Annotated in this window: 28 protein-coding genes, 1 tRNA gene and 1 pseudogene; 6 read left to right on the top strand and 24 right to left on the bottom strand. The window is 37.3% G+C overall.

From position 1 onward, the window contains the following. The 3 genes from FJ218_03045 to FJ218_03035 form a co-directional block, all read right to left on the bottom strand. Positions 1 to 5427 (bottom strand): choice-of-anchor D domain-containing protein (locus tag FJ218_03045; GenBank protein ID MBM4165887.1); only part of this gene is annotated, 5427 nt, incomplete at its 3' end. Continuing rightward, a complete protein-coding gene (locus tag FJ218_03040; protein MBM4165886.1) occupies positions 5393 to 7549 on the bottom strand; it encodes a PEGA domain-containing protein in 2157 nt (718 codons plus the stop codon). The genes FJ218_03045 and FJ218_03040, both read right to left, overlap by 35 nt. Positions 7550 to 7579: 30 nt before the next feature. Then, positions 7580 to 8638, bottom strand: a complete 1059-nt coding sequence (locus tag FJ218_03035; GenBank protein ID MBM4165885.1) for a N(4)-(beta-N-acetylglucosaminyl)-L-asparaginase — start codon at positions 8636 to 8638, stop codon at positions 7580 to 7582. Between the two features lie 131 nt (positions 8639 to 8769). Here FJ218_03035 and FJ218_03030 point away from each other — a divergent pair, with 131 nt between their 5' ends. Both FJ218_03030 and FJ218_03025 read left to right on the top strand, forming a co-directional pair. After that, complete coding sequence (locus FJ218_03030) at positions 8770 to 9654, top strand: DUF4905 domain-containing protein (protein MBM4165884.1); 885 nt, start codon at positions 8770 to 8772, stop codon at positions 9652 to 9654. A 6-nt stretch (positions 9655 to 9660) separates the two neighbouring features. Then, a complete protein-coding gene (locus tag FJ218_03025; protein ID MBM4165883.1) occupies positions 9661 to 11649 on the top strand; it encodes a (Fe-S)-binding protein in 1989 nt (662 codons plus the stop codon). 96 nt (positions 11650 to 11745) lie between these two features. On the opposite strand, the gene FJ218_03020 is transcribed toward FJ218_03025, so the two are convergent. From FJ218_03020 to FJ218_02975, 10 genes are all read right to left on the bottom strand, one after another. Further along, entirely contained in the window at positions 11746 to 12042 is a 297-nt protein-coding gene (locus FJ218_03020; protein MBM4165882.1) for a hypothetical protein, read from the bottom strand. 88 nt (positions 12043 to 12130) lie between these two features. Continuing rightward, positions 12131 to 27103, bottom strand: a complete 14973-nt coding sequence (locus FJ218_03015) for a hypothetical protein (protein ID MBM4165881.1) — start codon at positions 27101 to 27103, stop codon at positions 12131 to 12133. Positions 27104 to 27312: 209 nt separating this feature from the next. Next, the gene (locus FJ218_03010) at positions 27313 to 29310 is read right to left on the bottom strand and encodes an excinuclease ABC subunit C (GenBank protein ID MBM4165880.1); all 1998 of its coding nucleotides are present in this window, start codon (positions 29308 to 29310) and stop codon (positions 27313 to 27315) included. A gap of 83 nt (positions 29311 to 29393) precedes the next feature. Then, a complete protein-coding gene (mce, locus tag FJ218_03005; protein MBM4165879.1) occupies positions 29394 to 29804 on the bottom strand; it encodes a methylmalonyl-CoA epimerase in 411 nt (136 codons plus the stop codon). A gap of 47 nt (positions 29805 to 29851) precedes the next feature. Next, on the bottom strand, positions 29852 to 30769 hold the full coding sequence (locus tag FJ218_03000; GenBank protein ID MBM4165878.1) for a multidrug DMT transporter permease: 918 nt from the start codon (positions 30767 to 30769) through the stop codon (positions 29852 to 29854). Beyond that, positions 30769 to 32043, bottom strand: coding sequence for a DUF1015 domain-containing protein (locus tag FJ218_02995; GenBank protein MBM4165877.1), 1275 nt, complete (start codon positions 32041 to 32043; stop codon positions 30769 to 30771). The genes FJ218_03000 and FJ218_02995 overlap by 1 nt, the downstream gene beginning before the upstream one ends. Positions 32044 to 32072: 29 nt before the next feature. Beyond that, positions 32073 to 32408, bottom strand: a complete 336-nt coding sequence (locus FJ218_02990; GenBank protein MBM4165876.1) for a YbjQ family protein — start codon at positions 32406 to 32408, stop codon at positions 32073 to 32075. A gap of 4 nt (positions 32409 to 32412) precedes the next feature. After that, the gene (locus tag FJ218_02985) at positions 32413 to 33426 is read right to left on the bottom strand and encodes a hypothetical protein (protein ID MBM4165875.1); all 1014 of its coding nucleotides are present in this window, start codon (positions 33424 to 33426) and stop codon (positions 32413 to 32415) included. Between the two features lie 38 nt (positions 33427 to 33464). Beyond that, entirely contained in the window at positions 33465 to 34967 is a 1503-nt protein-coding gene (locus FJ218_02980; GenBank protein ID MBM4165874.1) for an aldehyde dehydrogenase family protein, read from the bottom strand. A 4-nt stretch (positions 34968 to 34971) separates the two neighbouring features. Next, entirely contained in the window at positions 34972 to 35457 is a 486-nt protein-coding gene (locus FJ218_02975) for a hypothetical protein (protein ID MBM4165873.1), read from the bottom strand. 215 nt (positions 35458 to 35672) lie between these two features. On the opposite strand from FJ218_02975, the gene FJ218_02970 reads away from it, so the two are divergent. The 3 genes from FJ218_02970 (at position 35673) to FJ218_02960 (ending at position 40116) form a co-directional block, all read left to right on the top strand. Next, entirely contained in the window at positions 35673 to 36095 is a 423-nt protein-coding gene (locus FJ218_02970; protein ID MBM4165872.1) for a hypothetical protein, read from the top strand. 103 nt (positions 36096 to 36198) lie between these two features. Further along, positions 36199 to 38433 carry a TonB-dependent receptor gene (locus FJ218_02965; GenBank protein ID MBM4165871.1) on the top strand — a complete coding sequence of 745 codons (2235 nt, stop codon included), beginning with the start codon at positions 36199 to 36201 and terminating at the stop codon, positions 38431 to 38433. 66 nt (positions 38434 to 38499) lie between these two features. Next, on the top strand, positions 38500 to 40116 hold the full coding sequence (locus FJ218_02960) for a T9SS type A sorting domain-containing protein (protein MBM4165870.1): 1617 nt from the start codon (positions 38500 to 38502) through the stop codon (positions 40114 to 40116). Between the two features lies 1 nt (position 40117). Here the strand turns inward: FJ218_02960 and FJ218_02955 are convergent, their stop codons facing one another. Next, positions 40118 to 41404 carry a T9SS type A sorting domain-containing protein gene (locus tag FJ218_02955; GenBank protein ID MBM4165869.1) on the bottom strand — a complete coding sequence of 429 codons (1287 nt, stop codon included), beginning with the start codon at positions 41402 to 41404 and terminating at the stop codon, positions 40118 to 40120. A 35-nt stretch (positions 41405 to 41439) separates the two neighbouring features. Next, positions 41440 to 43251, bottom strand: a complete 1812-nt coding sequence (locus FJ218_02950) for a peptidase M14 (protein ID MBM4165868.1) — start codon at positions 43249 to 43251, stop codon at positions 41440 to 41442. 79 nt (positions 43252 to 43330) lie between these two features. On the opposite strand from FJ218_02950, the gene FJ218_02945 reads away from it, so the two are divergent. Continuing rightward, positions 43331 to 43421, top strand: a tRNA-Ser gene (locus FJ218_02945). A gap of 82 nt (positions 43422 to 43503) precedes the next feature. Here FJ218_02945 and FJ218_02940 read toward each other — a convergent pair. From FJ218_02940 to FJ218_02900, 9 genes and pseudogenes are all read right to left on the bottom strand, one after another. Continuing rightward, positions 43504 to 45519: a transketolase gene (locus tag FJ218_02940; protein ID MBM4165867.1), complete on the bottom strand. Its 2016-nt coding sequence runs from the start codon at positions 45517 to 45519 to the stop codon at positions 43504 to 43506. Positions 45520 to 45772: 253 nt separating this feature from the next. Beyond that, positions 45773 to 46213, bottom strand: coding sequence for a (2Fe-2S)-binding protein (locus FJ218_02935; protein MBM4165866.1), 441 nt, complete (start codon positions 46211 to 46213; stop codon positions 45773 to 45775). Positions 46214 to 46286: 73 nt separating this feature from the next. Next, positions 46287 to 46748 carry a hypothetical protein gene (locus FJ218_02930; GenBank protein MBM4165865.1) on the bottom strand — a complete coding sequence of 154 codons (462 nt, stop codon included), beginning with the start codon at positions 46746 to 46748 and terminating at the stop codon, positions 46287 to 46289. 36 nt (positions 46749 to 46784) lie between these two features. After that, entirely contained in the window at positions 46785 to 47573 is a 789-nt protein-coding gene (locus FJ218_02925; GenBank protein ID MBM4165864.1) for a hypothetical protein, read from the bottom strand. 3 nt (positions 47574 to 47576) lie between these two features. Then, entirely contained in the window at positions 47577 to 48182 is a 606-nt protein-coding gene (locus FJ218_02920; protein ID MBM4165863.1) for a LemA family protein, read from the bottom strand. 130 nt (positions 48183 to 48312) lie between these two features. After that, positions 48313 to 48531: a DUF2283 domain-containing protein gene (locus FJ218_02915; protein ID MBM4165862.1), complete on the bottom strand. Its 219-nt coding sequence runs from the start codon at positions 48529 to 48531 to the stop codon at positions 48313 to 48315. Positions 48532 to 48588: 57 nt separating this feature from the next. Then, a complete protein-coding gene (locus FJ218_02910; protein MBM4165861.1) occupies positions 48589 to 48807 on the bottom strand; it encodes an addiction module toxin, HicA family in 219 nt (72 codons plus the stop codon). A gap of 85 nt (positions 48808 to 48892) precedes the next feature. After that, positions 48893 to 49066 (bottom strand): annotated as a pseudogene (locus FJ218_02905) (type II toxin-antitoxin system HicB family antitoxin). Between the two features lie 121 nt (positions 49067 to 49187). Next, positions 49188 to 49605, bottom strand: a 418-nt coding sequence (locus FJ218_02900; GenBank protein ID MBM4165860.1) for a thymidine phosphorylase, incomplete at its 5' end; no start/stop codon positions are given.

Genomic DNA, 49605 nt, shown 5'->3' with positions numbered 1-49605 from the left:
CATTTCGCCGTCATTCATTCTTTTTTTTCCAACACCAGAAAGGAGAATAGTTGTAGGACTTCCATCTGCATCGTGTGAAAGTACAAGCGATGATTGAAACACACCTTCATTGACAGGTGTAAATTGAACAATGAGCAAATGAGAATCATTCGGCGCAACGGTAAATGAATTATCTTCCGTTGAAAAAATAGTATTGCTTATATCTATATTTAAAATATACAATGGCGCAGTCCCTTGATTGTAGAAAATAATTGTATCTGTTTTTGTATTACCTGCTAATACGCTTCCAAACCAAATGGCAGTATCGGGCGCATACATTATTGGGAATGGATACCCTCTTCCAAGGATAATTACCGTATCGGGGCTTCCGCTTGCATTGTGTGTAATTTGAATTTTGGAAATGTATTGTTTTGCAGAATCAGGAGAGAATGTAACGGGTATATTTTTAATTTTATTCGGTTGTAAAAAGAACGTATCAGTTGACAAAACAAAAGCCGATTCACTGTTGTATAATTTTCCTGTCAACAATGCTGTTCCGGAATTTCGAATTGTCATCGAATCCTTTTTACTTGCGTGTAAGCGTACGTTGCCAAAAGAAAGAGAATCGTTCGTAAGGAATAATGTTGGCGAAGGTGGGGGAATTCCTTTTCCGAAAACTTTCAATGTATCGGGACTTCCGTATGCATTATGGAGAAATATAATATTACCTGAATACGTAGTAAGAGTAGCGGGGAAAAATGTTACATCAATTTTTTTATTTGTTGAAGGTGAAAGTGAAAATGTATTTGTATCAACTGAAAAAACAGTATTATCGGAAAAAATATTTGAGACGATAAGTTGCGCGTTTCCTCCGTTGGAAATAAAAAAAGAATCACGTTTCTGCGTTTGAATGACGACACTATCAAATGAAATTGTTTGAGGAGAATATGAAAGAGCAGGCGATGGCGGAGGACTTCCGTTTCCGAAAATAAAAACTGTATCCGGAGTTCCCGTTGCATTATGCGAAAGAACAATATGTCCTGATAAATTTCCAGTTGTCGCCGGAGAAAAGGTAACTATGACAATTCGGTTTTCGCTCGGCGCAACCGTGAAATTTGTTGGGTGAATAGAAAACGTTGAATCTGAACTGATGATATTGGTAACTTCAAGCGGAGCCGCGCCTGAATTCGCAACACTGAAAGAATCTTGTTTGAACTGATGCACGATAACATTTCCAAACGAAAGCGACGTAGGTACTAATACGATTTGTGGAGCAATCCCTAAACCTGAAACACTCACACTTGAAAAACCACCAACAGCGTTATGAAATATTTTCACTGATGCATTGATCGTTCCACGCGCAACGGGTGAAAATGATATATAGATTTTTTTATTCTGATTCGGAGAAAGAATAAAATTTGTCGGTGAAGCGGAATACGTAAAATGTGTACTGGTAATATTTGTTACAACAAGTTCTGCAGTTCCAGTATTGGTAATTGTTATTGAATCAAGTTTTGTTGTGTTCACTATAACTTCACTGAAAAAAAGAGTTGCAGGAAAAATGAAAACAGAAGGCGTAATTCCTGTTCCCGTAACAAGTAACGATGTAGGATTTCCAGAAGCATTATGTTCAATAGTAATTATTCCGTTGTACGAAATTGCGTTCGAAGGAGTGAACGTTACGAATACTTTTTGCGTATCATCGGGTTCAATGAAAAAATTATTGGGAGTAACTATGAATGCATTGGTATTACAAGAAACATTGGTAACGTTAAGCGTTGCTGATCCGGGATTCGAAATAAAAAACGAATCGGTGTTGCTCGTATTCACAAGTACGGAATCAAGTGAGAGGAGCAATGTAGATAACGAAATGGAAGGTGCAATTCCCGCTCCTGCTGCGAAAATTGTGTCTGGGGAAGTTAAACCATCGTGAATAAATATTATTTTTCCAGTTTTATTTCCCAAAGAAGTAGGATGAAATGAAACAAAAAAAGTTTTCGCCGCTGATGGTGAAATACTGTCAATCGTTGGAATAACGCTGAAATGATTATTCTCGGAAGTAGAAGTAAGATGCAGTAGTTCTGTTCCGGTGTTAGAAATAACAACACTATCGCTTTGCGTAGAATCTACATACACGCTATCAAACAAAATAAAAGTTTTATTGATTGAAAACTTAGGAAGCGAAACAGTTTTAAATTTCCATCGTTGCGACCAATCACTGATCCCTCCGGCGTTTTTTGCTTTCACGCGCCAGTAATAATTCGTCGCAACAGAAAGCGTTTCTACTTGTTGCGATGTTTCAGTGATGGTTGAGTCATCAAAAAATGTTGCCGCGAAATTCGAATCGGGAGATACTTGCAACCGATATGTCTGTGCTCCAACAGCACTGTTCCAAACAAATGATAGGAGTACTGATTGATGTGTCGCTCCATTATTGGGAGAAAATAATGTTGGAATGGATGGTGGTTGAATTGGCGTTGCGCTGAGTTCGTTGGAAAAACTACTTTCGTTGAATAGTGTATCTACGGAAGTGATACGAAAGTACTGTGTTGTTCCGTTCGGTAAATTCGAAATTGTTTTCATCGTATCATTTCTGTTCGAAACTGAATCGACTTGTATTGACGGATTAGGATTGATACCATGAAAAATACGGTAACGGAAAAAATCTCCATCAATATTTTTATTCCATCGGAGTGTTACGTTTCCGTTTCCTCCGTTGGCATAAAGAAGTAGCGGAACAACAGGTGCAAGCGAGTCGTAATAATAACGAAACAACGTAACCGCATTACTCCAATTTTCATAAACATCTTTTGTTCGTATACGAAAATAATAGTTTGTCTCTTTGGTTAAATCATCAACAACAGTTAATGATGTATCATTGGTTGTTATTATTCGCAGTAAAGTATCTGAACTATCGGAAGTAAGTGCAATAGCATATCCCGCAACAAATGAATTACTGTCTCTTCCGCTATTCCAGATAAAGTACGGGTGCGAATAGTTGTATGCGCGAGCTGAAATAAGTTGTAATGTTTGTAACGAATCAGAAAATCCGTTTGCGATTGTTGGATTTATGGGAGGAGTTACATCGGGAAGTAATACTGTTCTTGAACTATCAGTATACGGTTTAAACAGCACTTCGCCAAGAGAAGCATTATCCGTTTTATCGAAAATTCTTGATGCTATTATATCCTGATTTGTTGTCCCCCAATAGTTATAACGCGCATTGATATTCTGTGTCCCTTCTACATATACTTCGTACTGTCCGTTTCCATAAATATCATTGGAATATTGTAATGTATTTCCCAAGAGGGGACTTGAATTTGCTGAAACATCAATTCCATATTGCGTATTAAAGATGACTTGTGAATTTTTCAATGTCGGCGATGAGGCGGAACAATATACACCAATGCCGCTGGAATTTTTTATTGTCGAAAAATGAATGACCGGAGTTCTCGTATTCCTGCAATAGATATTCGCTGCTGCTCCGTACGTATTTAATTGTCCGGCATTTTCAATAACACAATATGAAAGCAACGAACTTGCAGTATTGTAATCGCTGCCACTTTCAAACAATAGACCTTTCCATCCTCCGCTTGTTCCCGATGCGCTTGTAAAATACACCGGTTGTGATGCACTTCCATTTGCAATCAAGATTCCTTCGTCGGTTGAGGTGCTTCCACCAATGGTTAAACCAACACCTAAAAATTTTACGATAATTCCTGAATCTAATGTCAATGTTGGATTATTTCCGTTGCGAATAGAAATATCATTTCCCAATACTACATACATAGAATCTCCTGGTTGCTTTTTCCACGTTCTGTTTTGATTGAAAATTCCTCCGAGAATTTCCATTCCTTTTACTGCAACACGAGATACATTGTTATCAATTATTTGCGAAAGAACACCAACACGAAAAGATTTTCCGTAGGCATTTGAAAATATACATTCTGATACAATTGGAGTGCAATTTGAAAGTTCACTATATATCACGTACGATGAACTATCAGTAACAAATGTGCAATTGTAAAAAGTTGGGGCGGAATTATTTTTTAAATAAACAATCGAATAAACATACGTAGAATGAGAAAAATCGGTACGAACAAATTTCCCCGACGCACTACTATCGCAAAACAATTCGTATCCATTCGCATTGCGAATGGTTGAATTTGAAATTACCGTACTTGTGGAAAATTTTGTATGTATGTTTGAAGAAATATTATACACATTCGGTAATCCCGCGTTTTCGATAATACCATATTTTATCACGGAACTATCGCCGCCCTTATCGCTTCCGTCGTCGAATAGTATACCTTTCCATCCATTGATATTTCCACTCTCGCTCGTGAAACGAACGGAATCCGTTACCGTTCCGTTTGCTATGAGTTTTCCTTCGTTCGAATTTGAGATTCCTCCGATACGTAATCCGACATTGGAAAATTTTACAACAACTCCGGAATCTATTGTTAGCGTAGGATTCGTTCCATTGGAAACAGAAATGTCACGTTGAAGTACGATATACGTAGATTCAGAAATTTGCTTACTCCAAATTCTGTTCGCGTTTAACGTACCTCCGATGATTTCTATACCTTTATGTGCAAGAGCGGAAAAATTATTTGCGCTGAAGAGTGAGAGAATTCCAACTCGCATTGCTTTTGCATTCTCACTGATAAAAAAATTATTCGTAAGCGTCGGATAAGAAGAAGAATCGCAAAACAACAAATGCGTTGCGCTTGCACTTGAAAAACTGCTATGTGAAAATGTTGGCGATGAATTCGATTTGAGCAACACAAGCGTTGAAACAGTCGTAGAGTTACTGAACGAACTCTGCGTAATACTCGGATTTGCGTTCGAACAATATAATTCGTACTTGTCTGAATTTCTAAACGCTGAATTTGCAATAGAAGGAGTATTCGTGTTTTTACAAAACACGTTTGCTTTTTCATTATCCGCATTCGTATTTGTTTCACCAGCGCGCTCGAATACACAAAAGGCAAGGACTGAGTTACTTCCCCCTACGTCGCTTCCGTTATCAAATACAATTCCTTTCCATTGTGCCGTATCTTCTGAACTCGAGGTAAATCGGATTGAATCCGATGCTGTTCCGAGTGCAATCAATGAACCTGCATCGGAATTAAAACTTCCCGATTTCCCAATTCGTAATCCAGTTCCACTGTCAAATAAAACCGTTACTCCTGCTTCAATAGTTAACATCGCACCATTGAAAACAAGTACTTCACTAATAACACGATAAGGACTGTTCACTGTACTCCACGTAGTATTCGTTGTAATATTTCCGCCAACAGTTGTCGTATCGCTAAACGTTGATATTCGACAAAAACAAAAAAATAAAATTATCGAAATGAAAAAACGAAGTAGCATCATTATTGTAATTTTATAAAATAGGAAATAGTTATTATGGTTGCGGAGGAAATTGCGGCGGATTTCCATACGGATCAAGAACTACTTTTTCTTCGATGATATTCTTGTATAATAAAATTACTGTTCCTGCAATTACAGCTGATGCGCCTCCGTAAATCCACCACATCGTCGTTGAAGCGCTTTCCAACACAATCGTTATTTCTTTAATTTTTCCTTCTTCTATTTCTACAAGTCCATCATAAATTTCATATCCTGCGTTAAATACTACAATTCTGTGTTTTCCTTTCTGAACGCTGACAATCGCATTTCCATTTTCCAATTCATATTGTCTATCGTCTATGAATAATTTTGCGGTTTGCGGCTTTACGTGAATATCAAGCATCGTTATCGGTGTGCTACCACGAAATTCTTCCTGTATATGCATTCTTTGTGCATCAGTGAACGTGTTTTCATATTTCATTCTATTGGATGTATCTTTTTGCGTCGTCGCTTTTATTGCTGTTGTTACGGTAAGATATTTTTTATCATAATGATTATCAGCGGAAACAACTGTGGTAAAAAACAATGAGTCATACAAATCTTTTGTAAGTAAAATCGTATGCGTGCCGGAAATTATCGTAGATTGAAACGGAGTTTGTCCAACTTTTTTCCCATCAAGAATTACTGTTGCTCCCGACGGAACAGTTTCAAGATGATATTCGCTTAGACGCTTCATCTCGGGAATCAAAGTTTCATCTTCGTTCAACGTGATTGTTTGCGAATATACATCATAATGTGGAGCGTGAATTTCAAGAGTATAAATTCCTTTCTGCAACAACTGTTTGTGCAACTCTTTGTTTTTTGAAATCACGTTTCCGTCGAGAAAAACAGAACTGCTATCGGGTAACTCGGAAATCGTGAGAGTAATATCAGTATGTTTTACAAGGTCTTTTTTATCAAACGTATGCCCCAACGAAATGTGAACGTCAAATGCAAGCGGTAGATAACCGTCTTTAGAAATTTCTATACGATGCAATCCTACGCTCAAACGCTTTATGAAAGGAGTTGTTCCAACATTTTCATCATCAATTTTCACATTGGCACCGATGGGATTTGTATCCAGCGAATACTCAATAAGTGTATCAAGTTTTGGAACAATAGTTTTATCGCCGTTCAATGCTACTATTTCTGAAAACGTTTTTTTTCCCGGAGATTCAATCTCCAATGTAAGCGTTCCGCTTTCGTATGCTTTTTTCACAGACGGCTTATTTTCGGAAATAATTTTCCCGTTAACTTTTACAGTATTCTTCTTCGGTAAATCTCTTATGACAAGTGAATAATAAAGTCCCTTCAGCGGAAAAATAAATTGACCATCTAACAACGCTGAAGTTGCATACACAGGATGTTGCACAATAAAATTTTCCTGCTTCGCAAGTTCAGAAACCGATGGAACAAGATAATTATACAACTCTTCAGCCGTAATTAAACCATTTTTGTCGACATCTAATAAACCAATCCAAAATGCATTTTTCATTGCTTTTGAAAAAATACTTTGGTTCAATATTGAACTCTCATAATGCCGCTCATTCTTTCTTCCCGCAGTAATAACTTGAAATCCCCGCGAAGAAATAATTGTTTTGATTGGTGTCGAAGAAATTTTTGGAGGAATCTTTACTTGGAGATTGGGAAATCCGCTCATACAATTATCTATGATTACAAGGATGTGCTTCGCGCTGATATTGTCTGACAATCTACAAATTTCATCCAGAGAAATACTCGTTGTTGGTAATAATTTTTTTCTCCCATCGCTCGGTATCAAATATCCAACCTCTTTTCCTTTCTCGGTTGCAGTTTCCGTTGCGCCCGCCCAATACAATAAAAACCTATCATTGCTACGGATTTTTTTACCTAAATCATTTAACGACTCTCGAATTTTCAATAACGTCGCTTGTTCGTTTTGAAGTATGATAATATTCTGCTTAGGAAATTGAAGTTTCGAAAATAACGATGCTAATGTTTTAACATCTTCAACGGCAAATTTTCTTGTCGAAACGGATGCATCATTGTACGAAGTAATGCCAACAAGTATTGCCCAACTGTTATCGTACAATTGCAATTGTTCGCCCTTTCCTCCTAATACTGCTTCCTGTTCTTGGGAAAAAACAAACGAACTTTCAAGCAAGAAAAATAATGTGAGAAAAATATATTTCACGGTATATATTTTAAGAATACAAGAAAAACATCAATCGTACAAATACGCGCAATCGTAGTTCTTCGCTTCCTTTCCATCGTGCAAAGTAAATACGCCGCCTTTTAAAATACCCGCGCTTCCATATTCTCCTTTTTTGTTGATAGCATAAAATTTTACTTGATGTTTGTAACGACCTTTCTCATCGAGCAAACGTTGTTCTTTATTTCTGTCAACAATTCGCTGACACGCACGCATACACGCTTCTTCCGGAGATTTTCCCTGTCGCATCCATTCCACAACCATCACCGAACTGCAATTAAACAGATTCGATTCTCCCCTTCCTGTTGAGCCAGCAGAACCTACTTCGTTATCAAGATACAACCCCGCACCGATAATTGGTGAATCTCCAACTCTTCCGGAAATTTTGTATGCAAGTCCGCTCGTCGTCGTTACGCACGAAAGATTCCCAAATGAATCCAACGCGCTGCAATGAATTGTTCCATAGTTCCGGTAGTATGGAGCAAAATTCCCACCAATATTTTTTTCTTCAATTGAATGTTGCGGAAGCCAATCATCATTTGTACTCATATTTTCTTTCCATTGTAACCATTCTTGTCTTGCTCGTTCTGTAAGCAAATTTTCTTCCTGAAAACCATGCGCCTTTGCAAAATTTAATGCTCCTTCTCCAACAAGGAGAATATGGTCAGTTCGTTCAAGAACAAGCCTCGCAACTTTTGATGGGTTTTTAATATTGCGAAGCGATGCAACTGCGCCTGCTCGATGCGAAGGTCCGTGCATCACGGCTGCATCAAGTTCTACAATGCCGTTTTCATTAGGCAATCCTCCTAAACCAACGCTTGTATCATTCGGGTCATCTTCTACAATATTTACACCCGCGATAACTGCGCCAAGTGCGTCGCCTCCTTGCTGAATAATTTCCATTGCTTTGGTAATCGCAGGAATTCCGTTTGAACTGGAAATGACAATTGGTTTACGTGTATGTAATTTTTTTTCTTCGGAATTTTCTGTGACTGAAAATGAAGGGAGAAGCGACGTTGCCGCAAGGAATGATGTTTGTTTAAGAAAATTTCTTCGAGTAGTTGAATGCATAAGTTCTTTTAAAATTTTGTGAGAAAATTTAGTAATATTTCAAGAAGAAATAAAGAGACTTACAAGAAATTCAATACTTGAGATAACGTTATACACTCAACGAATTTTTCATAATTTTACTTGTCATTTTTATGAGCATTCGCGTTCCTTCTTTTTTTCGAAAACAAAAAATCGTTCCCGCCTGGCAATTTCATTGCGATGGAATTCTTTGGCGTATGAAGGTAAGTGACAATGGGTTGATAATTGGCGAAGACCGTGATACGGAAAAAAAAACTGTTTCTTTTTTTTGTATCGAAGAAAAACGCGGTACCGTTCTCTGGAGCAAACTCGCATTCGAGGAATCGTTTTGGATTAGTGTAGATTGTGTCGTTGCAAATACGATTTTCTTTCACGAATTCAAATCACCTTCACTTCCAGAAAAAAGAAAAATTTACGCAGTTGATGCACGAAACGGAAAACTCTTGTGGAAAAATGAAGAACTGCGGTTTCTTTGCGCTCTGCATAATTGCGTTTATGCTACCAAAGATACCTTTGCTTCACGAACATTGGTCGTACTCGATATTCATTCGGGAACTATCATTCGTGAATTTGAAAATGAGAATCAACAACTTGATATCATTACGCAGGATGCGGAACGCGAGCAAACATATCACTATTTGCAATTACCAACAGTTTTTTCGTTGAATAGTATAGTATCACAAGAGCGATTGCATGGGTTGAAAAAATATTTTCTTTCTCATCGCATAATAGATGAAATCGAATTTTTTGAGAACGATACTTTTGCAATTATTTCTTACTACGAAAATATAAGCGAATCACTATTGACACCGAAACTGAATCAGCAACTGCATATTTTCAATAAACAAAAATCGTTCAAAAAAGTATTTAGCGATCTCATTGCGCAAAACGCAATAATGGTACTGCACGATTCGTTTTACTTAAAGGATAATTTTCTTTTCTTTATTAAAAACAAAAAAGTTTTAACCGCACTCAATTTGTATTCTCCTACAACATAAACAGTTATGAACACACCAATACTTTTTTTTGTATTTCTTATTACCTCCCTTTCATTCTTCGCTTACAACGTACGCCGATTAATATTGTACCTTCGCATCGGCAAGCCTGATGAATCACGATTCAATAATTATGAAAAACGCATGGACAATGTTATTGCTGTCGCTTTGGGACAAACCAAGTTGCTTCGCGAACCGTATGCTGGGATTTTACATGTTTGCATTTTTTGGGGATTTAATATTTTACTTCTTGCAGTTTTGGAATCAATCGGAGAAGGATTATTTGCTGGATTCTCATTTTCATTTCTTGGCGGATTGTATGCCCCATTAATTTTTTTAGAAGAGGTACTTGCTTTTCTCGTAGTTGTTGCAGTGTTTTTATCATTAGTTCGAAGATTTGTTTTTGTTCCGAAACGTTTACGAGGCACGAAAAGAGAAAAAATAGAAGCCGCCTTTGTGCTCATTGTCATATTCTGCATTATGTTTTCAATGTTCGGACAAAACTCCGCAAGAATGTTTGTGCATCCAACGTCTTCGGATTCGATGCGTGTTTTTTCGTCACTGTTTGCTCCTCTTGTTTTTCACGATGCACATTTTTGGTTTGCATTTTATTGGTGGATGCATATAGTTTTTGTTTTCGGATTTCTCAACTTTCTTCCGTATTCAAAACACCTCCACATAATAACTTCATTCTTCAATGTGTACTTTGCAAAATTCTCATCACGAGGTACACTCAAACCACTCTTCCTTGAAGATGAAAATGCAACAAAGTTCGGTGCAAATGATGTGGACGATTTATCGTGGAAACAACTGCTTGATGGATATACGTGTACAGAATGCGGTCGTTGCACGGATTCATGTCCTGCGAACATCACGGGAAAACCGCTTTCTCCGAAAAAAATTATTGAAGACATCAGAAAACGCACTATGGAAAAAGCATCATTGTTGTACAGTTCCATCAAGAGCGAACAAGTAAATTTAAGCAAACCGCTACTTGACGGATACATTACTGAAGAAGAATTGTGGGCGTGTACAACGTGTATGGCATGTGTTCAAGAATGTCCCGTTCAAATCGAACATATAGATTCTATCGTTGATATGCGGCGGTATTTAGTATTAAATGAATCGCGCATTCCGAAAGAAGCGCAAACTACTTTTTCAAATCTTGAACGAAATTTTACTCCTTGGAATTTTAGTCACTCGGAACGCACTGCGTGGGCACAAGGTCTCACTGTTCCTACTTTTGCAGAAAAGCAACATGCAGAAATTTTGTTTTGGGTAGGTTGCGCGGGTTCGTACGATGCCCGATATATCAAAGTAACGCAAGCGTTCGTGAAAATAATGCAACAAGCGAACATTGATTTTGCAATACTTGGTTTGGAAGAAAAATGTAACGGTGATGTTGCACGACGACTCGGAAATGAATACCTTGCGCAACTCTCAATGCGAGAAAATATTGAAACAATGAAGAAATACAATTTCAAAATCATTGTTACATCTTGTCCGCATTGCTTTAATATTTTTAAGAATGAGTATCCACAATTCGGAGGAAATTATGATGTTTTGCATCACACAGAATTTATCTCGCAACTGATTGCAGAAGGAAGAATAACGTTATCAAACGAAATCAGAGAAGCAATCACCTATCACGATTCGTGTTACATCGGAAGATACAATAATAACTATAACTCGCCACGAAAAACATTGCAATCCATTCGTGGATTACAATTACTTGAAATGCCGCGTTCAAAAGACAAAGGATTTTGCTGCGGAGCAGGAGGAGGAAGAATGTTTTTAGAAGAAACTATTGGAAAACGAGTGAACATTGAACGCACAGAAGAAGCGCTTTCGCTTAATCCTTCAACAATTGCTACGGCGTGCCCTTTTTGTATGACGATGATGACAGATGGTGTAAAAGCGAAGGAAGCAAGTGAACGTACGAATGTGAGGGATGTTGCAGAAATCGTTTCCGAAGCAATGAAACATTCGAATAGTTAAAAAAAAGGCGATTCGGGAAGAATCGCCTTTTCGTACCAGAGTACTTCTCTTGCAAGAGATGGAAAGAGAATTTCTTTTCAGAAATTCGCCAAGTGTTTAGAAATCGAGAGCAGATAAAACATCGCTCAATGTATTCTGCACTTCGGAGATTTTTTCATCTTGAAGAAGAAGTGATTCCAACATTGGTGATGATTGTTTTGCTTCACGAAGTTGCGCTGCTAACTCAGTAGAAATACCAGCGGGACCTTTTCCTGCTTGTTCGCGACGCAACACGGGAGTGAGTTTATCACGGACTTTGTTTGTTGTGTCTTTGAGTGAGGCGCAGGATTTTGCAAGTTTTTCAATCTCTGCTTGAATAGTTAATTTCCCGGTACTCGGGGTTGGTTCTGCCATAAAGATATCCTTATTTGATTTATGATGATTTTTATTTGTTATTTATTATTGAGTCACCTTCATTGAACATAAAGGTAAAACACTTTTATTATTTAAGCAATACGAAACGCTTCACTTCAATAAATTCTCCTGTATAATTTTCCGTTGCTTTTGCTGACATTCGATAAAAATATACCCCACTGGAAAAATGCGACGCATCGAAGATTACTTCATCTGGACCTGCAGACCTCAATTCATCTTGAAATAGTGTTGCTACTCGTTGTCCGAGAATGTTATAAACACTTATTGATACGCGCGCTTCATACGGAAGTTCGTATTGAATTGTTGTCGTAACATTAAATGGATTCGGATAATTTTGCAATAATCTATACGTCGTAGGATTTGCATACGTTGATTCTGCAACGGTATCTGTTTTTGTAACATCTTGACGCAGAAATGGAACCCGATATAACAGTTTTCCTTTCGACGTTATTTTTAAGGGTGAATATACACCGTTTGCCGTATCAAATTCAACTTGAGATTCAGGTACATCAAATGCATGATTAATTTCAACGAGCGAAGAACATAATGCTGAATAAAACGTAATGTCAGAACTATTTCCGACGGAATGGAATTTCCAGAACGTCAACATAGTGTCAACAGTACGCGCAAGTTGTCTTAACGTTTTTTTGTATAAAATACTCGTTGTATCTGTTGGATAATAATATATTTCTCCAAGGTGCGGGTATGCAATGCGAGCATCACTCATTGCAATGTTCATTTTCAGTGTTAACAGTTCTCCGGCAAGTTTATTATTATAGAGCGAAATACGTTTGGGATTGCGATATACACCTTGCATCTTTTCATATCCTCTTGATGTTCCCGTATGACCAATGAACGAACGCACATATTCCGCCTTGTTAACGATTTGGATGAACGCAAGCGTATCTTCTTTCAATCTGTTTTTGGATAATGAAATTCCAAGCAGCAATCCGTCTTTTTGTTTTGCATACACTTTTGCGTATGCGCTATCGGCAATGTTTCCTATTGTTGGTTTTTGTTGCATAGCAACAGGAATATTGGATTGTCGTGCAAGTTTCTTAGGAATAATTTTCCATTTTTCCTGTGTAAACGATATATAGCGTTCTTGCGTTGGAAAATTGATAAAATCTATCGTATCTATGGTTCCGCTGTTGATGTTTAATGTAACTTTTCTTGAAGTATCCACGCTAATGATGCCATTCAAGGCGAATCCAAGCGGTGTCCATCCAGTGCTATCGTGATTCTCTATTGTGTACGTTCCGTCAACTAATCTATCAAGATTCCAAACGCCCGCAATCGTATCACTGTGGCGTATATCATCTTTATAAAGAATATATCTCCACGCGATTGGAAGCTGGTCATTAGTCGTTGAAAGCAATTTATCTTCGTCAAGAAATGTTCGAACGGTAAGTATATTTTTGTGAAAATTATATATCGAAATCTCTGATGTAGTTCCGCCATAAATTTCAAACGAAATATTATTCAATCTGCTATCTATCGTATCATCAATTTGATAGCCGCTCACTCGATAACCAACGTGTTTCCAATGAATGCTATCTTTTTGAATAACATAGTATCTTCCATCTTTGATATTGTTTATCGTGAGCGAATCGTTTGCCAGAACTTCTCCTATCAACTCCCCTCCGATTGTTCCTTTACGAATTTCAAATGTCCAATTTTGTAAATTCGGATTGAGCATATTCACGAAATTCGTATCAGTTACTCGATAAGAAACAATCTGCACTTTATTTCCTTGCAATGCATTATTCGTATCAGCAAGAGTAAACCGCATAGAAGGAACGATAACATTTACACTGTCGGCAATAACACTATCGCCAAAAACCGGATTTGTTCTGCTTTCTTTCGTATAACCGAACCAAGAATCTCCGTTGTTAGTAGAAGTCCATAGCCGAAATGAATTTTCTTCTTGTCCAATAGTATCATTTGCATGATTATAATGAAGTAAAATATTTCCCCGAAAATTCGTAGATGTTTGAAATGCTACGTCAAAATAACGCGCGATAGAATGATGGTTTTCAAACGTTGAATCTCCAACACCGTTTAATTGTGTTCCGGTTATTCGTTCTACTTTCGTTCGTATGGAATTCTGAGCAAAAGAAGTAATTTCCAATCCTATATCATTGAATGTATTATTTTCATTCAATCGTAATGTTCTGTCTGCAATAACTTTTCCAAAAATTTCGTTTCCGGAAATTTCATACAATTTCGCTGAAGTATCTAGCAAAACAGAATACGCATTGGTGATAAGTTTTCCCATGGCAATTCTTAATGAATCCTTTACTATAATATGCGCATGCAACGATACGTTATTTTCGTTAAACAATTGAAGTTTATGAAATGGCACTGTTGTTGAACCGGTAATCGTCTGCAATGAATCTCCCTGAAATAATATTTTACTCGTTTGCGGGTTGAGCGTTCCATTCACGATGAGATTTCCTTTTAATGTATGGCGTGAAGAACCCAGTTCCAGTTCCGCATTTGTTGTAATCACTAAATCTTTTTCAATGGTAAGTTTTCCTGTAATTGTTTTCACACCGGAACCACTGATTAGAACGCTATAGAAATTGCTTGATTCAATTTCTTGCGAAACATCAACACCGTTAAAATCAAATGTGCCGAATGTTTTCAGTATTCCGGTGTTTTGTAAATTACCTTTTACTGCAACATATAAACTTTCAGTAGATAGTGTATTGTCGTCAAGAATAATGATATGATTAAACTGATACGAACCTGTTCCAAACAGCGTTGATATACTTTGATTGTTATCTACTCTTAACGTACCGGAGGCAACGTAATTTCCTTTATTAATAATGGAACCCTCAAGCACGATTAAATCGCGGTTATCCTTAAACGTTGTAAGTGTATCAATATGGAGTTCTCGCAAAATTTTGAGTGTTCTATCGGGACCATAAGCAGTTTTATTTCCCGTATTGGACAAACGAAGTTCACCATAAACAATTGCAGGAATTGTTTGCGCCCCAGAACCATTAAATTCGATTACTGATGAGGTATCTGCTGTAATAATAACGTTGTTCAAATCGTTCCCATTAATACTTCCCGATATGCGAAGATATGAAGCAGGTTCAATTTTCAATGAATGCTGTTGAGGAATGATAATATTGTTTAATTGCATTTTCCCTCGAATATATGTATCGGAACCAATGAACGTTACCACGCCATTGGTTTGCTGAATCATTCCATTGTTTTCTATTTCAAGTCGTTTTTGTATTTGAAAACTTGACGCAGTAAAAACAGTGTCGGTTATGATGAGATTATTAAATTTTGTTTCAGAATTTCCCGAAATGTTTCCATTTAAAGTATCCGAACCTGCTGCAAATCTATTGTAATCACCGTTATTTTCCCACGTTCCCATCACGCGAACTCCAAACGATTGAGGAAAAATTTGCGCTCCGTTTCCGATGGCCACATTTCCATTGACAAAAATATTTCCACTCAAACCACAGCGACCAATTCCGCTAAAATGAATAGTGTAGAAATTACTTGCAGAAATAGTTTGTGTATCAATTCCTGTAAACGTTACAATACCGTTCGAATTAAATATTCCTCCGTTATTTTTTTCCCAATTTTTTGATACAAAAATAGTTTTCCAGTTATCATTTAACACTGCGCTTGAATTTATTTTTACTGTACCAAAACGAAACGTTCCATTGCCAAGCAACGTCGTATTACCTTCAAGCGATAAGATTCCGCTTCCAAGATATTCACCATCAACATGGACATTATTCGATACAGTTACTTGATATCCGCTATCAACAAATGAAACGCCGTTTTTAATTTCTAAAATCTTTGTTACTGTTATTTCTCCTCTTGCAGTTTTTATTCCACTTCCACCGAATACAACATTATTAAATTGCGTTGCGTTCAAAAATTGATTTTTTCCTGCAAACACTATTGTTCCATTAGGAAAAGAAAAAGTATTGTTCTTTTTCCAATTCCCCCAAACGTTCAATGAATAATTTCCGTTAAAACCGATTTGCCCATCAATCGTAATATTTCCGCATTCTGCTTTGGATGAATTAGAATCGATAGTAACTACTTTTCCCAAAGGAATAAACACACTATCGCTCTTGGTTGGAATTCCTTCAGGTCTCCAGTTCTTCGGATTGTTCCAAAACAGCTCTCCCGATCCACTTGCAATACGACTAACAAACGGTGAAAACGTTAGGTATTGAAATGTATCTACTCCCATCGTTGTAACAGATTGTTCCAAATATGTTTTTTTACTCGAATCAATTTTTATCCATTGTTTTCCACTGTCCAACGATTTCCACAAATACAACGTATTTTCGTCTTGTCCGTTGACTTCACGAACATTGTAGAACAATTTTAACGAACCATTTATCGAAGAATCTTCGGCAGAAAGAAAGTACGCTCTATTAATAACCGCATTGCTATCGAACCCGCGAACATATTCTCCAGAAATACGTTCTATGGTCGTTACTCCCGGAGAATTTCCACTGTATTTCATTTCTGCTCCGATGTTACCAAAGGAATATGTTGATTCCGGTAACGTAACAGATTCCGTTTTTTCAATTCTTCCAAACAAATTGCCTCCCGTCGTCGCTATGTTTTCCGTGAGTGAATGTAACAAAATGATTTTCAAACTATTCGACGTGCGCAATGTTGTTTGTTCATTGATGACAATGTTGTAAAACGGCGAAGAAATTCCTTGCACCCACGCATCGCCGTCGTTGTTGAAAATAATTGTGCTGGTACCCGGTATAAATGTACCAGTGTTGATAAAATTACTATCAAGCGTATGAGTATAATTTCCTGCAACAAACGGTGCCGGATTTTGATTCTTGAAATTTCCTTCAATCAAGAAATTGCCATTAGCAATTTTTGTTCCACTGTTCTCAAACTGTACGTTGTAAAAATTACTTTCGCTAATGTGCTGCGTATCTGTTCCATTAAAAATTACCGTCGAACGCATCGCAGTAAATGATGCTGTTGAATCTATCGTCCAATTTCCAGCAACATACAGCACCGTATTCAATTTCACCAACGAGGAATCAACAAAATCTATATTACCAGATACATTCAGTTGACCGGAAATTGTTTTCACACCGTTGTTTGCAAATTCGATATGATGAAAAGGGGAAGTAGAAATTTGTTGAGAATTACTTCCGTTAAACGAAACAGTTCCAGTTGCAACAAATTGTGCAAACGAATGTTTATTCCAATGTTCTTTCACGGAAAAGGTTAATCCGCCATCGTTGAAATAATTTACTATTTCTACATTATTGAAAATAATTAGTCCGTTGCCGGAAAGAAATGTCGAATCCAAAAATTGAATTGTTCCAAAACCAAAATATTTAGAATCCACATGCAAATTACCTTTCAACGAAACGATGTTGCCATCATCGTTAAAATTGCCGGAAGCAACAGTAAAATTACCGTCAACCGTGATGTTTTCTTTTGCAAGAATGTTATTGTTTGTTCCATTGACAACAAGATGATGGAACATAGTCGAATCAAGAATGTTTTGCGTTTGTGTTCCGTTAAACGCAATTGTTGAAGTTCCTTGAATAAATGCGCCGCTACGATTCCAATCGCCACCAACTCTAATGGTGCTGTTATTTGCAAACAGCGAATCATCATGCAACGTAAACGAACCGCCAATATTCAGATTGTTCCCTTGTGTTGTAAATTTCCCGCTGTACAACACAAAATCATTCTCTATGAAAATATTTCCGTTTTGCAGAACAGTTCCACTCGGTTTATCTATTTCCAGATTATAAAAATTTCCAGATGAGATTTGTTGATTCGTTGCTCCTTTTAAAACAGCGTTGCCGCTCGAAATAAACGTTCCGTTGTTTCTCCAATTTCCAGCAACATTCAATCCGATTCCACCATCATCTAATGAGCCATTAATGATAACATTGTTGAAATTGTAATCGCCGGACCCGGATAGTACTGTTGTTCCGTCAAAAATCGTCGTTCCCGATGCAGTGAAATCCGAAGCAATATCAATATTGCCGTTGATACGTATTTGATTTCCATTATCGTTAAACGTTACGCCGTTTATTGATAGATTCTCAAACGTCAGTGAATCTACTGCTGATTTCACTCCGCTTCCTTTCAGCTTCACGTTGTAAAACTCCGATTTTCCAATTTGTTGATTCGCACCTTCAAACACCACTATTCCTGTTCCCGAATTAAAAATTCCAGAATTCCTCCAGTTACCAAAAACGTGAATTGCACTGTCGCCTCCATTGTGTGTAAGTGTACCAGCAATATTCATTGTTCCAACGGAAGCAGAATATCCATTCGGAATTATGAGCGTCGTTGCCGAAGGAATATAAATCGAATCTGCTGATGTAGGAACTCCTCCCGGCTTCCAAACATCGGGATTATCCCACAAACCGTTCAGGACAACAGGACTCCTTCCTATCAACGAAGAAAACGCAAATGTAATGAGAGAATCGGAATCAAAATTGTTGAGGGAAAATATATTCGTTACACTATCAAACGTGCTTTCGGGAAGGCGTTTCCATATTTCTCCATTATCACTGCTTGACCAAATTTTTAAGTGAGCGTTCTTCTGGTAATTCAATTCTATTTCACGATTGAATGTCATTTCAATGTTTGCAGAAAAAGTACTTCGGCTTGTTTGAATTTCGTACGTTCGCAGAATTGCAGTCGAATCCTTAAAGTTCGTCGGAATTTTACCGCTCATTCTTTTTACAATAACATTTCCTAATGAATCATCATTCGTAGGGATGGTAATTGTTGTTCCAATGCCGTTAAATACATACGTATCCGATGACGAATGTACACGCTGCGTCGTACGTAACTCTCCGAACACATATCCATTTTCAATGAGCGTATCGAGTATTGTTATGTAACTTCCGCTATCTATTTTCAGCGTCGTATTCGCTTCAATTCGCAATGCATTGATAACTGTATTGCCCTTGAAATACGCCGTGTCTGAATTGGTAAAAATTATTTTTCCATTATTTGTAGTGAATGAGCCATTATCAGTCCAGTTGCCACCAATGGTATGTGTAAAATTTCCTCCGTTAAAATTGGAAAGAATTTCAACGTTACCTTCAATGAATAAATCGTCTTGCGCAGTTTTTCCACCTTCATTCGAGAAGCGAAGATTATAGAAATTGCCTTTACTGATAAGTTGCGACGTTCCGCTTGCCGCATTAAATTCAATTGTTGACTCATCAGATTGAAATTCAGCATTGCCCAACTTAAACCAACTTCCACTCACCGTGTGAGTATAATTTCCTGCGGCAAACGTTGAACCTTGAATGAACGTTACGTTCCCGGATATTGTTAAAACTCCGTTGGCTATTTTTTTCCCCGTCCCAACAAAAATAATATTATTGAAATTACTTTGTGAAAGATGTTGTTCTTCGCTGCTAACAAAAACAACAGAACCTTTGGAAATAAACGTTCCGTTATTTACCCAATTGCCTTTTACAGAATCGGTCGAAGTTCCTCCGTCTACTGTTACATTTGTATCAATTTCTACGTTCCGAAATATATTGGTGCTAAACAACTTTTTTATTCCGTTTCCCATAAAGTACACATCACGAAATGTTCCGTACCGTATCGCTTGCGAATCTGCGCTGTTGAAATACACGTTTCCAGTTGAAGAAAAAACTCCGTTATTATTGAGCCAATGTTTTCCAACGGTTGCAGAATAATCAAAAGCGTCAACAAAAACGTTCTCGTCAATGGAAATACTGCCGCTTGTAACAATATTGCCTTGGATATTTTTTGTTCCGTTATTTTTAAAAGCAACGTTGGCAAAATTACTTGCGCTGATATTTTGAACTCCGCCATCATTACGGATAAAAAGAACTGTTCCGTTTCCAGCATTAAATATTGCTGTTGTTTCTTTTTTCCAATTTCTTGAAATTGACAACGCTCCATCCGACATTGTAAGCATTCCGGCAATATAAATGCTTCTGCATTGCGCAGTATATGTTTGCGGAATGGTAACTTCATAATTTGTCGGTATGAAAACACTGTCAGAAACATTGGGAATTCCGGTTGGCAACCAATCTACAGAATTATCCCATTGTGTTTGAGCATTTCCTGCAACACGTACTTGTGATGGTGAAATTGCCCACGAAGAAAAACTTCCGGCAACAAGAATTTCGACAGTATGCGCTTGCGTATCTACTGAACTTTGTTCAATAAACCATTCATTTCCGTCATTAGTGCTCTTCCACAATTTTAATCGCGATTCTTCTAATCCTTGCAAATCGCGCACAACGTTATACTTAAACGATAGTGATGCCGAAACAGGCGCAAATTGCGACGTAATATGGAAATATCTTGTAATCGCCTGATTCACTGCAAATCCGGTTGGAACAGTTCCCGTTGTTCGTGTTACAATTGTAGTTTCCGGAGAAATTGGACCAGTGAAATTAATCGTAGCGCCAAGATTACTGAAATTGTAAAAGGTCAACGGGTCATTCAATTTTTTTATCGAACGTACATTACCAAGAAGATAGCCACTCCCGATTTCATTCAACAAACCTCTGATTGTAATGGTATCTCCTGCACTTACGGTCATTGTACTTTGATTTGAAATATCTACGTCGAAGAAATATGTTTTTCCGGAAATTATTCCGTTCCCGTTTTTTGTAAAAACAAATTTTGATGTTCCTGCATCCAACATTCCATTGTCGTTCCAATTTCCACCGACCGTATGCGAAAACGTTCCAGCAGAAAGTGTAACGTTCGTATCAATCAATATATTTCCTTCAACGGAAACGGATGCGGCAAACACTTTTATCCCATTTCCCGAAAATTCCACATTACCAAAATTGGAAGCAGAAATACGTTGATTGCCGCCAAGAAATTCTACTGTTGTTCCGTTTGCTGTAAATGTTCCGCTCTTTTGCCATTCACCGAAAATTTCTAATGAAGAACTCATATTTCCCGAAAGCGTTCCCTGAATATACATTCCTTTGGCAATTGCAACTGCGTTTTCATCAATTGTCGCTTTCGTTCCTAACGGAATAAATACACTGTCAATAGACGTTGGAAGTGAGCGCGGCGACCAGTTTGCAGGATTATTCCACGTATCATTCGTTGCAACAAATCTCTTCAATCGCGTTGATGAAATCGCCCACAAAGAAAATTCCGTAACATTATTCAACTGAACGGAATTATTCACCGTTGTTACAATACTTTGCGTTTGATTGAACCACGATGTTCCGTTTGCATTTCCTTTCCATAACGTTAACTGACTTTCTTTTTGATATGCAACATTAAACTCATTGGCTTCATTATATTTTAATGTTATTGAAGCAACTGTTGGTGCAAATGCTGATTGGATCGAATAATAACGATTTAACGCTTCCGTAGAATCAAATCCTGGAGGAAATTTTCCTGTGATACGAGTAATCGTTGTTATTCCCGGAAGATTTCCGGTAAATGAAATAGTTGCGCCGATATTTCCAAACACGTATGAACCTTCTGCATTGAGGTTTTCTTGTTTTAAAATTATTCCTCGAACATATCCGTTTTCCGAAATATTTCCTCGCAATTCAATAGTATCTTCGTCTGCAATATGTATTACTGTGCCAGCATTTACGGTAAGATTATTGAACGCCGTATTTCCAGAAAACTCTACGGTTCCGTTTTTTGTAAAGATAAACGAACTTATGTTTGGATGGAATGTACCGCTGTTAGTCCAGTTTCCGCCTATAGTATGTAGAAAATTTCCCGCTGAAAAAGTAGAACTAATAAGTACGTCGCCTATAATAGCGAGCACACCGTTTGAAGTTTTAACACCACCACCGCCAAAAATAACGTGCGCAAAATTACTTGCTTCAATGGATTGATTTCCATTTCCATCAAATATCACTGTTGAATTTGTAGCAACGAATGTGCCGTTGTTCGTCCATTTTCCGGCAACAGAAATCGTATTGCCATTGGCATCAAATTCAACACCATTCAATGAAAATTCTCCGTCAATATTCAGATTTCCGTTTAACGTTTTCTTTCCATTTCCGGAAAGCGTAAGATTCCGAAAATCGCTCGAAGAAATTGTTTGCGCCGCACCGTTAAATACAACAGCAGAATTATCTCCGCTGAGGAACGTTCCGCTGTTCATCCAATTTCCTGCAATTGATACAGTAAAATCTGCCGCGTCAAGTGTATCTTCAATAACAAGATTTCCCTTTACAGAAAGCGAACGTTGTAAAATTTTTTTTCCGTTCCCTCCAAAGAGTACATTCTTAAATGAAGAAGCAAAAATTGTTTGCTGAGTATTTCCGCTGAAAATTACGGTGCTATCTGAAATAAGCGCGCCAACATTCGAATAATTTCCTAATACGATAATTTCTCTTGCGCCAACGTTGAGCGTTTTATTTGCATTTACAACAACGTCAGTGAAAGTAAATGTTCCATTTCCCAAAAACAAAGAATTATCAGTAAAGTGAATCGTGCCATTTCCAACATACGCATAATTGTTATCAATATTCTTCTTCACGGTAATTGTTTTTCCGCCGTCAGTGAACGTTGTTTGTCCGTCAATAAAAAAATCAGACATCACAGATATGTTTCCATTTACTGTTTTCGTTCCTCCATTAAGAAATGAAATGTTATCGTAACTTCCAGCGGGGATCGTTTGGTCAGTTTCTTTATTGAACTCCACATACGTTGGCGAATTTGTTGTTGCATCAAAATTTCCAAGTATGATAAACGAATCTGCAATACCGAGCAGCGAATTGGTTTGAAGTGTTAGCGAACTTCCACCGACTATTTTCGCTGAATACAAATTTGCATTTCCCGTAAGTGAAATAAAACCGGAGAATTGCGTTGTTCCATAAGTTTGTGTAAAACTTTTTTGGTTTGCAACAATCAGTGAATTAGTAACAGTTATTCCACTCGTAGCAGTTACGTTTTCCTGAATTTCTAAATTTTTTATGGTAGGGGAAGTTGCGCCGGAAAAAGAAGTTCCGTCGCCAATCATTGTAAGCGAATTGGCGTTCTGAACAATTCCGTTTGTTATCCAATTTCCACCAACAATCAGCGAAAAATTTGCGACATCAAACATGGTCGCTGAATCTATTTCGACATTACCCGTAACGGTCAAAGCATTGGAAATAGTTTTCGTATCTCCGCCGCCGAAACGAATATTGTGAAAATTCGTAGCGGTGATTTGTTGAAGCGTGTTACCGTTGAAGTATATTGAAGAATTAGCGGAAACAAAATTTCCGTTCTGCAAAAAATTTCCGCCAATACGATGAGTATTATTCCCACCGATGAATGTTACATTTGCATCAATTTGAAAATTTCTGAAAACTGTAATTTCACCAATTGCGGTTTTGTTTCCATTTCCGCCCAAAACGAGATTTCTGAATTGTCCACCGTCAATTGTTTGATTTCCATTCGTATTATTGTTCAACGTAACGGTAGAATTTCCGGTTGCAAACAATGTTCCGTTATTATTTTTCCAATCGCCTGCGACAGTAACATTATTTTCGCCGATATTAATAACGGCTCCATTGCCTATCACTACATTTTTTGCAACAGAAAAATCGTCGCTAAATTTTTTTTCTCCGCTATTTGCAAAAGAAAGATTGTAAAAATTCAATGCATCGATCTCTTGTGTTTCTGTTCCGTTAAAATTGATTACACCATTTCCAACATTGAACGAAGCATTAGCACCTAATCGAAAATTACCAGCAACATTAAGCGTACACACATTTGTCATCGTCAATGTGCCTTGTACATTGACAATTCCTGCGTTCGCTACTGAATCTTCTTCGATGGTACAAAGTGCATCGAGAGGAATAAGCACGCTATCTGAACTTGTAGGAATTCCAACGGGTCTCCAGTTAGTATCAATGTGCCACGAACTATTATTAACTACAAATCTTCGAATAAGATTGGAAGAAAATGCCCACTGCGAAAATTGAGTTACGTTGGTATCGGTAACAGAACGCTCACCAGTAATTTTAAAACTTGAACCTTTTAATTCCCAAACAGAACTATTTAATTCTGCGCGCCATAATTTAATTTTTTCCTCCGTTTGTTCGTTGATTTCCGACTGATGATATTGTAATGTAAGTTGTGCATCAAACGGACCAACATTTGTTGGAGCAACAATAAATTTTCTTTTTACAACTTGTCCATCAAAACCATCAGGAATAATTCCGCTGATTCTTTGAACCGTTGTTAATCCCAATGTATTTCCATTGAATAAAATTTTGGCGCCAATTCCACCAAACGAATACAACGTGTTTGCTGAACTGAGATTTTGTTCGGTTTCAAGCGTTCCTAATATATAACCGTTCTCTGTGAGCGTTCCTTCAAGAAACAAAATATTTCCACTCTTTACTTCAACTGTCGTTCCGTTTGCAACGAAGATATTGTACGCATAAGTATTCGTGTCGCCTAAAAGATACGATGTTCCGTTTTTATTGAATGAAAGCGTACTTGTAGCAGAAGAAAAAAATCCATTGTTTAGAAAATTTCCAGCAATCGTTATTATTGCATTTCCGCCGTTCACTTCCGCGCCATCAATAATCGCAATACTATCTTCTACGAAAATATTTCCTGTAATTGTTTTTACGCCGCTATTTAAGAAAAGCAAGATATCAAATGTTCCTCCGTTAATAAATTGATTATCTGTTCCATTAAAACGAAGTACCGAACCTTGTGCATTCAACGTTGCGTTTGGACTTGTCGTCCAATTTCCATTAACCGTATGCGAAAAATTTCCTAATGTAACAGTAACATCATTATTGAAAGATACATCGCCGTTGATGACAAGTTCACCAGTTATATTTTTAGGAGTTGAATTTGAAAAAATAATGTTGGAGAATATTGAAGCACTTATTGTTTGTACGCCTGCTTCGTTTCCGTTGAATATAACTGTTCCACTACTTGGAAGATACACTCCCGCATTATTCCAATTTCCTGAAACGGAAAATGTTACGTCGTCATGAGTAAGTAAATTGCTAATGATTACGTTTGTAAATTTTGTATTTCCATTCCCGGAAAGAACTGTGTTGCCGTCAAAAATTATTACGTCATTACCTTGAAACGTACCATCATTGGCAAAATTTCCTTTGATTATAATTTGATTGCCGTTGTCGTTCATTATTCCTATTTGAACGAAAAGAGCGCTATCAAGAATTATATTATCCATTAAAAAAAGCGTTCCATTGTTTTTATTCACAGTTAACGATTTCAACACTGTTCCACTACTCGTAAGGCTTTGATTTCCGATTCCATTGAAAGTTACATTGTTCGTAAGCGTAAGCGTGGCTCCGTTATTTATCCAGTTTCCTGATATTTGCAGTGCGCCGTTAATTACTTTGTTTCCAATATTATTGAATTCTATATTATAAAAATTACTACTTTTGATTTCTTGATTGCCAGTTCCACTAAATACCGCAGTTCCAAACGCCGAGTATGTTCCTGTGTTTATCCAGTTTCCATTTACAAAAAACTGTTTCCCGTTATCGTTGATAAAATTAGAAATCTCAACTGAATAAAACGTAAAATTTCCGTTGCCGTTGAGTATCGTTGTTCCGTTAAATTTTGTAATTCCTGTCGCTAAAAATGAACCATTTGCACCTACGAAAACATTTCCACCCAATGAATCCGTAAAACCACCATCTGCATAATGTATATTTTCATCAACAGTGAAATTTCCTCCAACACCAATATTTCCGCTTCCGGTCTTAATACCACCTCCACTTAATTCAAGATGATTATAATGTTGCGAAGAGATTGATTGATTACCATTTGCATAATATCTGCAAGTAGAAGTCGGAGAAAAATAAACGTTAGGAAAATTGACAGGAAAATTATTTTCACCTCCTATAAGTAATTGCGAAGTCCCCAACACAGTCAACGAATCGGTTAAAGGAATACCGGCAGTAGTTCTGTTCGCAGTGAAATTGAATAAATCTAAAATGCCGCTATAGACTTGAAGTTTACTGACAATCTTAACATTTGTATCTAATTTCAGTACGCTACCACTTGGTTTGCTAATACGTAAATTTCTGAACTGTGTTTCCGCAGCACCAAAAATTCTTTGCGTATCAGTACCAAAAAATTCGACGGTATTTCCAGCAGCAGTAAGGTATGTTCCGTTGTTCAACCAATTTCCTGCAATACGATGCGTTTTTTGCGACTTACCATCAAATGTTGCACCCTCGCTAATGGTTAAGTCTTTATTGATAGTTAAAGATTGTTCTCCATTTTTCTTCCCAACACCGGAAAAAAGTAAATTACCGTATCCAACGTTGTTTATTGTTTGTGCGCCGTTTCCGTAATATTCTACAATACTTGTTAAAGACAAATAATAATTAGCATATCCAGAAGGAAACGGATTCGAACCGCCGATACGTAATTTCGTATTGCCTGCTAAAACAAAATTTCCAACAGCATTTGGCGTACTCATCAAGTATTCTCCCAAATCCACAATTCCTGCAGAATCAATCCAATTGCCTTTCACTGAACAATGCAATTCAGATAACAATAGAATTCCTCCAGTTTTATTAACAACAAAGTTATAAAATGTTGGACCTCCACCAATTGTTTGATTCAGTGCGCCAAAAAAACGTACAGTACTGCTTCCTTGAATAAAATCTCCGCTCATTATCCAATTTCCGCTGATATTGATAACTTCAGAACCCGTGCATTGAAGTTCGCCATCTACGATAATATTCCCTGATACTGTTAGTGTTCTGTTTGTTGTAATTTTCAAAACACTCGAATTTTGCGAAGAACCTTCTGTCAGTAAAATTGATAATGATGCGCACAATGCATTGGTTTGTTCAATATTGACGGTAATCGGACTTTCATCTGTACCACTGATAACAACAGTATCATTTATTGTAGGAACTGCATTACCACTCCATATTGAAGGGTTATTCCAATCGCCAGAATCTATCGCATTCTTTATCTGTGCGAACGTGGGATAAGAATAAAATGCGAGAGCAACAAATAATGTACAGAGTAGAAAAAAACGATTTAGAATTCGTAGTGCACGAGATTGTATCATAAAATGGCTGAAGTTATAAAAACTCAAAGAGAAATACAGAAAATCCTCATTAAAAAATTGTCAACAGTCGCGGCAAATATACATCTCTCTTATTTTTTGTGCAAGAAAAACAGTGGGCAATAAAAAGAAATTGTCAGTAATGAAAGCCAGTTCTGTTTACAATATTTTGGTACAGAACTACATTCATTATTATGTAAAAAATTATCACTTTACTTTGCACTAACTTCTTCAAAATATTCCTTAATACTCTCTGCAACTTTTTCTCCAACTACTTCAATAAGTTGTTCTTCCGTTGCAAATTTAACTCCTTGTACCGAGCCAAAAACTTCGAGCAATTCTTTCGCGCGTTTTTTCCCAATACCTTCAATTAAATCAAGTTCCGTTTGTAATGTTCTTTTTGTTCGCAATGAACGATGAAACGCAATTGCAAAACGATGCGCTTCATCTCGAATCTGCTGCAACAATTTCAAACTCGAAGAAGAACGCGGAAGCAAAATCGGTTCACTTTCATTCGGAAGAAAAATTTCTTCAAGTCGTTTTGCAAGACCGACAATCGGGATAGTTACGAGTTGCGAGTTGCGAGTTGCGTGTTCAGTAATTTTAGGTGTTAGGTGGAAGGTGGAAGGTGTTTCATTCTCTGTTACTCCGCTTCTCCATTTCTCCATCACTCCATTACTCCCCTGCTCCCCACGAACTCGAAACTCGTAACTCGCAACATTCAACTCGTTCAAAGCTTCAATCGCTGACGACAACTGTCCTTTTCCTCCATCAACCACAATCAAATCAGGCATTTCAAGATTTTCTTCCAACACACGTTTGTATCTGCGAAACACCACTTCTTTCATACTCTCAAAATCATCTGCTCCAACTACAGTTTTGATTTTGAATTTTCTGTATTCACTTTTCTTCGGCTTTCCATCAACAAACACAACCATAGATGCAACCGCGTCGCTTCCTTGAATGTTGGAATTATCAAAACACTCAATTCTTCTCGGAAGTTTTGGCAATCGCAAATCTCTATGCAACGAGCGTACGTTATGCGGAACGAAATTTTTTTGCTTTTCTTTTTGCAATTTCAAATCCTGCAATAACAATTTCGCATTCGTTGCACACATCACAACTAACTTCGCTTTATCGCCAATTTTCGGAACAACAATCTCCACGTTCCGAACTCCATGCTCTTTGCTCTCTGCTCTACACTCGCTTAACCATTTGCAAATCGTTTCTTCATTCTCGATTTCTTTCGGAAGAAAAATTTCGCTCGGAATAAAATCCGCTTCGAGATAATAATGTTGAAGAATTTGCTCGAGCATTTCCGACTCGTTTCTTCCTTCAGCGTTGGAAAGATAAAAATGCTGCTTGCCCAAAATTTTTCCCTCCCGTATTTTGAAAACAATTCCACACGCATCATCGCCATCAATCGCAAGTGCAAACACATCTCTATCGGTAAATTCATGGTCAACAACTTTTTGCTTTTCTGCGTATTGCCGCAAACCGCGAATTCTATCCCGCACTTCCGCCGCTTCTTCATATTGCATTTCGTCGGAAAGTTTTTGCATTTCCTCTTCCAACGATTGAATCAGCGACGCGCTTTTTCCTTTAAGAATTTGTTTCGCCTGGTCAATCATTGCGTTGTATTGCAATTCGGAAATCAATTCTTCACACGGACCATCGCATTTTTTTATATGATAATCCAAACACAAACGCACTTTTCGTTTTCGCACTACTTCTGCATCGAGAAAATAATTGCAACTGCGCACTTTGAAAATTTCCCGAATGAGTTTCAACGACTCGCGCATATTTTTTACATCCGTGTACGGACCAAAGTATTTTGAACCGTCGCGAAAAATTCTTCTTGTTACAAAGATTCTCGGATACGGTTCTTTCGTTACAACAATAAAAGGATAACTTTTATCGTCCTTCAACATTATATTGTAACGCGGTTTAAATTTCTTTATTAAGTTTTGTTCAAGGATAAGTGATTCAATTTCGTTATCAGTAACAATCAATTCAACATCAGAAATTTTAGAAACCAACACTTTCGTTTTAGCATCGAGATTTTTTGACGATTGAAAATACGAACGCACACGATTCCGTAAATTCTTGGCTTTGCCAACATAAATTACTTTCCCTTCTGCATCTTTGTATTGATACACGCCGGGATTTGTCGGAATGCTTTCGAGTTTAAGTTTAAGCGCTTCGTTCATAGAATATTTCGAGCATAAAATAAAAAAACTCTTGCTACAAATTTTCGTATAACAAGAGTTACTTTTATCAACTTCTCAAAATCTCAACTACTTTTCATCTTTTGACTAATCTCTATCAATACGCCATTCGTAGAATTCGGATGAAGGAATGCAACGAGAAATCCTTCCGCACCTACTTTTGGTTTTTCGTCTATGAGTTGAATTCCGCTTTCTTTCAAACGTTGCAATTCTTTTTCAATATCATCAACTTCATAAGAAAGATGATGAATCCCTTCTCCCCTCTTTTCTAAAAATTTTGAAATCGGAGAATCGTTTGCAATTGGTTCAAGTAATTCCACTCGCATATTTCCCGTTTCAGCAAAACAAACTTTTACTTTTTGTTCTTCAACAATTTCTGCGTGGGAAAAATCTTTGTTGAACACAACAGAAAATTTCTTCGACGCTTCATCAAGATTTTTTACTGCGATACCGATGTGATTTAATCGAGTGAACATTCTTTCAGATTACAATTTTATATTACAGATTTAGAATAATTACAACTCTATGCTCTATGCTCTACGCTCCTTGTTATCCGCTTAAAAAACTCTCCGCTATTCGCAATCAAAATTCCAGAAAGAACAATTCCTGCTCCAAGAAAAGTTTTCAATTCAAGTTTTTCATTCAGCACAATTGCGCCTAGAAATACTGCTAATATCGGTGTAACAAATGCAATGAGTGAAAGATACACTGCTTCAATTCTTTTTAACAACCAATAGTATGAGGCAAACGTTATTATCGAACCGATGAGAGCAAGATAGAGTATGGAAAAAATTGCCGTGCTTGTAAATTCGATATGTGCGTCTCGTTCAAAAATAAAACTGGTCAACAATAATAATGGCGCAGCAATTGACATTGCACCGAAATTGAGTGAAAACGGGTGAACATCGTGTCCATATTTTTTTATGAGGATGACAACAAATCCTTGAATCACGGCGCTTAGCAAAATCATAATCATTCCCAATATCATCTGCGAATCACGAACAGAAAAATCTCCATAGAAAATTACTACGATGCCAATAAAGCCACAAACGATTCCCAATGTTTTCGGTAACGTAAGTGTGGCATTTTTCATCAGAAGATGTTGAAAAATTGCGACGACAAAAGGATAGATTGCAAACAAAATTGAAGTCAATCCCGAAGGAACATATTGCTCTCCCCAATACACCATCCCGAAAGCAATGCCAAAAGAAAATATTCCCATAACGAAAATAAGCCAGCGTTGTTCCAGTTGAAATGGATTGTGAACGTTTTGCCATTTCATATAACCGTACAAAAATGGAAGAGCAATGAGAAAACGAATTCCCGCACTGAAAAACGGCGGCATCGTTGCAAGTCCGATACGAATGACAAGCCACGTTGAACCCCATATAACACACGTTACGATAAACGCTGCAGCGATAAGCGTACGTTCGCTAAACATCAGAAATTATTCGTGTCAAACAAAACGGTTCCCGAAGGAAGTTTCGGAAAGAAGTATGTAGATTTTTGCGGCATTGTAGAGCCACAAACAGCGACATTATACACCTGGTTAATGCTTGGAGGATTTAGAATAAAAGCAATCTGCGCATTATCGTTGTTTATTTTTTTCGATATATCACTGGGATTGCGCACATACTCTATACCGGATTCTGATGATTGTTCGTCTTGCGAAATGGTAAGAAACTTTTCAAGAAAAATATTATGAACAATCGAAACATCGAGCCGCTGCAAATCAGGAGTGATGTTCATTTGCCACTCTCGAATCTTTCGTTCGTCCTTAAAATTGACAAGATAATAGATTGGTGAATCTTTCAGAACTATTCCAAACGAGAGATACTTTCGCAGTTGAACTCCTTTAAGCAATTTGTGCAGCGAAAAAAAATATTTCACAATAAAATTTTCGTGAAGTTGATGAAGAAACGCATCAATATCAATTTGCTTTTCTACTATACGGTGTGTTGGTAAAACAACTAGTCCTTCATTTACCATATTGGTAGCATACATCATTACGTAATTGTATCCTTCGTTACCGTTGTGATGAGGATTGTTTTTCTTCATCATTCGTTGATATTCCAAAGCGGTTTCGTAGCGATGATGACCATCTGCAAGAACAAACGTAAGCGATTGAAATTTATCGTTCACCTGTTGATGAAATCGACTATCAGTAATTCTCCAGAGTTTCGTTGTAACATTCTCGAATTCAAATTCTATCAACGGAGATTTTGGACAAAGCAACGCAAAGTGTTCGTCGTTGAGAAATTCAGTTTCGGAAAAAAATGAAAACACTTGACTTAAATGCGTAGAGGTTGTTTCGAGCAATCGCAATCGGTCTTCTTTCGGTTTGGGAAAAGTTTTTTCGTGACGACGAATTGTAGAATGCTCTGATAGTTCTTCGAGTTTGCACAATCCGATTATCCCGCGTCGAGTATGCGAGCCGGAAAATGCAGTAAACTGTTGTTCCATCAAATACATTGTAGGTTCTGCATCTTGTACAAAAATATTTTTGCTTTCCCATTCCTTCAATCGCTGATATGCAATATCATAACGCTCCTCTTCTTTCGGAAAATCTATTTTTACAAAATTGTACGCGTCGCGCTCATATAGTTCTTGCTGGTATTCATTGCCAATTACGTCGTACGGAGGAGAAACGACATTATCGAAAGAAACTTTTTTAGGATTGTACAGAATACCTTTAAAGGGAAGAAATTGAGGCATAGAATTATTTTTATGATTATTGATAAAACTCAATTACATTTTTCCACAATTACAGCAGTTCCGTACGCAAGCACTTCGGTAACACCACCGGCAACTTCATTCGCATCATATCGCATACCGATGATTGCATTTGCGCCGATCTCTTCGGCGTGTTCAATCATTATCGAAAACGCCTCTTCACGCGCTTTTTCACAGAGTTGCTGGTACAATGAAATTTTTCCACCAACAAGAATCTGAAACACCGCTCCAATATTTCCGATGAGTGAGCGTGAACGAACAGTTATTCCGCGCACAACACCGAGGTTTCGAGTAATCGAATATCCGTCGAGTGTGAATGCTGTTGTGATAAACATTCGATTGAACATAACATCATTGCACGTCTTTTATTTTCAGCGATTGAATTATTTTCTCAAATGCACCGATATACAATTCTTTTTCCGGCGCAAACCAATTCAGTGTGATGCGGTACACTTTGTTGTTCTTCACAAGAAAATATGCGCGGCTTTCGATATTATTTGCAGGCGAATAATTGACAAACATCGCTCTCAATCCATCGATCACTGTTTCATTTTTCGATTTCACAGATTTGTACTTCTTCAAATTATCTTCAAATACTTTTTCGACTGTCCATTTATTGGCGCCAAAAATATCCAAGCGAATCGTGCAATCCAATCGTTCACCTTTTAATTCAATAACAAACTCATTGCTTCCTTTACTCGGCGACGTAAAATTGAAATTCGATGGATATTCCAACGTAAAATACTGCGTATCGTACGTATCAAATTGTTCAGAAGGACGCGGACGACTATCGGTCTTCGGAATTATTGTTGGTGGAACAAATGATTTTTCAACAGCAGCAAACACATCGTTATGCGCTTCATAATAATCTCCGAAAGCGCGAAATCCGATTTCAAACAATAACGTATCTACGGAAATAAAAAGAGAATATCCCCAAATAGAAAGTTTTGTTGTTATCGGAGTTTCAAACGTTACTTTTATACCTTCATTTCCCGCTATCGTTATTTTGGTTTCTTCTTTAATGTTGCCAAATTGTTGGAGTTCATTTTTTGCATCAAGTAATAGTTGGTCAATTGTCATACCATTTTCTGCACGTTCTGCACGTACGGAAATTTCTGCACCCGTTCTTTTTCCGTTCACTGGATCTAAAAAATTATTCGCTATTTCCTCGGAAAGATAAAATATCGCTTTGCCCGATTGACCCATCGAATACCAATTTTTCGGATACTGCACTTTGAAACCAAACGCAGGGTCGTGATAATCGCTCCATTCATTAACGATTACCTTTTCAGGTTTCGGCTTCGAGCATGAAAGTAATATTATAGTAAGAAATAATAATGTTGCAGATAAATTTAGTGATTTCATAATTGGGAATCTTCTATTGTTGAATTTATTTTCTCGTATTATTTTTTGGGTACAACGGTATCGTACCAAAACTTTTTTGAACGCTCGCCAACTTCGTCAACGTGCAAATGTTTTGTTTCAAAATATTCTTTCATTCCATCCATTCCAAATTCTCTTCCAATTCCGCTCTGTTTGTATCCGCCAAACGGTGCATGTTCGGAAAGCAAATGCCATTCGTTTATCCAAACAGTTCCAGCGCGAAGTTGTTTTGCAACGCTCATTGCTTTCTCTGCATCTTTCGACCAAACTCCTGCGCCAAGCCCATAGATAGAACCATTCGCAAGTTGAACTGCTTCTTGCTCTGTTTTGAATTTTATTACAGAAAGAACTGGACCAAAAATTTCTTCTTGTGCGATTGTTGATTTATTATTTACGCTTGAAAAAATTGTCGGCTCGACAAAAAACCCTTGTTGCAATTCAGAATTTGATGGAATGTTTCCACCGATTTCAATTTTCGCGCCGCTTTGTTTGCCTTGCGCTATATAACTTAAAACTCGTTCTTGTTGTTTTTTTGAAACCAAAGGACCAATTTCTGTTGTATTATCTTTTGGATTTCCGAGTTTTAACTTTTTTGTTTTCTCGACTAGTTTTGAAAGAAACTCGTCATGAATTTTTTCTGAAAGTAACAAACGTGAACCTGCTTCACAGCATTGTCCTTGGTGATAAAAAATTGCATACATCGCTCCATCAATTGCCATTTCCAAATCTGCATCATCCAAAACAATGTTTGCGGATTTTCCTCCACATTCGAGCGTACACTTTTTTAAATTCACCGAAGCCAAACTCATCACACGCTTTCCAATTGCAGTTGAACCGGTGAAAGTAACTTTATCAACGAGTGGATTTTTTGCAAGTTCTTCGCCAACGTCTTCGCCAAATCCTGGAATGATATTGACAACACCTTTCGGAAAACCGACTTCGTCAAAAATTTTTGCAAGTTCCATTGCAGTGCAAGGAGTAACTTCGCTTGGCTTCAACACAACAGTATTTCCTGCCGCAAGTGCTGGACCTAATTTCCAAATCGCCATCTTCAGTGGAAAATTCCATGGAATAATTGCCGCAACAACTCCAATGGGTTCACGATACAAATAATTTTTACTGAACCCTGCTTTAGAAACTCTATCGAGCGATTCGTTGAAATCCATTACTGCATACTGAGAAAACACATTCATATTTTTTCCCGAAAGAAAAATATCTTCTTTCGCTTTGCGTAATGTTGAACCGCTGTCTTCAATTTCCAGTATTTCTAATTCGTTTTTTCTTTCTTTAATTTTATCGGCAACCGCTTTCAACATTGCCGCTCGTTCGTTACCGGAAATACGTTTCCAATCTGAAGTATCGAACGCATTCCTTGCCGCAGTAATTGCTTCCTTCGTATCTACAACATTCGCCCGCGATACCCGCGCGACGATTTCTTGATTAAATGGGTTGAGCGAATCAAAAGTTTCTTTTGATGTGCTTTCCTGAAATGCTCCGTTGATATAGAGTTGATATTCTCTCATCGTATTACTGATATTTTAATATTGAACGAAGTAGTATAGCAACAAATAATACTGCTTGCACATAGAAAAATATTTTTGCACTTCTATCGAATTTTTCTTTTTGCATTTGCGCATCTGGAGGACAATTTTCAGAAAGCATCGCGGCTACTAATTTTCCACGTTTTGCAGAACGAATTCCGAATATAATTCCATTGATTGCCGCAATAAAAAATAATGTAAGTTTTTCTGCAAGCCATCTCATAGATATGGTTTCGCTCATCCCTGAAAATCCTAATCCAATAATATTTGTTATACCTGTGAGAAGCATTACTCCCAACGAAATGGGACCAAGAAGACCAATCGGTTTTAAGTAACGAAGTATTTGCGCTTGTGTTTGCAGCGATTTTTCTCGCAAATACGCTGAATGAAGAATCCATCCACCGATTAGTGAAGTTGATAAAATTCCTATGCCGATGAAATGTATGAGTCGAGAGAGAAGATAAAGTGTCATATAGTAGTAAATTAGAAAAAAATCGGGGCGAAGTTACTAAAAAATAGGAATGTACAGAAGTGAAAAATTGAACTTGTTTTTTTTCAATATATTGTATCACATTATTTATGAAGAAATTTTTTTCAACATCATTCATATTCGTATTTAGTTTTTTTTTACTTGGAGGATTTTTGCTGATGTTTGAATTGCTTCGATTCAATACATATTTCGAAAAAATGGAATTGTACGCAGCAGCAAATTATAATACGGCTCAAACGAGTATAATAAAACTCTCGCTCATTGATTTTAAGAAATTACAAACACGAGAATACGAATTTAGATATCAGGGAAAAATGTACGATGTTGTTGCAATGCATAGAGATATTGATTCCATCACACTTACTTGTATTCAAGATAAGTTTGAAGACAATCTTTTTGAACATCTTGAAACTTTTTTTGAAAACTTTGAACCTACTACTCAAACTAACCAATTACAATTTTTACTTGCAAAAATTATCACTCTTCAATTTCTAAAAACTGAATTTCAAATTGTAGAACCCATAGTATTATTTTCTTACATATCTCTGGGTCATCGAACGTCTCTCCTTTTACGTTTTCATCCTGTCGAATTACCTCCTCCGCGAAGTGAATTAACATAATCGGGTAGTTTCACCTCTCTGTAAACAATCGCATTGTTGCGATGCAGAATTGTTTATAGTAAAACATCTGAATAATTCTCGCGCTATTCATTTCAAATCGCGAATGACAGAAGTGTTTTTTCTTGCATATATGATTTGCAAAAATAATATTCATTTGCTATTCGGAGTGACAAAGCATAGTTTTTTAAAATATATAATTCACTTACTTAAGTTTATGAAGTTTATCTTACTGATTCATATTTTCGTACTCTGTACTTTTGCCACTATTCATTCTCAAACAAATACAACGTTCACAACGACGCAGGACTCCGTCATTACGTACCCATTCGAAGAGGTCATAATAACCGGCACACGCACTTCAAAAAAAATTATTGACATTCCATATTCCGTAACGCGCATAGAAAACTATGAATATAAATTTGACAAGAAAATCGCAATCAGCGACGTGTTGTCAAATATTCCCGGAGTATTTATGCAATCACGATACGGAAATCACGATGTGCGAATTTCTATTCGCGGTTTTGGAAGTCGTTCGAATTCAGGAATCCGCGGAGTGAGAATTTTACTTGATGGAATTCCCGAAAGCGAACCCGATGGGCAAACGCGCATAGAAGCAATTGATTTTAATTCTATCGGCAGAATTGAAGTTGTTAAAGGAAATTCTTCTTCACTGTACACCAACGCTCCCGGCGGCGTCATTAACTTCATCAACGATGTGTATTTTCAAAATTCATTCGCAGAAATATTCAGCGAAGTGGCTTCATTTTCATTGAAGAGAAATGGTTTGAAATTCGGCATCGTTTCCGATGAAACTCGTTTTCTTTTTTCGTTGACAAATCACCAATATGGTGGATTTCGAAAACACAGTAATGATAAATGGAAAATCGTCAATTCGGTGTTTGAAATTACTCCGAATACGTTATCGAAATTTCAACTGCTTCTGTATTACGTTGACGGAACAATACGACTTCCCGGTTCTCTCAACATTTCAGAATATGAAAACGCACCAATGGAAGCCGCACAAAATGAAGTTGATTACGATTATCTCCGTTTATCAAAAAAAGGAAGAATTGGCGTTCGTTGGAATCAATTTCTGGATAAAGAGAAAAACGACGAACTGGAAATTACCGGTTACAGCACAATGAAATATTTCGAGCGAAAAGATAAAAAGTATAGAATTTTTAATCGCTACGGTGTTGGGGCAAGTGCGCGATACATTAGGAAGAACATTTTCTGGGAACGACAAAATGAATTCTCTATCGGTGGAGATGTATTCTATCAAACTGGACCAATTGAATTTTACAAAAATATCGGCGGTAAAAAGAATGATGTTCTCGAAGATCTCTTCAACGAAACAATTGCAAACAGCGGTTTCTATGTGCAACATTCGTTTGACGTAGTCAAAAATTCTCTTTCCTTGATGATTTCAGGACGTTATGACAAAGTAATGTTTGAAGCAAACAATCAAACGCTTTCATCGCAAAACGATTCGCGCAGATTTGAAAAATTTACACCGAAAGCCGCGCTCAATTTCAAAATAACTCCATTTGTTGCACTTTATACATCGTATGGAATGAGTTTTGATTCTCCCGCATCGAATGAATTGGATAATCATTCTCTAAGTTCCAATCAAGGAGGCACACTTTTAAATCCCGATTTAAAACCGCAAAAATCATTGAACTACGAATTAGGAATTAAGGGAAGTTTTCTGAATGTGAATTCGCATTGGGCAAAAAATATTTTATATGAAATCACGTTGTTTCATTCTGTCATCACTGATGAAATTGTTCCGTTCGAAATCAATACGGAAGTGTTTTTTAGAAATTCTGCGCAAACAAAAAGAATTGGCATTGAAACTGGAAGTGAATTGAACATCATAGAAAATCTCAACGTAAAATTTGCATACACATTTTCAAAATTTTACTATGAGAAGTATGCAACAAATATTTTCATCCATGATACTATCATTACAAAAATGTATTCGAATAACTTCGTACCAAGTGTTCCTAAGCATAATTTGTTTATCGAATGTTCGTACAAGAAACAGTATTCTGAAAATATTTCAGGCGTTGTAAAAGCGCAGAATACTTCCATTAGTTCAATGTTTATGGACGACGCAAATTCATTGGAAACGAATTCCTACAATGTTTTCAGTACTACTGCAGGGATTGAAATACAAATGGCAAAGTTTACGTTGTTATTGACGGAAAGCATCAATAATATTTTCAACAAGAAATACGTCGGATTTATCAATATCAATTCGACAAACAAAAGGTTTTTTGAAGTTGGCGAACCAAGAAATTTTTATACGGGATTAAAATTGAGTTATTTATTTTAAAATATTTTGCATTCCGTAAATGCAAAAAACAAATTGCAGAACATTACTCAAATATAAATTACGCTAATGAACTTAATGCTTTTGAAACGGTATTCGTATTTCACCGTTGTTTTATCAACTTTCGCTTTTAGTCAGGAAATACGCATCTCTCAAAATTTCAGAATTCACCCGAGTAACACGACACAAACGGAAGTATTCGTTACCGTTCATCCCTTTAAAAAGAATATTGTGTTTGCCTCGGCAAATACCATTCGCTTTCAGCCAAATTTATTCATTAGTGAAGGAGTTTACGTTTCTACGAATGCAGGAATTTCCTGGAGTGGAAACGATACATGCAACGGGTACTATATCCCTTCGCACGGAGGCGACCCTGGAATTGCAATAGATAAAGATGGAAAATACATTCTTACACGACTTGGGCGCGCTCCGTTCTACGGTTTATTTTCACACTATTCGGTTGATAGTGGACAAAACTGGTCTTCACAAAAATCAATAACCACTGATGATTTGGAGCGTGCAGTGCTTGCTTCCGATGCAAATCCCACAAGTAATTATTATGGAAGAACGTACTCTGCGTGGGCAAAATTTGTTCCTCCATTTCCTATTGCATTTTCGTACACAATAAACGGTGCAGTTGATTGGAGTTCACCGAGAGCAATCAATAATCCTTCGCAACGTTGCAGCGGAGGCGATATTGTCATTGCAAACAACGGAAACGTTTTTGTGTGTTGGGGAGTTGTTACTACTGCATCTCCCATCATCGAAATATTTACCGGTTTTGCTTCCTCTTCAAACGGAGGAACAACGTGGTTTGTAAAAGAAAATGCGTTTGCGATGAAAGGCATTCAAGGACTGCTTCCGGAAAAACAAAACATACGCGTGAATGGATTGCCAAGAATCGCAATGGATAACAGCGGAGGAGAACGAAACGGATGGTTGTATATTGTAACCGCAGAAAAAAATCTTTCCCCTGCTGGAAGTGATGCGGATATTATTCTACATCGTTCCACGGATGATGGAAATACATGGAGTAATGGAATTCGTGTCAATCAAGATGCGTTGAACAATGGAAAAATTCAATACTTTCCTGCAATTCATATTGACGACTACGGAGCAGTTAATATTATTTACTACGACGATAGAACTACGTCCAGCGATTCGGCAAATGTTTTTCTTTCCCGTTCACTTGACGGAGGTAACTCATGGAGCGATTATCTCGTCAGCGACCATAATTTTCGTCCTGAACCAATCGGGGGATTAGGACAAGGATATCAGGGAGATAATATTTCACTCACTTCTTCCGATAATTGTTTGCTTCCTCTTTGGATGGATAATTCAAGCGGTGTGTATCAAATATGGACAACAAGAATTGATGTAACAATACTGAATGTTCAAGATACGAGCAAGAATACGAAGAATATATGTATCATAAGTAATTATCCAAATCCGTTTAACCCGGAAACAATTATTCGTTTGCAATTGCAACAAGTTCAGCATAACGCATCGCTAAAAATTTTCGATATACAAGGAAATCATATTCTCACGTTGTTTGAAAAGAATATTCTGGAATCCGGCTATCACGAATTCCGTTTTCATGCAGCGAATATTCCTAGTGGAATTTATTTTTATCGTTTCGCAACAGAAACATTTGTACAAACAAAAAAATTCGTTGTCATTCGTTAACTTATTTCATAAGCAACATTTTTTTTGTTTCCGAATACCTTTTGCCATCGCTGTTCGCCGTTTGTAAACGATAAAAATACACTCCACTCGCTAACGATTCGGTTCGCCACATTTTCGAATAACTTCCCGGAAGCAAATATTCGTTCACAATCGTTTCGATAACCCTTCCTGATAGATCGAAAACGTGTAATTCAACAAACGATGAAATCGATAACTCAAATGAAAATATTGATGTCGAATTCATTGGATTGGGATAATTTTGTTGCAAATGAAAACTCATGAAATCTTTTCCCGAATTTCGTTCTCCAATTGTATTGGAAATGATGTTGTACTTACATACAACACCTCGTAATCCCACAGCAAACCCGTGAATCGAATCCGGAAAAATTATATCTACGATGACAGAACTATCGGGAGTGAAAATTTCATTCCACGTTTTTCCTGAATCTTTTGTAAAAATTAATTCTTGCACCGCACCCAACGTCGCCCATCCTTCATACGACGTTCGGAACGAAAGCGCAGAAGCAATTCCAAAAATCTGCATTGTAGAATAGTTCCATGTTTCTCCACCATCCGTTGAACGAATAACACTTGCGCCAAATTCATAATCTCCTCCAACTCCAATAATATTCAACGAATCAATGAACGCAAGTTTTTGCACCGGTTCCGGAACAAGACACGCAGCAGTCCATTGTTCTCCATCGTGAGATTGTTTCCATAGTACTCCTGCAAAATCAAATAATCCACCGGAAGCAAAGGAGCGCTTCGGCGAAAATATTCCGAGACTTTGAATAGATAATCCCGAACACGTTCCGCCAACAGTAATCATTCTCCAATCGTTTCCCCCATTCGTTGTTTTCGCTAATGCGCCATCGTGTCCTCCAAGCCATCCGTTCTCCGAATCGCTGAAATATATATCGTTCATAAATATATTTTCCTGCGCAAAATCCCGCACGAGCCAATGAATCCCGCCATCAGTAGTGCTTACAATTTGTGTTCGAAACGGCGGTGAATCCGATGTCCACGTCAAAGCCCATCCAAGATTGTTGTTAAGAAAATAAATATCTACCAATTTTGTCGTTACGCCACTCATTTGTTTTTCCCAACTATTTCCGCTGTTTGTTGTACGAAATATCATTCCGGAATCGCCTCCAATCCATCCGAAAAGACTATCTCTAAAAAAAACTTCTGAAAGATTTAAAGAAGTTGGACTGTTACTGATGCTCCAATGTTGCTGAGCATTTGCTAACGAAATACAAACGATGAAATAGAAAACAGTTCTTTTCATAAAAGAAATCAAAAATTTACAATGCACAATGAAAATTATTTTTTCAATTCCAGAGGAAGCACAATTTTTTTAGGAATCCGAGCAACAGGATACACATCTTTGCGGTAATCCCAATAGGGAGATTTTTTGTAAAAGAAATTCAATCGCTCATACGAATTTTTTGCAAATGAAGAATCGGAAGCAAGTTTCGATTCAAATTCTTTCTTCAACGCTGCATCTTTTTCCATCATCTCACGCGCAAGTTTTTCGAGAACATAACTTTCGCCGTATTCTTTTTGTTCAAAAACAGCATCAAAAAATCCCCAACGGACTAAGGCATCAGGCGCTTGCGGTTCAAACAAATGTGCCGCAACTTTTGCAGTACGTTGATTCATCAATACTACCAACGAACCTTCAGGAAATAATTTTCGTTCGGAAATTTTTTCGGTCTTAAAATTTACCGTGTGCCTTCCTTCATACGGTCGTTCATTCCATTTCGGCTGAGAAAATTTATACGTTTCTACTTCCAGTTCTGTTTCCCGTGTTAAACGATTCAATCTAATAGTATGCGCTTGCAATATCTCAATAACTTTCGTCCATTGTTTTGGAATGATGTACGCATACGGAAGTTGAATTTCAACGGTTGGTTTTACGGTATTGAAAAACGGGATAGTTACATTCGCAGGTTTATTGGAAAATTGTATCCATGTTCCATTTGAAACTTCACTTTTTTCAAGATGGTATTGATACCCTAAATACAACAGTGAATCATTGGTTTCATTCATTTCAAGTTCATAATCCAACGGAAGTGAAAATGTTCCATCTGCTGTTTCGCCAGCAGAAATTATTTCTTCATCCGCTTCGCGAACTGCAAGTCGTAATTTTCCCGCATCGGAATGTATTTTTTCAAGGAGAGAAACCAAGAGTTGGTACGTAGCATTCACACGAGATTGATAATCTTTCAGCATATGCGATTCAATCAAAAAACCGGGACGGTTTTGAAGTACGCAATATTCAGTGCTAAAACGCGGAGGTGCAACTCCACCAATTAATCCTTTGGTAACATCGTGTTCTTCTTTCCAGAGAATATACGGCGACATCAGTGTGTTTTTTTGGCTCATTGATGTTTGAATCGAAGATAAAAATTCATTTTTTATCCAATTGCGCACGCTCCATGGAACATTCATTTGGTCGCTTATTGCGTAAGTAATTACATATTGATAATCCGCTCCATCGGTAACGTGGCAATCAATAAAAAAATCTGGTAACCATTCATTGAACATCTTGAGCCACATCCTTGTTTCCGGCGCATCTGCTTTCATATAGTCTCGATTCAAATTTAAGTTTTGCGATGTTGTTCTCCATCCCATCTCCCGTGGTCCGTTTTGATTTATGCGGTTATATACTCCAACTCGTTCGTGCCCATCAAGATTGTAGAACGGAAGAATGAGCAAAATTATTTTATCAAGCAGATATTCTTTTTCTTTTAGAATACACATATCTCGCAACAACATCAAGCAAGCATCCTTTCCATCAATTTCTCCAGCGTGAATTCCATTTTGAATCAAAACAATTGCTTTCCCGGATGATTGCGCTTTGCTGGGATTTACTTCGATTGTTTTCGACGTAACGACGATGAGCGGCAACATTCGTCCTTCAGGCGTTTTCCCCAAATTCATTATGCGAATGGATTTTGAAGCACGCTCCATATTTCTAAGAAAGTTCATTGTTTCTGCATACCGAGGCGTTTCCTGAAAATTCGAAATTTCTGCTGGAGTAAGCCATCGTTCTTTTTTTTCCTGCGAAAATAATGCGTAGGTACTAAAGATAATAAAGGACGAAATGATAAAACAAAATAGATTTCTCATAGCGAATATTTTTTATGAGATAAATGTAAATAGTATATTTGACACGAAAATTTTTAACAATATAAAAAAACGGATTTTCGGAAAGGTGCAAGAGCGGTTGAATTGGCACGCCTGGAGAGCGTGTGTCCCCCTAAAGGGGACCGTGGGTTCGAATCCCACCCTTTCCGCAAAACGGTTAAAAGTTAAAAATTAAAAAGTTCAAAGTAAAATGTACTTTGAACTTTTTCATTTTGTAAAAAAGAATTCCTTTTTTCATTTCTTGACTTTCATCAATTCAATTGCTTTTGCTGCAATATATTCCGCGCTCACTTCAAATTCCTTTACTAATTCCCACGGCGCACCGGAATCACCAAAACGGTCTTTTACTCCTATCGCTCCCGTAATAATCGGTAAACCATAAAGTTCTTTGCTTGAAGTTATTATTTCACTGACTCGCCACGCAAGAGCGCCAATTTGATGTTCTTCGGCAGTTATAATGATTCCGGTTTCTTTTGCCGATTGAACAATAACAGATTCATCAATTGGTTTCAACGTGTGCATATTGATAATTCTTGTTTCCCATTCAAACTCTTTTTTCAAAATATACGCAGCGCGCATTGCTTCCGGTACCATTGGTCCACTAGCGATAATCGTAAGATGCTCTAATTCGTTTTTATATTCTGAAGCAAGAATTGTTTCGAATGCGTCAACAAAATTATCGGCTTCCTTCCTCAACCGAATGATATTCGCTTTGCCAAACACAAATGGAGTATTTTCTTTTGTTACAACCGGAGTTGCTTCGCGGGCAAATCGTATGTATTCCGGACCAAAATGTTTCAAGAGAAAATATGTCGTTCCTTTTTTCGTTTCAATAGCATCGCACGGAACTATTACAGACATATTCGGTAAACCACACATTGCAAATAAATCTTCCAACGCTTGATGTGTTGCTCCATCAGGACCAACGGAAACTCCTCCGTGCGCGCCGGCAATTAACACATCAAAATTTCCATAGCAAACCGACGTGCGAATTTGGTCAAGATTTCTTGCGGCGGCAAACGTTCCGTATGTTCCGAGAACAGGAATTTTTCCTTCTTTTGCTAAACCGGCGGCTGCAGCTGTTGCTGATTGTTCTGCAATTCCCATACTGAGCCATCGTTTCTTTCGTTCCGGTTTTGAAGTATAAAAATCGCTTATAGTGATGGAGCCGGAAATATCAAGTCCTAAGCAAACAATTCTCTCATCATCGCCGTTTTCCGCAAGTGAATTTCCGAAACCTTTTCGTGTTGGCTCCATTTTCACTTTCATTGTTGCTTCAGAATTCCACCAATAATTTTTTCCGAACTTCGGATGTTTTGCTTCCAGTTTTTTTTCGACATCTTTTTGATATGTTTTTGATTTTTCCAACAAATCATTGACGGGAAGTTTTTCATTTAAACCAAGTTCAGTAAGCCCTTTTATCATTTCTTCATAACTCGGAGATTTTCCGTGCCACCCCGCAACATCTTCCATAAAACTTACTCCTTTTCCTTTAATCGTATCACAAAGTATTACCAAAGGTTTCCCGTCGGTATTTTTTTTTGCTTTTTCAAATCCGTCAACAATTCGTTGCATATCGTGTCCGTCAATGCGAAGAACGTTCCATCCAAAACTTTTATATTTTTCTTCGAGCGGTTCAACATTCATTACATCTTTTACAAGACCATCTATTTGCAAACGATTACAATCAACGATTCCGATTAGATTATCGAGTTGATAATGCGATGCTTCCATTACTGCTTCCCAAATTTGTCCTTCCTGTTGCTCTCCATCTCCCATAATACAAAACGTTTTATAATTTTTCCCATTCAATTTTCCTGCTAATGCAATTCCCACTGCTATACTTAGTCCTTGTCCCAATGAACCGGTTGACGCCTCTACTCCAGCAACTTTTAACCAATGTGGATGTCCTTGAAATGGCGAATAGAGTTTGCGGAGGAGCATTACATCTTCCCTCGGATAATAACCGGCAAACGCAAGACCTAAATACAAACTCGGTGCTTTGTGTCCAGTTGACCAAATTATTCTATCTCTTTCTTCCCACAAAGCATTGTTAGGGTCTGCATTTGCTATTCGCAAATACAACGCCGCAGTAATATCCATTATCGAAAGCGTTCCGCCGGAATGTCCTGAACCAGCCGCATGAAGTGCAACAAGATTATATCCTCGCATAAATCGTGCGTTTTCTTTCAGTTCATCAATTGAATATTCTCTGATAATGTTTCCTGTTTTTGAATCTATTAGTGCCATAGCGTAATTTTTTTAGTAATTATTTTCGTAATGCATATTTCAGTTGTACGTATATGATTATTGCGAAATGTATGCCAACTATAAAAATGCGTTTAAGTTTCAATCTCTATAAAATTTTACCGCTCTTTCTCATGTTTGCAAGCAAAAATTTTCACTTGTGAAAATCCATAAATGTTTCCACTAATTCAAAAAAAAAGTTCAAAGCAATAAATCAATTGCTTTGAACTTCATTCAATTTCTCAGAAAATTATCGTTACACTACTTGAACCATATCCAACAACATCCAAATCATCATCGCGGTAAATATTCCTCCAAAAAAACTCCACGCAAAAAACATTTGTCTTCGTTCTTTCGATGCTTGTCTGTCAATTTCATACAAAGGGTGCGTCTTTATTTGGCAATCATTGACAGCATCCATTTGACAAGCAAGGCGATGATGCTTCGGAACGCTGCGAACATAAAAAGGAATCCACCCCATCATCGAACCTTCTTCAATCGGTTTCATTGGCGATACTCCTTTTCCATCAAGTACTTCAACGCGACACGTTCCGCATAAGCCATTTCCGCGACAATTCAACAAAACGTCAATGCCGCTATAGAGTTGAACTCCATTTTTCATCGCAAGTTTTCTAATGTTAGTAATTCCTGGTTGTTCAACGGTTTTGTTTTCGTTGACAAAAATTGTATTTGGCATAAATGTAATATAGATAAATGATATTTTTTTTCTGAAAAAGTACTAATAATTTTTGAGATTGAACGAAATATATTTATTGAAAACTAATTTCGTTCGTTAATTCGTTTGCATCATCGCTTTTCTTTGGAAAATTCAACGACAAAATTTTCCCAATGTGATCCAGCACGCAGATAATTCCATCTTTATATTTTTGATTCTTAAAAAAATCTGAAAGTTCGGTTGCAATTTTTTGCCACGTTCCATCTTCCACTTTTTTGTTAATTCCTTCATCAGCAACAATGTGAAACTGTTTTTCTCCAACAAGAATGAAAAGCAACACGCCGGTTTTGTCTCGCGTGTTATTCATCTTCAAACGAAAAAATGCTTTCAATGCAAGTTCTTGAAGAGATTTCTTCTTCTCAAAAAAACCTCGTTTGAAAGTTACTGCAACGCGTATTTCTCCCGAAGTTTTTTCCTCTAACGAGTGAATGAAGTTCGCTATTTCATTTCTTTCTGTTTTGGAAAGAAATGAATCTATTCTATTTTTTAAGAACATTCTTTATACTGGATTCCGCTATGACTTCTGAAACTACTACCATGAACCACTTGCGCCACCACCGCCAAAACTTCCGCCACCCCCACTGAACCCACCAAAACCTCCGAAACCACTTCCTCCTCCAAAACCACCGAGAAACATTCCGGAAGAATTCCACCCACGACTTGAACCGATAAATCCTCTTCGTTTTCTAAAAATTCCGTTGAACAAAAAAAATGCAATGATGGCAATTATGTAAATCAATACTGAATCGTTTCCGCCATTTCGACTTCGATGTTTTTTCCCTGCACCTATGTATTCTCCTTTTGTCGCTTGCATAATTGCATCAACAGCATAGAAAATTCCTATAGAATAATTTCCATCACGAAAATTTGGTGCGATGATATTACGAATAATTTCTGAAGTCAACGCATCAGTTAAAACTCCCTCCAAACCATAACCAACTTCAATGCGGATTTTTCTATCATCTTTTACAATGAGAAATAAAATTCCGTTGTCTCTCTTTTTTTGTCCAATTAAATTTTTTTCTGCAACACGAATAGAATAATCTTCCAAACTTTCCTCGCCAAGTGTTGGAATAATGAGAACTGTTATTTGATTAGAAGTTTGTTCTTCAAAAGAAATCAGCGCTTGTTCAAGTCGTTGCGTTTCGGATGATAAAAGAGTATTCGTTTGGTCAGTTACATATCGTTCAAGTTTGGGAACGTCAATCTTTTGCGCATACGATGTAGTGAACAACAAAAAATAAATCACGCAAAGATGCGAAGATGCAAAAAAAATTTCTTTAGCGTCTTTGCGTCTTTGCGTGAGAACAAAAAGTTTCATTCTTTAAAACTTTACTTTCGGTGCAGTTTGCGCTTGAGTTTCCGCGCTGAAATATGCTTTCTGTGAAAAACCACCGAAGCCGGCTATAAATGAAGCGGGAAATTTTCTCACGGTCGTGTTAAATTCCTGAACAACTTCGTTAAATCGTTTTCGCTCAACGGAAATTCTGTTTTCCGTTCCTTCCAACTGCGATTGTAACGCAAGAAAATTTTGATTCGCTTTCAAGTCTGGATATTTTTCAATCACGACCATCAAGCGTGAGAGCGCGCTCGACAATCCACCTTGCGCTTGCTCAAATCGCTGAAACGCTTGCGGGTCTTTCAAAATTTCCGGCGAGACGTTCATTTGTCCAACTTTTGCACGCGCTTCGGTTACACCAACGAGAACCTCTTTTTCGTGTTCAGCATATCCCTTTACTGTTTCCACTAAGTTCGGAATAAGGTCAAATCGCCGTTGGTATTGATTTTGAACCTGACTCCACGCTCCGTTCACTCCTTCATCGAGTCCAACGAGCGAGTTGTATGTGGAAACTCCCCACGAAATAATACTGAATGCAGTAATTAATAAAACGCCGACTATGGCGAGTATAATGATAGTTGACTTTTTCATAATGTGTGTTGTGTTTGTAAATAATGATTATAAAAATTATTTCTTTGCGAATTCTCCGCGTTCTCTGCGACTCTGCGATTTAAAATTTTGAAACGCGGAGGCGCGGAGGTCGCTGAGTTACGCAGAGTTTTTATTGAAGTGCATGTTGAACATTTTCAAGAATCACTTTTGGCAATTCTCCTTTTCCCAATGTTTCTTTTGCGTCGAGAATTTCGATTCCAACGAGTAATTCATTTGCGCCAATATTCAGTGCTATTTCATCGTTCAGTCGAAGTGTGCGACATTCGTGTTTGCCTTCGACCAAACGAATATACATTGCATCAATTTCTTTATCGTAACTTATTTTCATAAAGGATGTTTGATATGATTTACACTTTCACAAACTCTTTCAATTTCGTTTATATAGTTACAATAATTCTTTCAATTCTTCAACTTCTACTTTTGCTTGCCGTAAAATAGATTTCAATGTTTCAGGATTTAAATCTTTATTGTGCATCGGAACAGTTACGAGCAAATTTCCTTTTTTCAGTTGCAAATGATTTCCTTTACTTCTCAATTCAATAAATCCGTTTCTCTTTAATGTTGAAACTATTTCTTTCGGTTTTACAACAGGAAGTTTAGACATACGTGTGAACCGATACGTCAAGAGAAATTTTGAATATTTCTTTTACATCCTTTGAACGTGTGTATATCGGATTATCGTTTGCCGGAACAGGACGAATTATTGGAAGATTGCTTTCGATTGCAGATTCAACATATAAACTCACCGCTTCGCGAAGGTTTTCTTTTGCTTCGGCAATTGTTTCACCTTCGGAAGCAACATCTACATCCAAACATAATGCACTCAATCCATTTTTCTCTTTAACGATAACGTTTGTAAAAATTAGTTTTGATTGTTCGTTTTCCATAAAGTTTGTTATTAAACTTTTCTCTTCGGTAAATATATTAGATTTTCAAGAGATTGCTTCATTACGCAACAACAATCTAAAATCTGACTTCTAAATTCTAAAATTCCCTCACTCCTTTTTCATCCACAATTGCGCGAATCAATTTCTCTTTCTTCGGCTTTTCCATTCCAATTGTAAATGCTTTTTGTATTCTCTCTTTCGCTGAATCGAGAACGGAAGAATTATCAGTATAAAAAGTTGCAAGAACTTCGTTGTGTTTTATTTCATCGCCGACTTTTTTCTTCAACATAATTCCCGCTTTCATATCAATCACGTCGTCCACTTTCATTCTTCCCGCGCCAAGCGAAATAGAAGTCAATCCAAGTTCAAGCGAATCAATCGTTGTAACAAAACCATTTTCTTTCGCAACAACTTCAACAGCAAATTTACTCTTTGAATACTTTTCTACATTTTCAATAAACGAAACATCGCCGTTTTGTTTTTTCACAAGTTGCAAAAACTTTTCGTACGCTTTT

This window comes from Ignavibacteria bacterium (genome assembly GCA_016873775.1).
GTDB lineage: Bacteria > Bacteroidota > Ignavibacteria > UBA10030 > F1-140-MAGs086 > JAGXRH01.
This window is presented reverse-complemented; position numbering and strand designations above follow the sequence as displayed.

What these genes read in the sequence shown, in the direction of transcription:
- FJ218_03035 (MBM4165885.1), bottom strand. Translation starts at nt 8,638, where the DNA reads ATGCATTCAACTACTCGAAGAAATTTTCTTAAACAAACATCATTCCTT.
- FJ218_03030 (MBM4165884.1), top strand. Translation starts at nt 8,770, where the DNA reads ATGAGCATTCGCGTTCCTTCTTTTTTTCGAAAACAAAAAATCGTTCCC.
- FJ218_03025 (MBM4165883.1), top strand. Translation starts at nt 9,661, where the DNA reads ATGAACACACCAATACTTTTTTTTGTATTTCTTATTACCTCCCTTTCA.
- FJ218_03020 (MBM4165882.1), bottom strand. Translation starts at nt 12,042, where the DNA reads ATGGCAGAACCAACCCCGAGTACCGGGAAATTAACTATTCAAGCAGAG.
- FJ218_03015 (MBM4165881.1), bottom strand. Translation starts at nt 27,103, where the DNA reads ATGATACAATCTCGTGCACTACGAATTCTAAATCGTTTTTTTCTACTC.
- FJ218_03010 (MBM4165880.1), bottom strand. Translation starts at nt 29,310, where the DNA reads ATGAACGAAGCGCTTAAACTTAAACTCGAAAGCATTCCGACAAATCCC.
- mce (MBM4165879.1), bottom strand. Translation starts at nt 29,804, where the DNA reads ATGTTCACTCGATTAAATCACATCGGTATCGCAGTAAAAAATCTTGAT.
- FJ218_03000 (MBM4165878.1), bottom strand. Translation starts at nt 30,769, where the DNA reads ATGTTTAGCGAACGTACGCTTATCGCTGCAGCGTTTATCGTAACGTGT.
- FJ218_02995 (MBM4165877.1), bottom strand. Translation starts at nt 32,043, where the DNA reads ATGCCTCAATTTCTTCCCTTTAAAGGTATTCTGTACAATCCTAAAAAA.
- FJ218_02990 (MBM4165876.1), bottom strand. Translation starts at nt 32,408, where the DNA reads ATGTTCAATCGAATGTTTATCACAACAGCATTCACACTCGACGGATAT.
- FJ218_02985 (MBM4165875.1), bottom strand. Translation starts at nt 33,426, where the DNA reads ATGAAATCACTAAATTTATCTGCAACATTATTATTTCTTACTATAATA.
- FJ218_02980 (MBM4165874.1), bottom strand. Translation starts at nt 34,967, where the DNA reads ATGAGAGAATATCAACTCTATATCAACGGAGCATTTCAGGAAAGCACA.
- FJ218_02975 (MBM4165873.1), bottom strand. Translation starts at nt 35,457, where the DNA reads ATGACACTTTATCTTCTCTCTCGACTCATACATTTCATCGGCATAGGA.
- FJ218_02970 (MBM4165872.1), top strand. Translation starts at nt 35,673, where the DNA reads ATGGAATTGTACGCAGCAGCAAATTATAATACGGCTCAAACGAGTATA.
- FJ218_02965 (MBM4165871.1), top strand. Translation starts at nt 36,199, where the DNA reads ATGACAGAAGTGTTTTTTCTTGCATATATGATTTGCAAAAATAATATT.
- FJ218_02960 (MBM4165870.1), top strand. Translation starts at nt 38,500, where the DNA reads ATGAACTTAATGCTTTTGAAACGGTATTCGTATTTCACCGTTGTTTTA.
- FJ218_02955 (MBM4165869.1), bottom strand. Translation starts at nt 41,404, where the DNA reads ATGAAAAGAACTGTTTTCTATTTCATCGTTTGTATTTCGTTAGCAAAT.
- FJ218_02950 (MBM4165868.1), bottom strand. Translation starts at nt 43,251, where the DNA reads ATGAGAAATCTATTTTGTTTTATCATTTCGTCCTTTATTATCTTTAGT.
- FJ218_02940 (MBM4165867.1), bottom strand. Translation starts at nt 45,519, where the DNA reads ATGGCACTAATAGATTCAAAAACAGGAAACATTATCAGAGAATATTCA.
- FJ218_02935 (MBM4165866.1), bottom strand. Translation starts at nt 46,213, where the DNA reads ATGCCAAATACAATTTTTGTCAACGAAAACAAAACCGTTGAACAACCA.
- FJ218_02930 (MBM4165865.1), bottom strand. Translation starts at nt 46,748, where the DNA reads ATGTTCTTAAAAAATAGAATAGATTCATTTCTTTCCAAAACAGAAAGA.
- FJ218_02925 (MBM4165864.1), bottom strand. Translation starts at nt 47,573, where the DNA reads ATGAAACTTTTTGTTCTCACGCAAAGACGCAAAGACGCTAAAGAAATT.
- FJ218_02920 (MBM4165863.1), bottom strand. Translation starts at nt 48,182, where the DNA reads ATGAAAAAGTCAACTATCATTATACTCGCCATAGTCGGCGTTTTATTA.
- FJ218_02915 (MBM4165862.1), bottom strand. Translation starts at nt 48,531, where the DNA reads ATGAAAATAAGTTACGATAAAGAAATTGATGCAATGTATATTCGTTTG.
- FJ218_02910 (MBM4165861.1), bottom strand. Translation starts at nt 48,807, where the DNA reads ATGTCTAAACTTCCTGTTGTAAAACCGAAAGAAATAGTTTCAACATTA.